Below are 57,671 nucleotides of genomic sequence, written 5' to 3' on the forward strand. Positions count from 1 at the left end.
AGGGAGCCGATGTCTGCGACGGCGATTCAGCTGAACAACTCCGATGCCTGGCTGGCGTGTGACAACTCCTCGGTAAACGCAAGCAAGGTCGGCGCCAGCTCATGCAGCCTCGATCGCGTCATCCGGGCGGTGGGTCCGGCGATGCTGAGCACGCCCAAGACCCGGCCATCCAGCGGATGACGCACCACGGCCGCAATGGCTGAGGTGCCGACCGCCGAACTTTCCTCGACACAGGCATAGCCCTGCTCCCGGGCCTGACGCAGGTATTGAAGCAGTTCAACGCTGTCACGCGGCGCGTTGGGGCCCACGTCCGCCGGCATTTTCAGGGCCTGGCGGTCCACCAGCGACAGCGCCTCGGCATCGCTCATGCACGCCAGCCAGGCATGGCCCGACGCGGTATAGACCAATGGCGTCTCGCGGCCCATGTCAGGGTCGTAGCGCAACCCGGAGCGAGCGCCCTGGGACTTGGCAATCCAGGTCTGGCGATCACCCTCGATCACACCCAGGCGTACCAGTTCACCGCTTTCCCGAGCCAGACGATCGAGCACCGGCTGCACGATGTCGGCACCACTGCGCGACAGGTAGCGAAAGCCCAGGGCGACCAGGCGGGTCGACAAGTGATAACGCAGGTTCTCGGGATTCTGGCGCACGTAACCCAGGCGCGTCAGTTCAGCAAGCAGGCGGTGCGTGGCGCTCTTGGGAATCTGTAATTGTTCGGCCAACCCTTGCAGAGCCCAGCCGTGGGGATCGCTGGCGAGACTTTCCAGCACATTGAAAACCCGTTCGATTTGACTGCCGGCCATGGAAAATCCAGAGGAGAGAGGCTGATTCCAAAATATGCGAAGTGTAATGCAAATTCTGGAACCCGACATTCATTGTTGACGGATGAACCAAAACCCGTGGCGATTGCCTGAGAGCTCAGGCGTACAGCCTGCGCCTTCAAACGCTAGACTCACTGCGAATGTCTGTCCGTGAACTGGCGGCAACCCCACTCAGCGGCAACACTCTTCACACGGTCAATCAGAGGATTTCCCACATGTTATGGAAAAAAGGTCGCCGCAGTGACAACGTGGTGGACGCCCGCGGTGACGGTGGCGGCGGTGGTGGGATGCGTTTCGGTGGCGGCAAGGGGCTGAGCCTGACGGCCATTGTCCTGATCGTCGGTATCGGCTGGATCACCGGCCAGGACCCCATGCAGATTCTCGGGCAACTGGCCGGGCAGATGGACCAGACCTCGGCCCCCGCCTCCTCCCAAACCCGGCAGGCGCCGCCCGCGAACGATGAACAGGCCGAGTTCGTGCGCTCAATCCTGGGTGATACCGAAGACACCTGGGGCCAGGTCTTCCAGCAGGCCGGGCGCCAGTACCAGCAACCCAAACTGGTGCTGTTCAGCGGTCGGGTCAACTCGGCCTGCGGCCTCGCTTCATCAGCCACCGGCCCGTTCTATTGCCCGGCCGATAAACAGGTCTACCTGGACATGAGTTTCTTCCAGGAAATGTCCCAACGGTTCTCCGCCGCTGGGGATTTCGCCCAGGCCTACGTCATCGCCCATGAGGTCGGGCATCACGTCCAGACCCTGCTCGGGGTGTCGGCAAAAATCCAGGAGGCTCGCCGTCAGGGCCGCCAGATGGAAGGCGATGGTGGTCTGCTGGTCCGTCAGGAATTACAGGCCGACTGCCTGGCGGGCGTCTGGGCCAACCATGCACAGAAGCGCCTGAACTGGCTGGAGCCGGGGGACATTGAAGAGGCCTTGACCGCCGCCAACGCCATCGGTGATGACCGCCTTCAGCAGCAGGGCCAGGGCCGGGTAGTGCCGGACTCCTTTACCCACGGCACCTCGGCGCAACGGGTTCGCTGGTTCAAGACAGGGTTTGCCCAGGGTCAGGTCAGCCAATGCGACACCTTCGCGGCAAAAAATCTGTAATGAAGTGGGGCGCCCTCCTCAGCCTGCTGCTGTGCTGCACTTTTACCCAGGCAGACGAACAGGGCGTGGGCGTGGTCGCTCAAGGGCGACTGCAGCTCAAGGGCGGCGCCATGGTCGTCGGCGTGAGTCCACCCCCGGCGTCTATCCAGCGCGTGTTGATCATCCTCCATGGCCGGCTGCGCAACGCCCAGACCTATCTGCACAGCGCCGAAAAGGCCGCCGCACACGCCGGTCAACTGACCACGACCCTGATCATCGCCCCGCAGTTTCTCAACGAACATGACGTTGCCCGCCATCAGTTGCCCAATGACCTGTTGCGCTGGCAAGGCAACGACTGGATGGCCGGCGGCTTATCCACGGGGCCCAAGGCGGTCAGTTCCTTTCAGGTCATCGACGACATCGTCGCCCGGGTCAGTGACCGGCAGCAATTTCCCGAGGTGAAAGAGATCGTCATCGCGGGCCATTCCGGCGGCGCGCAGGTCGCGCAGCGCTACGCCTTGCTCGCTCGCGGTCAAACCCGGATCGCCCCCAGATTCGTCATCGCCAACCCGTCCTCCTATGCCTATTTCGATGCGCAGCGCCCCATGGCCTTCGACCCGGCCGGTTGTCCCGGCTTCAACCATTGGAAGTACGGCCTGCAGAACCTGCCCGCCTATGCCGCCGGGCAACCCCCCGCTCAACTGGAAGACAACTACATCAAACGCGACATCGTTTATCTGCTTGGGCAACAGGACATCGACCCTGAGCACCCTGCGCTGGATAAAGGCTGTGAAGCGCAGACCCAAGGGCCGTATCGGTTACTGCGCGGGCAGTTCTTTTTCGACTACCTGACCCGGCGTCATCCCGAGGGGCTGAACCAGCGGCTGATCGAAGTGCCGGGGGTGGGGCATAACGGGGATGGGATGTTCAATTCGGCTGAGGGGCAGAAGGCGCTGTTTGGTCAGTGAGTTCTGTAGGAGTAGACAGGGCCTCATCGCGAGCAGGCTCGCTCCCACAAGGGGATCGGTGTCGATCAAAAGTGGGTCCACCGCAGATCTACTGTGGGAGCGAGCCTGCTCGCGATAGCTATCTATCAGCCAACCCCTCTTTCAAGCCGACAGCATCCGCCGCAACTCCCCGCAATCACGCGCATGCCAGTCCGCCAGCTCCGGCCAAGGATTGTCCGGCAGGTTCACCAGCACCGTCCGCGCACCCGCCGCACGGCCGCAGTCCAGGTCGAAACGGTAGTCACCCACCATCACCATCGCCTCGGGCGCCACACTCCAGGCCTCGGCCAGTTTCAACAGGCCGCCGGGATGGGGCTTGGGCGGCGCTTCGTCGCGGCCCAGCACATCTTCCACTGCGAAACAGTCCGCCAGACCGATAGCTTGCAGGGTCACGTGGGCCAGTTCGCGAGCGTTGCGCGTCAGGATCCCCAGGCGGTAACCCCGCTGCGCCAGCTCGCGTACCAGCTCGACCGCTCCCGGCGCAGGCCGGGAGCCCAGCGCCAGGTCCCGCTCGTGTTCCAGCAACCAGGCATGCTTGGCTGCGGCTTCGTCGGCCGGCAATGCCGCCAGGTGGGTCAGAATGTCGTCTTCGGCCGGGATCGCCAGGGCCACGCGAATCGCCGCAAAATCATGCACGGCGATGGTCAGCGTACCGTCCATGTCGAACACCCAGTGCCGCACATCGGCCAGACTCATGCCCAGTCCTTGCGGTGGCGAATCAGGCCTTCCTGGGTCACCGACGCCACCAGTTGTCCGGCGCGATTGAACACGCTGCCACGAGAGAACCCACGGGAGTTGCCGGCCCACGGGCTGTCCATCGCATAGAGCAACCAGTCGTCGGCGCGCAGGTCGGCGTGGAACCACAAGGCGTGGTCGAGGCTGGCGACCTGCATGTCCTTTTGCCAAACCGATTTGCCGTGGGGCAACATCGAGGTGGTCAGCAGACCGAAATCCGAGGCGTAGGCCAACAGGTATTTATGCAGGGCCGGTGAGTCCGCCAGGGCACCATCGGCCCGGAACCACACGTACTTGACCGGATCGGCCGGCTGCGGATTGTAGGGATCTTTCTCGGTGACCGGGCGCACCTCGATCGGTTTGGGGCACAGCAGTTTTTCCCGCATGTGCTCGGGCAGCAGGTGCGCCCGCTGCTGGGTCAGTTCCAGCTCCGAAGGCAGGTTCTCCGGCCCGACCACCTGGGGCATGGAGTTCTGGTGCTCAAAACCCTGCTCGTCGTATTGAAACGAAGCGCTGCACGTGAAAATCGGGTTGCCCTTCTGGATCGCCGTGACCCGGCGGGTGCTGAAACTGCCGCCGTCACGCACCCGGTCCACCTGGTAGACCACCGGCAAGGCCGCATCGCCCGGACGCAGGAAATAACCGTGCATCGAATGCACATGACGGGCCTCTTCCACGGTCTGGCTGGCCGCCGACAGTGACTGGCCAAGCACCTGGCCGCCGAACAACTGGCGAAACCCCAGGTCCTGGCTGCGACCGCGAAACAGGTTCTCTTCGATAGGTTCCAGGGTCAGCAGGTCGACCAGATCTTCCAACACGTGGCTCATTCAGACTTTCCTCACACAGCTCAACCGCGCAGTCGGTGCTGCGACGGTGGATCGATTGTTGGCCCGGGCCATTGTGGCGGGCATTGTAAACGTCCGTGTCGGCTAACCGTGCAGGGTCTGTAGCCACTGTTCACGGTTGATACGATAGAGCACATGTTGACGCAATGGATGACCGACGGCGAGCTTTGGGTGTTCAAAGTCATCGGCCGGGTCATGATGCATGCCGATGGCTTGCATGACTTTCTGCGATGGCAGGTTATCGACGGCGGCGAACGCCACCACCTCATCCAGCCCCAGGCGATCGAACGCACACCGCAAGGCCGTCCATGCGGCTTCGCTGGCATAACCCAGGCCCCAATGCTCACGGGCCAGACGCCAGCCGATCTCGATCGCCGGAGTGAAGTGCGCGTCGAACCCGACCACGCCCAGGCCGGTAAAGCCGATAAAGGCCCCGGTGTCCTTGCGCTGCAGGGCCCACAAACCAAAGCCATGCTCGGCAAAATGCCCCCGCACGCGCCCGATCAGTGCGGCGCTTTCCAGGCGGCTCAGGGGCGCCGGAAAATAACGCATCACCTGCGCATCGGCAGACATGGCGGCAAACTCCGGCAAGTCCGCGTCGCGCCACTGGCGCAGTATCAACCGCGCGCTTTGCAGTTCCAGTATCGGCTCCATTTGCTTCCTCTCCATGCCCCAACGCCTACTCAAGCGAAATCGCCACGCCCAAATAAACGGCCCACGGCCGCTGCCGGGATCAAGGTGGGAGACGCAGGCGACGTGCCCAGCTTGATCGAGTGAGCCACGCGGCTGCGCCAGGTATCAATTATCGACAGGCTTGGCTTGGCTGGCGAGGAGTTCGTCGCGCTCGTAGGGTGCTACCGGTTCAGACTGCGTTCGTAAGCGGCCAGAACGGTGCGCTCCGACTGCACCAGATAGGCTTCAAGCAGCCGGGTTGCCTCCTCTGATCGTCCTTCTTCGATACAACGCAGGATTGAAACGTTCATATCGACATAGGGCATATGCAGGAACTCCGGATCTTTGAGCAGGCCGAATGCCAGCCGCAGCTCGGCTGATATCTGACCGTAGAACACCACCAATCGCGGGCTGTCGGCGAGTTCGACGATAGCCTTGTGGAACATCATGTTGGCGGTGCCGACAGCCTTCCAGTCCTTGACTTCACGCGCTCGCATGCCCGCCTCCACCGCCTCACGCATATGCAGCGTTCCCGGATGCAGCGGGTAACCCTGGGCAATGGCCTTGCATTCGATAAAGCGGCGGACACGATAGATGTCGATGATCGACGCCATATCGGGCACCGCCACGCTCACCCCGCGATTGGGTTCATGTTTGAGCAACCCCTCGCGGGTCAGGACCCTGAACGCTTCCCTCAAGGTGTTGCGGGAAATCTGCAGGCTTTCGGCCAGGGCCGCTTCGGACAATCGTTGGCCCGGAACCAGTTCACCTTCGACCAGCATTCTGCGGACCTCCTGGGTAATGGATTCTCCCAGCGAGCGAGGAAGGGAAGGTGAAACGTCGTTCATGTGCAATCCAGAATAAGAATAAGAGAAGTCACTTTGATGTTCCATGAGAGCCCCGCCCATGGCAAGGAGCAAGGGTGTCGCCTGCATCATTAAGTAACACCCACGAGTGATAAGGTTACAATTTGGTGCGAATTGTAGCCCCACATCAAACTGATTGTTGAACAATTCAAAGTCTATAGATCAACACTTTTAGACCGATGTTTGAGTCATGGCACGCTCGTTGCTCAATAAAAAAATATCTCCCACCGTAGGAATTGATGCCGTGACACAGACAGCCGTGACACAGACCGCTCAAGATTTTACAAAGACGCGACGCGCTTCCCTGATCGCAGCAATTTTCATGATGGCAACGTCCGCCATCGGCCCTGGCTTCATCACCCAGACCGCCACGTTCACGGCCAAAATGGGTGCGGCATTTGCGTTCGGTATCCTGGCGTCGATTCTGATCGACTTCGTGGTTCAACTTAACGTCTGGCGTATCGTCACCCTGACCCGAATGCGTGCCGCAGACGTGGCCAACAACGCGATTCCAGGCAGTGGTTACCTGCTGGCGGTGCTGGTGATTTTCGGCGGGCTGGTGTTCAACGTCGGCAACATCGCCGGTGCCGGGCTGGGCCTGAACGCGTTGATGGGGCTTGATGCAAAATGGGGCGGCGGTCTCAGCGCCTTGCTGGCTATCGGCATCTTCCTTTCCCACCGCGCCGGAGTGGCCGTCGACCGGCTGATCGTCGTGCTGGGTCTGGTAATGATCGCCCTGACCCTGTTCGTGGCCTTCGCTTCCAACCCGCCACTGGGCGAAGCCCTCTATCAAACCGTCCTTCCGGACCAGATCAACTTCGCCACCATTACCACCATTGTCGGCGGCACGGTCGGCGGTTACATCACTTATGCGGGGGCTCACAAACTGCTGGACCGCGGGACTACCGGGGTAGAAAACCTCCAGGCAGTGACCAAGGCAGCCTTGGGCGGCATCATGGTCACCGGCCTCATGCGCTACATCCTGTTTCTCGCCATCCTCGGCGTTGTTGCCAGCGGCGTAGTCATCGACACCTCGGGCCAGGGCGCCAATCCGGCCGCACAAGCCTTCCAGGCAGCAGCCGGGCAGTTCGGCCTGCGCGTCTTCGGTCTCATCCTCTGGGCCGCCAGTATCACCAGCGTGATCGGCGCCGCTTACACCTCCATTTCCTTTATCACCGTGTTCAAGCCGGACATCACTGAGCAGGGGCGCAACCGCGCCACCACCGTGTTCATCGCTCTGTCGCTGCTGATCTTTGCCCTGATGGGAACGGCTCCCGCCGCACTGCTGCTCTTCGCGGGCGGTTTCAATGGCCTGATACTGCCAATCGGCCTGAGCATCTTTATCTACGTCGGCTGGCGCCGGTCCGACCTCATGGGCGGTTACCATTACCCACGCTGGCTGTTGGTGCTGGGCGCCCTGACCTGCCTGCTGACCTGGTACATGGCAATCAAATCCGTTGGGCCGATCTTCGCCTTCCTCAACGTTGCCTGAGCCCGATAACGAACAAGGAGTCACGTGAATGCCAACCATAGATATCAATAGCGACCTGGGCGAAAGCTTTGGCGCCTGGCACATGGGCGACGATGCCGCGATGCTCGATGTCGTGACCAGCGCCAATGTCGCCTGCGGTTTCCACGCCGGCGACCCGGCCGGCATCTTGCGCACACTGAAAGCGGCGGCGGCCAAAAATGTCACCATTGGTGCCCATGTCGCTTACCCGGACAAAGTGGGCTTTGGCCGCCGAAACATGGACGTGGCCAGCGATGAGCTGACGGCCGACGTGATTTACCAGATCGGCGCGCTGCAAGGCCTGGCCAAAGCCGCCGGCACGTCGGTGCGCTACGTAAAACCCCACGGCGCCTTGTACAACACCATTGCTCACGATCGCCGTCAGGCGCTGGCCGTGATCGAAGCCATCCGCGCGATCGACTCCAACCTCATATTGGTTGCCCTGGCCGGCTCAAGCCTGATTGAACTGGCCCGTAACGAGGGTTTGCAGTGTATCGCCGAAGCCTTCGCTGACCGTGCCTATACGCCACAGGGCACCCTCGTCTCTCGCCGCGAACCAGGCGCGGTGCTGCACGATCCCAAGCTCGTCGCCCAACGTATGCTGCGCCTCGTTGAAGACGGCTGCCTCGAAGCGATCGATGGCAGCCTGACCAAAATCCAGGCCGACTCGATCTGTGTCCATGGCGACAGCCCCGCAGCGGTGGAAATGGCCCGCGAGCTGCGCCGGGTATTGGAACAGGCGCACATGTCCTTGCAGCCCTTTGCCGGAGCACGCCCATGAACGCCCTTGATCTCGCCCGCCAGGCGGCCATCGCCGCTGCCCGGGATGCACGCAGCACTTACCGTAACGGCGAGGTCGCCCCCACGGCGGGTATCGCGCCGGGCATGACCCAGGCCAACCTGATCGCCCTGCCGCGCGCCTGGGCGTACGACTTCCTGCTGTATGCCCAGCGCAATCCCAAAGCCTGCCCGATCCTTGACGTCAGCGACGCCGGCAGCCCGAGTACGCTGCTGGCTGAAGGGGCGGACCTGCGCACTGACATCCCGCTGTACCGCATCTGGCGTGATGGAAAGCTGGCCGAGGAAGTCAGCGATGCCACTCAGGCCTGGGCTGAACACGACGACATGGTGGCCTTTTTGATCGGCTGCAGCTTCACCTTTGAAACCGCCCTGCAAGAGGCCGGCATCGAAGTGCGGCATATCACCGATGGTTGCAACGTACCGATGTACCGGACCAACCGTGCCTGCCGCCCGGCCGGACGTCTACAGGGTGAAATGGTGGTATCGATGCGACCGATCCCCGCCGATCGCGTGGCTGAGGCGAGCACTATTTCCGGACGCTATCCCTCAGTCCATGGCGCCCCGGTGCACATCGGCGAACCCGCGCTGCTCGGCATCCAGGACCTGGGACGCCCCGATTTCGGCGATGCCGTACGCATCGAACCCGGCGAGATCCCGGTGTTCTGGGCCTGCGGCGTCACTCCCCAGGCCGCGGTCATGGCCTCGGGCGTGCCCTTCGCCATCACCCATTCGCCGGGCCATATGTTCATCACCGATGTGCCTGACAGCACCTACCACGTCTAGGAGTCTCCCGTGCGTTTTCTACCGGTCAACCTGGACGCCCTGCTCGTCGAATTGAAAGACCTCGACGAGACACTGGCGTTGTTCGACGCCCTGATGGCCGAGCCGATTGCTGGCGTGGAGGAAATCATTCCTGCCGCACGAACGCTGCTGATCCAATTTCGCCCCAGCGCCATTGCGCAGCAGGCGCTCGTCAATCGTATCGCTAGCCAAGACCTGAGCCAGCGCCGCGCGATCGAGCATCGCCGGGTGGAAATTCCCGTCCATTACAATGGCGAAGACCTCGACGAGGTCGCCACGCTGCTGGGGATCAGCCGCGCCGAGGTGGTCCAACGCCACACCGCCCATGACTACAGCGTGGCCTTCTGCGGATTCGCGCCGGGCTTCGCCTACCTCACCGGCGGTGCGGGTTTCCAGGTGCCTCGCCGACAAACTCCACGTACCCGCATACCCGCGGGTGCGGTTGCCCTGGCGGGGGAATTCAGCGGTGTTTATCCGCAAGCCAGCCCCGGCGGATGGCAGATCATCGGCGTCACGCCTTTGCAGATGTGGGACCTGAACCGCGCTGAATCGGCCTTGCTGCGTCCAGGCTATAAAGTGCGCTTCACCGATGCAGGCCCGCTCCCGGCGGGTGGCCTGCCCGCCCCCACGGTACCGGCAAGTGCCGCCGCGCCCAGCGGCGCCTATCTGGAAATCATCACCCCCGGTTTGCACAGCGTATTGCAGGATATGGGCCGTCCCGGCCAAACCGGCCAAGGCGTATCCCGTTCCGGCGCGCTGGACCTGGGCGCGCTGCGGGCAGCCAACCGCGCGGTCGGCAACCGCTCGGACATGGCCTGTGTGGAATCGGTACTCGGCGGCCTGAGCTTCGTTTGCCATGGCCGTGCCGTGATCGCCGTCACCGGTGCGCAAACCCCGGTCACAATCACCAACGCCAGTGGCCTGCAATGGCAGGCAAGTCACTACCAGCCCATCGAGCTGGACGCGGGTGACCGCGTCAGCCTGGGTTCCCCCCTCGCGGGGCTGCGCAGCTACCTGGCGATTCGCGGCGGCTTTGACGTCACTCCGGTGCTGGGCAGCCTGTCCACAGACACCCTGGCCCAGGTCGGTCCCCCGGCACTCGCCGCCGGCGACCTATTGGGCTTTACGACACTGACAACGGGAACCAGCGTATCGCTGAACGAAGCCCCAGCCTTTGAGCTGCCTACAGCTACCAACATCGTCACCCTTGACGTGGTCATGGGACCGCGTACCGACTGGTTCACCGAAGACGCCATCCAGCGTCTGAGCAGCCAGCTCTGGCGCGTCACCTCACAGTCCAACCGCGTCGGTATTCGTCTGGCCGGTGAAATACCGCTAGCGCGCAGCAACCACCATGAGTTGCCCAGCGAAGGCACCTCCGTGGGCGCCATTCAGGTCCCGGCCAGCGGCCAACCGGTTCTGTTTCTCGCCGATCACCCGTTGACCGGTGGCTATCCAGTGATCGCCGCAGTCGCCAGCTACCATCTCGACCTGGCTGGCCAGATCCCTATCAATGCGCAGATTCGCTTCAACCCTGTGGACGGCTTCAAAGAGATTCAACCCGCTACGCAAGCTTCTTCAACTGCCGATGTGAAAAAAATTCCATGAAAAAATTACTGATTGCCAACCGTGGTGAAATTGCCGTCCGCATCGCCCGCGCCTGCCGCGACTACGGCGTGCAGTCTGTCGCGGTCTATGCCGACGCGGACATCGACGCCCTGCACGTGCGCCAGGCCGACGAAGCCTACTCACTGAATGGCCAGCGCCCGGCCGAAACCTACCTGGATATCGGCAAACTGATTGCCGTGGCCAAACGCAGCGGCGCCGATGCCGTGCACCCCGGCTATGGTTTTCTGTCTGAACGGGCCGACTTCGCCCGGGCGGTGATCGACGCAGGGTTGATCTGGATCGGTCCCAACCCGCAGACCATCGACGTGCTCGGCGACAAGGTCGAGGCGCGAAAAATTGCCCAACTGGTCGGGGCGCCTCTGGTAGCCGGTACGCCTGGCCCGGTCGAAAGCGCCGCCGAAGTATTGGCCTTTGCCGAACAGCACGGCCTGCCAATTGCCATCAAGGCTGCCTTTGGCGGCGGTGGACGCGGCATGAAAGTCGCCTGGCGCATGGATGAAGTGGCTGAATTGTTCGCCTCCGCCGTGCGCGAAGCGCAAGCGGCCTTTGGTCGTGGCGAGTGCTATGTCGAACAGTTCCTCGACCGTCCTCGGCACATCGAAGCGCAGATCCTCGCCGACAAACACGGCAAGGTCGTCGTCGTCGGCACGCGTGACTGCTCCTTGCAGCGGCGCAATCAGAAGCTGGTGGAGGAAGCGCCGGCGCCCTTTATCAGCGACGAACAGCGCCAGCGTATTCATCAATCCGCTCAGGATATCTGCGCCAAAGCCGGCTACGTCGGTGCCGGCACGGTGGAGTTCCTGCTCAGCCAGGATGGCACCCTGTCGTTCCTTGAGGTCAATACCCGCTTGCAGGTCGAGCACCCGGTGACCGAAGAGACCACTGGGGTGGATCTGGTGATCGAACAACTGCGGATCGCCGACGGTTTGCCGTTGTCCTTCAGTGAGACGCCGACCCCACGTGGCCATAGCTTCGAATTTCGCATCAATGCGGAAGACCCAGGCAAGGGCTTCCTGCCCACCCCCGGTCAGATCACCGATTTCCTGCCACCGTCTGGCCCGGGTGTGCGCCTGGACAGCGGCGTGATAAGCGGCTCGCGAGTGCCCAGCACCTTCGACTCGATGATGGCCAAACTGATCGTCACCGGCGCTACCCGCGAACAGGCTATTGTCCGCGCCCGACGCGCCTTGGCGGAATTCAACATTGAAGGCATTGCCTCGGTGCTGCCGTTCCACCGGGCGGTGATGGACCATGACGACTTCACCGGTGCCGATAAATTCGCCGTGCACACGCGCTGGATCGAAACCGATTTCGCCGAACAGATCACGCTCGCCCCACGTACCGCGGTATCGGCCGACCCAGGCATCCTGCGCACGTTTGTCGAGATCGACGGCAAGCGCCACGAACTGGGCCTTCCGGCTGCGCTGCTGCGAGGCGTCAGCCTGAATGCAGCGGGTACCGCCAGCGAAAACACGGCCCCCTCCGAGGTCACTGATCCGCAGGCGGTACTGACGCCCGTGGCGGGTAATCTGCATACCTGGGTCGTCGAAGACGGCGAGTCGGTGAGCACCGGGCAAGTGATCGCGGTTGTAGAAGCCATGAAAATGGAAACCTCGGTCCTCGCACCTTGTGAAGGCCAGGTGCAGATCGCCAAACAGGCCGGCGACTATTTTGAAGCCGGCTCCGTCATTGGCCGCATCAAAACAGCTCTCTGATTTAAAACTTTTCTTTTCGCAGTCAGTACGCGCAACGGGGTAATAACCCGGTTGCCGCGTGCTGCCCGCAGAAAACTGTAGATGTAACTTTGCAATCAAAATAACGATAAAACCCAACACATAAATCTGCTGTTATCTGGAGCATAAAGAGCATGTCAATCAATAAGACTTTGGCTATTGCGGGTACTTGCGCGTTGATTTTCCCTTTTACGGCATCTGCAGATTTTATTGCCGACAGTAAGGCCAGTGTGGAACTGCGTAACTTCTACTTCAATCGTGACTTTCGCAACGGTCCTCCCACGGCCCAGCGGGACTCGGCAAAAGAATGGGCCCAGGGCGCCATGCTGCGATTCGAGTCAGGTTATACCGCCGGCACCGTGGGCCTGGGCATCGACGCGGTTGGCATGCTCGGCCTCAAGCTTGACGGCGGTGATGGTTCCGGTGGCACGGGCCTGTTGCCGGCTGACCTTAGTTCGGAAAACGGCCGCGGCTCACAGGACGAATATTCCAAACTTGAGTTGACGGCCAAGGCGAAGGTGTCGGAAACCGCTCTAAAGGTTGGCTCACTCGCCTTCCGTACGCCCGTGGTATCGAGCAATGACACACGCCTGTTGCCCTCCACCTTCGAAGGCGCGCTACTGACCTCCAAGGACATTGATCAGTTGGTCCTGCAAGGCGGCAAGCTGGAGCAAATCAAGTTCAACAGTTCCTCGAACTATCAGGACTTCACGGGTAACCGCATCGGCGGTGTCAGTGATGACTTCCGCTTTGCCGGCGGTACTTACAGTTTCAACAAGGCCCTTAGCACAAGTCTGTTCTACGGCAATCTGGAAAATGTCTACCGACAGTTCTTTGGCGGCGTCGTCTATGAAATCCCTCTTGCCGCACAACAGTCGCTGAAGTTCGATCTACGTTATTCGAAAAGTACCGATGACGGTAACTTCCGCCCCCTCGATAACCGCGCCGCGAACGGACTGGTTGCCTACACCCTGGGCGCCAACGTGTTCACCGCCGCCTATCAGCGCATGAGCGGTGACGATCCCTTCCCGTACATTGCCAATAGCGACCCTTACCTGGTCAACTTCGTCCAGATCAATGACTTTGCCAACACCCAAGAGCGCTCCTGGCAGCTGCGTTATGACTACAACTTCGCCGCGCTGGGCATTCCCGGGCTGACGTTCATGAGTCGTTATGTCCAGGGTGACAACGCGTTGGTCGGGGGCAGTAATACGGGCAAAGAGTGGGAGCGCGATACGGATATCGGTTACGTGGTCCAAAGCGGTTCGCTGAAAAACCTCGGGGTCAAACTCAGAAACGCTACGGTTCGTTCGAACTTCAGCAATGACCTGGATGAAACCCGCCTGATCGTCAGTTACACATTAGCGCTCTAAGAATCACCGCATCCCCCTGTGGGAGCGAGCTTGCTCGCGATGGCGGCTGATCAGCCTGCATGGATGTTGGCTGACAGATCGCTATCGCGAGCAAGCTCGCTCCCACAGGGATCTGTGCTGATAGAATGCCCCGCTTATTCCCGTCCTCCGCAGCTCACGCCATGACCCCAACCGTCTGCCCCCATATCCCAAATGTCGCCATCATCGGCGGCGGCCCTGCCGGCCTGATGGCAGCCGAGGTGTTGAGCCAGGCCGGGATACAGGTCGACCTGTACGACGGCATGCCTTCGGTGGGCAGGAAATTCCTGCTGGCCGGTGTCGGTGGCATGAACATCACCCACTCGGAAGACTTCACGCCGTTCCTGTTCCGCTACGGCGAGCGCGCGCCCAATATCGCCCCGCTGCTGCGGGCATTCGGCGCCAACGAGTTATGCCAATGGATTCACGGATTGGGCATCGAGACCTTTGTCGGCAGTTCCGGGCGGGTATTTCCTACCGACATGAAAGCCGCCCCGCTGCTGCGCGCCTGGCTCAAACGCCTGCGCGATGCCGGCGTGATGATCCATACCCGCCATCGCTGGCTGGGCTGGAACCCCGACGGCAGCTTGCTAGTCGCCGCTGCGGACGGCGAAAAAACACTGCGCCCCACTGCGACATTGCTGGCGCTGGGCGGTGGCAGTTGGTCACGCCTGGGCTCCGACGGTGCCTGGATGCTGCCACTGGAACAGCGCGGTGTAGGCCTTGCGCCCTTGCAGCCGAGCAATTGCGGATTCGAAGTGCCGGCCTGGAGCGATCTGATGGTCAGCAAATTCGCCGGTGCCCCGCTGAAAAATATCGCCATCGGCCTGAATGACGATGTACCGCGCCTCGGTGAATGCGTGATCACCGCCACCGGCATCGAAGGCAGCCTGATCTATGCCCTGTCGGCGCCGATTCGCGAAGCCATCAACCAGCACGGTAGCGCGACGATCCATCTGGACCTGCTGCCGGGCCGGCCTGTGGATAAAATCCAGCAAGCCCTGAGCAAGCCACGCGGTTCACGCTCAATGGCCAAGCACCTGCACAGTCAATTGGGTATCGACGGGGTCAAGGCTGCGTTGCTGCGCGAGCAAACGCCTGCCGATTGTTTCGCCGACCCGGCGCGGCTGGCCCAGGCAATCAAGGCCTTGCCCATCACCCTGGTGAAACCCCGCCCGCTGGACGAAGCCATCAGCAGTGCCGGTGGCGTGACCTTCGAAGCCCTGGACGAACGCCTGATGCTCAAGCAGATGCCTGGCGTGTTCTGCGCCGGGGAAATGCTCGACTGGGAAGCGCCGACCGGCGGCTATCTGCTCACGGCCTGCTTTGCCAGCGGCCGGGCGGCTGGGCTGGGAATGTTGGAGTGGTTACAGCGCAAGGTTTGAAAACCCAGGCGCGGCCATCGCGAGCAGGCTCGCTCCCACATTGACGGTGTACACAAATCAAATGTGGGAGCGAGCCTGCTCGCGATGGCGGCCTGTCAAACGCTGCGGGTCATCAAGGCTTACGCTTGCGCGGCCCGGTGTTGAACACCGGCACTTTACGCACTGGCTTGACCGAGGGCTCCACGGGCGAGGCGTCGCCGCTGTCGACCCACTTGCCCAGGTTGCGCTTGCCGCCACCGCCCGAGGCTTTCGGTTTCTTCGGTTTTTTCGGCTTCTTGATAACCTGGCCGCTGGCATCGGTCTCCGGCACCCGATGTTCAGGCTCGAAGTCCTGTTCCATCTGCCGTGGCAACGTCTGACGGGTCAGGGTTTCGATGGCTGACAGCAGATTCACTTCATCGGCGCAGACCAGGGAAATCGCTTCCCCGGTGGAACCCGCCCGGCCAGTACGACCGATACGGTGGATGTAATCCTCAGCGACGATCGGCAAATCGAAATTCACCACCAGCGGCAAGTCTTCGATATCCAGCCCGCGAGCGGCGACGTCGGTGGCCACCAGGATCTGGATTTCACTGGCCTTGAAACGGTCCAGCGCGCGCTGGCGGGTGGCCTGGGGTTTATCGCCGTGGATGCCGTCGGCATTGACACTCATGCCCTGGAGTTTTTCCACCAGCGCATCGACACCGTTGCGGGTCTTGGCAAATACCAGCACCTGTTTCCACTTGTTCTTGCGCATCAGGTGCACAAACAACTCTGGCTTGCGCTTCTTGTCCACCGTCACCACCCATTGCTTGACGGTGTTGGCGGCCACGTTGCGCGGGCTCACTTCGATGCTCAACGGGTCGTTGAGCATTTGCCCGGCCAGCAAGCGGATCGCGTCGGAGAAGGTTGCCGAGAACAGCAGCGTCTGGCGCTTCTTCGGCAGCGCTTTATAGATATTCGCCAGCTCCTCGGAGAAGCCCAGGTCGAGCATGCGGTCGGCTTCGTCCAGCACCAGGGTCTGCAGCTGATTGAACTTCAGCGCGTTCTGGCGGAACAGGTCGAGCAAGCGTCCCGGCGTGGCAACAAGCAGATCAACCCCTTTGCGCAGCTTCATCATCTGCGGGTTGATGCTGACACCGCCGTACACCGCATAGGTGCTCAATGGCAGGTTTTGCGCGTATTGGCGCACGCTTTCGTGGACCTGCTCGGCCAGTTCACGGGTCGGCACCAGAATCAGCGCCCGTACCGAGTTGGCGCTGACCTTCGGCCCCTCGGTGGTCAGCAACTGCAACAGCGGCACGGCGAAACCGGCAGTCTTGCCGGTGCCGGTCTGGGCCGCGGCCATCAGGTCGCGACCGGCCAACACCGCCGGCATGGCTTGGGCCTGCACCGGGGTTGGGGTCTGGTAGCCGAGCGTCTCGAGGGCGCGCAGCAAGGGTTCGATCAGGCCAAGGGTGGCGAAAGTCATGGAAGTACCGTAGGAAAATCAGCGCAAGGTGTGCAATGCGCGGCAGTTTACCCTAAATCAGGATTCGGCCGGCGCAGGCTTGGGTTTGCGCCACTGGGGCAATCCAATCAACACCACGGCACTGATGATCACCAACATCGCCAGGGCCTCTTCGATCCCGATGGTTTCACCGGCGAACACAATGCCCAGCAACACCGCCACCGCCGGGTTGACGTAGGCATAGCTGGTGGCCGCCGCCGGACGTACGTGCTTGAGCAGGTACATGTAGGCGTTGAAGGCAATGATCGAACCGAAGCAGGTCAGGTAAGCCAGCGCGATCCAGCCTTCCAGCGGCGGCATGCTGTCCAGGTGTTCGCCGCTGGCCACGCTGCCGATCAATAGCACCACACCGCCCACCAGCATTTCCACGGCACTGGCCATCGCCCCCGCCGGCAGCGGCAAGTGTTTGCTCAGCACCGAACCGAAGGCCCAGGACGCCGCCGCGAACAGCAGCAAGGTCGCGCCCAGTGGACTCGATTGCAGGTTGGAACCGAGGTTGAGCATGGCAATGCCGATCAACCCCAGCACAATCCCCGCCCACTCCAGACGGGTATTACGGGCGCCCCAGAAATATCCGCAGAGCAAGGTAAACAACGGCACCGTCGCCACGGCCAGCGCCGCCACCCCGGACGCCACACCCGTGTGTTCGGCGACACTGACCGCGCCATTGCCGAAACTGAGCAACAACACGCCGATGACAGCCCCCGCCTTCCACTGCGCCCAAGTCGGTGCCGGCGCCCCGCGCCAGCGCAGGAAACCGTACATCAGCGAGCCGGCGATCACGAAGCGAATCCCGGCCAGCAGCAGCGGCGGCCAATGCTCCACACCGATGCGAATCACCAGGTAGGTCGACCCCCAGATGACGTACAAGGCAAAAAATGCAGCGATCAATGGCAAGGGGAAACGGCGTGGGCCAGGCATGGTCAGCTCGAAGTCAGGACAATGAAAGACGCTATTCTAGAAAGGCGACAGGCGGAAAATAAGTTACAAAACCTGTTTATCCGAACCGTACACTTTTAAAAACACGGAGATCAGCGTTATAAACCGTACTTTCGAAAGTCAGCCCCTTGGGAGCCCGAACCGTGGATAAATACGACCGCATGCTGCTCAGCGCCCTGTTGGAAAACGGTCGTGCGTCCTATGCCGAACTGGCCCGCAAAGTGAACCTGTCGGCCCCGGCCGTGGCCGAGCGGGTCAGCAAGCTGGAAACCAGCGGCGTGATCACTGGCTACCAGGCGAAAGTCGACATGGCGAAAATCGGCTTGCCGGTGCAGTGCGTCATCGAACTGCGCATGAACCAGCACGGCAACCAGAAGACTTACGATGAACTGTGCAGGATCCCGCAACTGACCGAATGCCACCGGGTGACGGGCGACCCGTGCGTGATCATGCAGGCGGCGGTCGGCTCGATGCCGGAACTGGAAGAGCTGATCAACCGCATCGCCAAGTTCGGTTTCAGCAAGACCTCGATCGTGCTGTCCAGCGCGATTGAAAAGCGGGTGCCGTTGGGGCAGTTGGAAGGCAACGGGAAATAATCGCGCCAACACACATCAGAACGGTGGGAGCGAGCCTGCTCGCGATGGCGGTGTATCAGTCAACTTAGTTGCCGACTGAACCGACGCTATCGCGAGCAGGCTCGCTCCCACAGTGGCTTGTTGGGGGGTGTTTTCAGAACCCGCGATGCCGCTTGAGGTGCTCGTTGATCTTCGCCGCCGGCACTTTCTGCAAACTGCACAGCAAATCGTGGGACAACTCCCGCAGCCCGTGCTGTTGCCGCAGTTGCGTCGCCAGGTGCGCGGTGAGGTTGGCGGCCATTTCGGCGTCGGCCATGGCCCGGTGAGCCTGGCCCGTGTGGGGCAGGCCGGCGAAGGTGTTGAGCGTGCCGAGCTTGTGGTTCGGCGCCGTCGGCATCAGGCGCCGGGCCAGCAGCAGTGAACAGGCAAAATTCTGCAAGCGGGTGCGTTTGATCCGGCCTAGCTCGAAATCCCAGAACTTCTGGTCGAATGCGGCGTTGTGGGCCAGCAGCGGCGTGATGCCGACGAACTCGTTGACCTCGTTCATCACCTTTTCCGCCGGCGGGGCGCTGCGCAGCATGGCGCTGCTGATGCCGGTCAGTTGCTCGATGAACGCGGGCACGCGCACACCGGCGTTCATCAGGCTCTGATAGCGATCCACAATCCGGCCCTGTTCGAGAATCACCACGGCGATTTCGGTGGCCCGGCAACTGCTGCTCGGCGTGATGCCAGTGGTTTCAAAGTCGATGACTGCGATGCGTTCCAAACCTGTCTGAACTCCGTAAAAATCAATTCTTGAGCAGCAACGCGCCTTCGATCGGCACGTAGCGGCTGGCGGCGCGAATCAGCGAGTTGGCCGTCAGCCCCGGTACGCCATAAGCCACCGCCTGGACCCCGTGTTTGCTGATGATGCGTTCGAGCAGCATGTCGAAATCGCCATCACCGGAGGCCAACACCACTTCGTCAACGTGATCAGCGGCGTCCATGATGTCCAGGGTGATGCCCACGTCCCAGTCACCCTTGGCCGAGCCGTCGCTGCGCTGGATGTAAGGCTTGAGCTTCACGACAAACCCCAGGTTGCGCAGGATCTGCTGGAATTGCTGCTGCTTGCTGTCGCCGCGATCGATCGCATACGCGTAGGCCTCGACGATCTGCCCCTGCTTGCTGACATCGGCCCACAAGGCCGCGTAGTTGAAATGGCAACCATAAGCCTGGCGCACGGTGTAGTAGAGGTTCTGGACATCGGCGAACACTGCGATTTTTTTCACCGCGTTTCCTCTTGAATGCACAAGCCGGCAGAGCGGGCCCGAAAAGTTGCCCAGTATGCCAGCCCAGAGGAATGTTCCGCGAATAATCGGTCCGAGGCACCTGGGCGCCCCGGACGAATGGCAGGTCAGACGAAGGAGTCGTCATCGCCGAAGAAGGATGAATCGTCGCTGTAGTCGGCGTCGGCGAAACCGCCCTGGTCGTTGCCATAGGCATCGTTACCAGCGACGTTTGAGTCATTGCCCCAGCCGCTGTCACTGCTTGCCGTGTCGTTGACCGGTTGGGCCGGCTCTGGCTCGATGACCTCGACGACTTCCTGAGGCTGCTGGGCACCGTGGAACAGACTGCTGATGCCCTGGGCGAGCATCACGCCCCCGGCCACACCAGCCGCGGTTTTCAGCGCGCCGCTCATGAAGCTGCCGGCCCCTGGAGCCTGCTGTTGCGCGGCGCCGTAGTTAGCGGGCGGCGCGGCGTAGTTCTGCTGGGGTGGCGCATTGAAGCCAGGCCGCGCCGGTTCGCGCCAGCCGCCACCGCTGGCGGGCGAAGCGCCTGGAGCGGACGTTGGCCGTGGGTCGCGCGAGCTGCCACCGAAAATACTCGAGAGAAAACCACCACCGCTGGGCGCTGGAGGCTGTTGCCGGGCCTGTTGCAGGTCCGCTTGCAACTGCTCGATCTGCTGGGTCAGTTGCCTGTTCTGCTCGTCGAGGCTTTTGAGCGCCGTCTCTTGCACCAGAATCGCCTGGGTCATGAAATAGCCCGCCGCGGGCTGGCGGGTCATATGTTCCTTGATCCGCGCCTCGGCCTGGACATCGCGCGGGGCTGCATCCTTTTCGGCCTGTTGCAGCCGTGAAAACAGTCCATCGATCAGGGTTTGTTCTTCGCTGTTCATGGCGACCTCATCAGATTGCCGGGTAGAAAAACCATGCCGGCCCTACAGGACCGGTGCCAGCAGTAATGGGGCTGGGCACAGAGGTTTCAATGGTCTTTACCTGATGTTTACGTTTGCTTGTGCAGGCGCCTGATCGGTTAAAGTGTCGGACCGCTTTTTGACCTGCGATACCGACTCATGAATCCGTTTGACGTGCTGCGCGACTCTTTGTATTTCTTCAAACGCCATCTTGGCCGGATCGCCCAGCTGTGCCTGCCGCTGGTGATCCTCGAGGCCGTGCTGCAACAAGGCGTGGACAGCGCCGTGGGCCCCGAAGGTTTTTCCGGCTACAGCCTGATCGTCGGGCTGCTGATATACCCGCTCTACACCGCCGCGCTGATTCTGTTTCTCGACGCTCGCAGTCGCGGTGAATCGCCCCGTCCCCGTGACCTTCTCGCCACGGCCCTGACCCTGTGGCCACGCTTTGCCCTGCTGACCGCACTCAATACGTTGCTGATTCTGGTGGGCATTTCGTTGTACTTCCTGCCGGGCCTTTGGCTGATGGTGGTCCTGGCCTTTGGCGAATACCTGCTGGTGCTGCGCGGCCTGACTCCGCTGGCAGCAATGAAGGAAAGCCTGCGCCTGAGCCGCGGCAGTTTCTGGCGCATCCTGTTGTGCATTCTTTGCGTGATGGTCCCGCTCTGGCTGCTCAAGGGCGCCAGCCTGTCGGTGTACCCGCCGCCCCAGAACCCGTTGATCACCTTGCTGATCGACAGCGTTCACAGTTTCCTGCAGCTGTTCACCACCGTGGTGCTGTTCCGGATGTTCATGCTGGTCGCGGAAAAACCTGACAGCCGTTGACGACTGCTGCGCAGGTTACGGGCTTGGGCTCGGCGACTGCTCTCGGTTATGCTCGGGATCACTTTTGCGTATTGCCCATTTAAGTCGAGCCATGACCCGTCTATTGCGCTACACCTTGCTGGGCCTGTTGTTGATTCTCAGCCTGGCCGCCCTGTCGATCTATAGCCTGACCTGGCGCCCACAATCCCGGGAAGCACTGCCGGTCAGTTGCCCCGCCAACACCGCAACGCTCGTGCCTGGCCAGGCCTTGAAGGTGATGACCTGGAACGTCCAGTTCCTGGCCGGCAAGCGCTACGTGTTCTGGCACGACCTGGCCCAGGGTGACGATGAAAGCCCGACCCTCGAAGACATGGCCTTCAGCCTCGACGAAGTGGCAAGGGTCATTCGCGACGAGCAACCGGACGTCGTGTTGCTCCAGGAACTGGACGACGGCGCCAAGGCCAGCGACTACCAGAACCAGCTCAAGTTGTTGCAGGAACGATTGACCGACCTGTATCCGTGCAGCACCAGCGCCTTTGACTGGAAAGCCGATTTCATCCCCGACCCGCATATCTTCGGCAGCGTCGGCCGGCAGTTGGCGACGTTGAGCCGTTACCGCATCGATCAAGCGGAACGGGTGCAGTTGCCGGTGGCCTGGGCCAATTTCATCAGCCGTCAGTTCCAGCCGAAAAACGCTTTGTTGGTCAGTCACCTGCCGCTGAGCAGTGGTGGCCACCTGGTCGTGCTCAACACCCACCTGGAACGGGCCACGCAGCCCGATGAAACCCTGCCGAACCAGGTCAAGGCCGTGAGCAAGGTACTGGACAAACTTGAATCGCGAGGCAAACCCTGGCTGATCGGTGGCGACTTCAATCTGCTACCCCTGGGCCAATACCGGCGCCTGCCAGCCGCGCAGCGCACGCCCTACTCCGCCGACAGCCCTCTGCACCTGCTGTGGGACAAATACCCGATGATCCCCACCAACAACGAAGCCAGCGGCATCGATCGCAGCCACTGGCTGACCCACTACCCGAACGACCCCGGCCTCAACGGCCCTGACCGCACTGTCGACTACCTGTTCTACAGCCCTCGGATCAAGCGGGTCGAGGCTCGGGTGCGGCAGGACGATACCTTGCGTATCTCCGATCATTTGCCGGTGATTGCCCGATTCCTGTTGCCGGCCACGCCGTGATGCCAAGCCACATTCGCCGTCAGACGAGTGTGGCGCTGGTCCGAATCACCCACGCTTGATCAGGGACGAGTACCTGTCTCGGCTTCCTGAACCGTCCAGGGTTTGACTTGTTCGCTCAGCGTCAGTCCCAAACCGGGGCGAGTGGGCACCAGCATCCGACCGTCGCGGGTTTCCAGACGCTCGTTGAACAGCGGTTCAAACCATTCGAAATGCTCGACCCAGGGCTCGGTCGGATAAGCGGCTGCCAGGTGAACGTGCAGTTCCATGGCGAAATGGGGAGCCAGCATCAGGCCCGCCTGCTCGGCCATTGATGCGACCTTCAGGTAAGGGGTGATGCCGCCTACTCGTGGCGCGTCGGGCATCAGGAAATCAGCGCCGCGCTGTTTGATGAACTCGGCGTGTTCAGCAACGCTGGTGAGCATTTCACCCGTGGCAATCGGTGTATCGAACTGCTGCGCCAACGCGGCATGGCCTTCAGCGTCATAGCAGTCCAGCGGCTCTTCAATCCAGATCAGGTTGTACGCTTCAAACTGCCGACACATGCGCTGGGCCGTCGGGCGATCCCATTGCTGGTTGGCATCCACCATCAACGGGAAGTTGTCACCCAAGTGCTTGCGCACCGCACTGACCCGTTCAATGTCGATGGCGCAATCCGGTTGCCCGACCTTCAACTTGATGCCGCCAATTCCCTTTTCTCGCGAGAGGTCAGTGTTCTTCATCAACTGATCAAGCGGGGTGTGAAGGAAGCCACCGGAAGTGTTGTAGCAACGCACCGAGTCACGTTGAGCACCGAGCAAGCGCGCCAGCGACAGGTTGGCGCGCTTGGCCTTCAGATCCCACAACGCCACGTCGAACGCCCCGATGGCCTGGGTCGACATACCGCTGCGGCCCACCGACGCGCCAGCCCAACACAGCTTGGTCCAGAGTTTGGCAATGTCACTGGGGTTTTCCCCGATCAGCGCCGGGGCGATTTCCTTGGCATGAGCGAATTGTCCCGGCCCGCCAGCACGTTTGGAGTAACTGAAACCCAGGCCCTGATGCCCATCGACGGTCTCGATTTCGGCAAACAGGATGGCGATTTCAGTCATCGGCTTTTGCCGTCCGGTAAGGACCTTGGCATCACTGACGGGATTGGCCAGCGGCAGGATGACCGAAGCGACACGAACCCAGGCAATTCGGTCGTCGTCGGAGGACTTGAGTGATTGTTGTTGTACGAGCATGGGGCTCTCCTTGGACAGGCTCTGAAGGCGACGATGATTGCGCAATCATCACGAGACGTAAAAAAGACCTTCGTCGATGCTTCAGAAGGTCTCTTGCCTCGATACTACACTGATTGCGCAATCATTCAATCCCGTAAATCCCCGGAAAATCGACTGCCAGGCTCAGGTACTGGCGCGGTCGATGAACGTGAAGCCGGTGTCAATTCGCACGGGTTTGAGATGGGCGCCGGGATTGTCGAATCGTTCAAGCAGTGCCTCAGCCACTTGCAGGCCAATCCTGCCGCCGTCGACGCTGACGGTCGACAGCGCCGGGTAAACCTGCGCCGCGCTGCTGAGATCCCCGAAGCCCATGACGGCCAGCTCAGCGGGCACCTTCAAGCCAAGGCTGGCGGCTTGCGCCAACACACCTTGAGCCACGGTATCGGAGCTGCACACCACGATGTCGGGGCGCACCGGCAGATCCAGCAGCCGCCGCAGCCCCTCGCGCCCCACCTCCAGCGTGGCGGGGGGCGCCAGGACTTCCATGGGCACCTCTTCAATGCCCTGGCGCTGCAGCTCGGCGATAAGACTGTTGCAGCGACGCAGGCCACGCGGGTCGCTGATGGTCACCACGGAAAAGCGCTGGTAACCCTTTTCAAGCAAATGTCGCGCGGTCTCTTGCCCGACTTTTTCATGGGAGAAGCCAACCAGCATGTCCAAAGGGTCTTCACTCAAATCCCAGGCCTCGACCACGGGAATTCCCGCCTGGGCGAGTCGCAAGCGGCTTGATTCGGTATGAAGCGTACCGGTCAATACGATGCCGTCCGGACGACGACCGAGTACGGCTTCAAGCAGTTTCTCTTCCTGCTCCGCGCTGTAGCCGGTCAGACCGAGCAGGGTTTGATAGCCCGCTTGGGTCAGGCGGTCCATCAGCGATTGCACGGTGTCTGCAAAAATGGAGTTAGCGATGGTTGGAAGGAAAATCGCCACCAGACGACTTTTGTTGCTCGCCAGGCTACCCGCCAGCATGTTCGGCACATAGCCCGATTGGCGCACCGCTTCGCGGACCTTCTCCCGCGTGTTCTCGCTCACCAGTTCCGGGCGATGCAAAGCCCTGGAAACGGTCATTGGCGAGACGCCTGCAATCTTTGCCACATCGATCAACGTCAGGCTCGAACCCCTGGTGGCCAAGGTCATCGGTGCCTGGGAGGTGGGCGCTGCTGGTTTCTTTGCCATGAACTGTTCCGAATCTGAAGCCAAGTAACCGGGACTGCGTATAAAGCAGTTGATGGGTCAGTGAATCTACCATTTGCGCCCCCGTGCTGGCGGGCCAAACCGGCGGTTTATCACTTGCGGGGTTTGATCCGGGCCGTGGCTTCGGCCACCAGCGGATCGTCCGGCCAGTAATGCTTGGGATAACGTCCCTTGAGGTCTTTCTTTACTTCGGCATAGGTGCTGCGCCAGAAATTCGCCAGATCCTGGGTCACCTGCACCGGTCGCCGCGCCGGTGACAACAGGTGCAGTTTGACGACCTGTCGGCCGCCGGCAATGCGTGGGGTGTCGGCCAGGCCGAACAGTTCCTGCAAGCGTACCGCGAGAATCGGCGGGTGTTCGCTGTAGTCCAGGCGAATCGACGAGCCCGAGGGCACGCTCAGATGATGGGGTGCCCATTCATCCAGCCGCTGCGGCAAGGGCCAGGGCAGCAGGTTGTGGACGATACTCGACAGATCCAGGTTGGCGAAATGACTGAGGCGTGACACGCGTCCCAGGTACGGCATCAACCATTGCTCAAGCGTGTTCAGTAGCGCCCCGTCGCTGACATCTGGCCAATCACTCTCGCTCTTGGCCTCCAGGTCGAGCCGGCGCAACAGTGCCACCCGCGCCTGCCATTGCCGCAGCTCCGGCGTCCAGGGCAGCAACTCCAGACCCTTGCGCCGTACCAGATTCACCAGCGCCTGGTTGCGCGCCGACTCATCCAGGCCGGTCAGTGGCTCACGGCTGAGCACCAGTTCGCCGACCTTGCGCTGGCGCTCGGCCCGCAGCACGCCCTCACGCTCGTCCCAATCCAGTTGATCCACCGTGCGCACCTGTTCGGCCAGCACCGAATCAAACAGCGCCGGATCGAAGTCCGTCGCCAGGTAGATCCGTTCTTCCCGCTGCCCCTGACGGCTGCCCAGGTCGGCGATCACCAGCCACGGCTGTTTCATCAGGCTGTCCGCTTCGGCAAACAACGCTGCACGGCCGTTGGCCAGGCGATACTCCGCCCCGCCGGGCCGCCGCTGTTGAGCGACGCGATCCGGGTAGGCCAACGCCAGTAAAGCGCCCAGCCAGCGCGGATGTTCGGGGTCGGCGACGGCGTCTTCGGCCTTGCCCCGCAGGTAACCGCGATATTGCCGGGCCAGTTGCCGCGCCCGCTGTACCCCGCCCTGGGCGCCACGGGCCGCCCGCTCTTCACCGGACAGCAACGCCAGGCGCGTGTGCAGGTCCGCCCCGGCGCCACGCAGAATGTCTCGCTCCCCCAACAGCGCCGCGACGTTGCACGCCATGTCCGCCAGCCCCAGCGACTGCCCGCGCAGCAACAAATGCGCGATGCGCGGGTGAGCCGGCAGTTCGGCCATGGCTTGGCCATGACGGGTCAGTTGCTCGCCGTCCAGCGCGCCCAGGCGTTGCAGCAGCTCCTGCGCCTGGGCATAAGCGGCGGTGGGCGGGATGTCGAGCCAGACCAATTGCTGCGGCGTCACGCCCCAACGCCCCAATTGCAGAGCCAGCCCGGCCAGGTCCGCCGAAAGAATCTCTGCGCTGCCATAAGCGGCCAGTTGTTCGTGCTGGTCTTCGGACCACAACCGATAGCACACCCCCGGCTCCAGACGCCCGGCCCGCCCGGCCCGCTGAGTGGCGCTGGCCCGGGAAATCCGCTGGGTGTCGAGGCGAGTCATACCGCTGCCCGGATCGAAACGCGGCACCCGCGCCAATCCGGCATCGATCACCACCCGCACGCCATTGATGGTCAGGCTGGTTTCGGCGATGTTGGTGGCCAGCACCACTTTGCGCTGGCCGGGCGGCGCCGGGTCGATGGCCGCGCGTTGGGCGGCGAGGTCCAGCTCGCCATGCAACGGACAGAGCAGCACATTGCCGCCTTCACCCAAGGCATCGGCCAGTTGCTGATGAACCCGGCGGATCTCCGCTTGCCCAGGCAAGAACACCAGCACGCTGCCGGTTTCATCGTGCAGCGCTTCCAGCACGGTCTGCACCAGGCGCGGCTCGATGAACTCGCCGGGCTGGAACGGCCGGCCCCAGCGCACCGTCACCGGGAACATGCGCCCCTCACTGCGCAGGATCGGCGCGTCGTCCAACAACCCGGCCAGGCGCTCGCCTTCCAGCGTCGCGGACATCAGCAGGATTTTCAGCGGCTGGTCGTCGCGAAACAGCTCGCGGCCATTGAGACTCAAGGCCAGGGCCAGGTCGGCGTCGAGACTGCGTTCGTGGAATTCATCAAAAATCAGCAGCCCCACACCCTCCAGCGCCGGGTCGTCCTGCAAGCGGCGGGTGAGGATGCCTTCGGTGACCACTTCAATGCGGGTCTTGGGGCCCACCTTGCTGTCGAGACGAATTCGGTAGCCGACGGTTTCACCGACCTTTTCCCCCAGCTCGCTGGCCAGTCGCTCGGCCGCCGCCCGTGCCGCCAGGCGCCGGGGCTCAAGCATCAGAATCGTCTGCCCGGCCAGCCAGGACTCATTCAACAGGGCCAAGGGGACGCGGGTGGTTTTACCAGCGCCGGGCGGCGCTTCGAGCACGGCTTCGTGACGCGACGCCAAGGCTTGACGCAGGGCAGGTAAAACTTCATCAATCGGCAAAGAAATCATGCTGGCTCCAAAACAGAGGGCCGAGTATAACGGCGAACTGTTTAGCGTGGTCTGGACTCCAACCAGCAACGCCTTTACCTGCTCAGGAGATTGCTATGCGTATTCCCTTTCGCGTGATCGGCGGCGTTCTGGTCGCCTCCCTGCTGACCCAGATCAGCGCCTGCGGCTCGATCTTCTACCCCGACCGTCGCGGCCAGATCGACGGCAAGATCGACCCGGCGATTGCCGCGCTGGACGCCGTCGGCCTGCTGTTCTACATCATCCCCGGCCTGATCGCGTTCGCCGTGGACTTCGCCACCGGGGCGATTTATTTCGAGCCCGGCAGAAGCGTCCAGATCGAGCCAGAAAAACTCAAGCCGGCGATCAACGCCGACGGCAGCGTCAACAACCAAAAGCTGCAAGCGATTTTGGAGAGCGAACTGGGCCGCAGTTTCCCCCTGGACGACCCACGTTTGATCCAAAGCAAGGGCAACGCCCAGCAACTGGCCGCCCTCGGGCTTAAACCGGCCGCGTGATGGGCGCTATTGAAGGAACGACCGCGCCATGACCACCAGCACCGAACATGCCCGTCTGCTGCGTCTGGCCACCCGTGCTTCGGTGGCCGTGGCGCTTATTCTGGTCGTTGCCAAGGCACTGGCCTGGTGGCTGAGCGGCTCGGTGAGCATGCTCGCCGGCCTGACCGACTCGGCGCTGGACGGCGTCACGTCGCTGCTCAACCTGCTGGCGGTGCATTACGCATTGCGCCCCGCCGACGAGGACCATCGTTACGGCCACGGCAAAGCTGAGTCCCTGGCCGGCATGGCCCAGGCATTGTTCATCGGCGGCAGTGCGGTGTTGATTGCGCTACAGGCGTTTGAGCGTCTGAAAAACCCGGTCCCGGTGGAAGCGGCCTGGCTCAGTGTCGGCGTGATCGTATTCTCCCTGGGGCTGACCCTGGCCTTGTTGGCGCTGCAACATCGGGTCGTCCGCGCCACCGGCTCCAACGCCGTGCGCGCTGACTCGCTGCACTATCGCTCGGATCTGTTGCTCAACGGCAGCATCCTGGTCGCCCTGGTGCTGGCCGGGTTGGGCTGGCATCAACTGGATGCCTGGTTCGGCCTGGGCATCGCCGTCTACATCCTGTGGAGCGCGATCCAGATCGCTCGGGAAAGCTTCGCGGTATTGATGGATGAGGAACTGCCGCCCGACGTCAGCCAGCGCATGCTGGAACTGGCCTGCGCGGTGCCCGGGGTACTGGGTGCCCACGATCTGCGCACGCGGATCTCAGGTAACCATTGGTTCGTGCAACTGCATCTGGAACTGCCGGGAGAACTGACCCTGTCCGTAGCCCACGGCATCAGCGACCAGGCCGCCGATGCCATACACCGCGCCTATCCGAAGGCGGAAGTGTTGGTGCATGCCGATCCGTCGGAAGTGGTGAAGCGCACCAGCGCCTGACGCCGAACACAGAACCCCGTGGCGAGGGAGCTTGCTCCCGCTGGCCTGCGCAGCAGGCCCAATATTTTACGGTCGCTGCGCAACCGAGCGGGAGCAAGCTCCCTCGCCACAGGGGAGTGTTTTTCTTTCGAGTGATCAGTACGTCACCTGATACCCACGACTGCTCAAGCAACTCCCTTGGGCCTGACGATAGGTCTGTACCACTTGCGGCGCGGGCGGGTAGGTGTAGTTGCGCGGATCGAAACCGCTCTGCTGCACCGCCCAGCGATAGCATTCGTAGCCATCCTGATTGACCTGCTCGGGAGACTGGCCGTTGGCTGGATAAGCCACCACATCGTAGCTGTTGCCTTGGGGCTGGGGCTGCGGGTTGCTCACCGGCGCGTCAACGACGACGTAGTCCCGGGTGTTGGCTTCGTAGATGTAATAGGCACCGGCGGCGAGGAAAAACAGCGAGCCGCCGATCCAGACTTCCCGGGCATAATCGGGCAGATAACGGGTACGGATTCCGCGCGGCGGCTCAACCACGATATAGCGCGGCCCTTGGGGGCGATACCAGTAACCGCCCGAATAAAAATAGTCATGGCCACGGTAAGGCACGCGGTAGTGACGATCCGGAAAACGATCGATTACATACCCAGGACGATATTGCGGCCCCGGCCCCCAGCCGTTGCCATGACCGTCCGGCCGACCGGACCAGTGCTGATCAGGGCGAGGGTCATGGCTGGGGCGTGGCCCACCGCTCGGATAACCATCACTGCGGCGCGGAATATCGCGGTAGTAACCCGGCCTCGGCTCCTGGGTCTGGGTCACGCTGTCGGGGCGGCCCTGGATCGGCAGGCTGTTACCCGGTGGCTGCGGCGGACGACCATTGGGGTCTTGCGGCGGGCGGTTGTAGGGCTGGCCGCCTTGAGCGTGAGGCTGGACCTCAAACTGGCGGCTGTTGTCGCCGCGAATGATCTCGTTGCTCTGTGGCCGGGGTTGGCCTGAATAACCCTGGCCATTGCCACCTCGCCCGTCCGGGCCGCCACGATTTTGCTGATCGTCGGCCACTCCCTGCGCACTGACACTTGCCCACAACAGACCAACACCTGCCAAACGCCAGATGCGCGACTTCATGAAATTCCTCACAACGGTTCAGGGCCTGATGAATGAGACTGGAAAAGCCTAGGCCGGTTCTGCGACAGGTTATCAGTCGCCGCCATTATTTCGCAGGCATAAAAAAGGGAGGCCCGTCGGCCTCCCCTTGAGAACTTCGTCCGTGCGCGACGCTTTTGACGTCGGCTCACCTCACGCCGTCTTCTGGACAGTGTGCAGCTCGGGGGTCTGCCAGACACCGGTGGGTGCTGCGACCGCGGCCGGCCGGATTAGGCGGGCCGCACTGGACTGTTTGTCCGAGCAGTGATCTTGGTGATAAGAATAGGCTCGGAGCACCGACGAATGATTGCGAAGATTGCGTAAATAAACATCACTTGCGCAATTTTTTACCTGCGATAGATAATATCCAGCAATTATCCAGACAAAGGCCCGACCAATGAGCAAACTCGACCGTTACGACCTGAGCATTCTGGCGGAATTGCAGCGCGACGCGCGCATCTCCAATCAGGAGCTGGCCGAACGCATCGGCCTGTCGCCGTCCCCCTGCTCGCGGCGGGTCAAGCAATTGGAAGACGACGGCTACATTACCCGTCAGGTCGCCCTGCTCGACCGCAAAATGCTCGGCCTGAGCCTGACGGCCTACGTGCTCATCGGCATGGACCGCCACACCCCTGAACGTTTCGAGAACTTCGAAGCCGCCATCCGCAATTTGCCCCAGGTGTTGGAATGCAGCCTGGTGACCGGCATGGATGCGGATTACCAGCTCAAGGTCGTGGTGCCGGACATGGACCATTATCAGAAACTGCTGCTGGGGCATCTGACCCGGATTGACGGGGTCACCAGTGTGCGGTCCAGCTTCGTGTTGAACCAGGTGCTCAACAGCACCGAACTGCCGCTGACTCATCTGCGCGCCTGACGACAAACGAGCGCCGCTTCACAGCCGCTCACCGACGTACGCGCGCATCGGCCAGCCCCCGAACCCAAACCACACTCGCCTTGAAGCCACGAATCAGCCTTTGAATTCCCGCGAGGCGTATTCGGCGAGCTTGCCCTGGATAAAGTCCAGAAAGCACTGGATCCTCAGGGCCAGTTGGGAGTTGCGGTAATACACCGCGTTGATCGGTTGGCGATATCCGCTGTTGGCATCGGCCAGCAGCACCTTGAGCCGGCCGGCACGGATGTCTTCACGGGTCATGAAGTCCGACAGGCACGCTATGCCCTGCCCTTGCAGCGCCAAGTGACGCACGGTTTCGCCACTGGACGCGCTGATGGCAGGCTGGATCGGCCAACGATCACCGTGCTCGTGACGCAGCGGCCACTGATTGAGGCCCTCATTCTGGGCAAACCCCAACAGTGCATGCCGGGCCAGTTCGGCGACAGTGGCAGGTGTACCGTGCTGCTTCAGATAGGCCGGGCTGGCCAGGATATGCAGCGGACTGCACCCCAGGGATCGGGCATGTAGCGTCGAGTCGCTGAGGGTGCCGATGCGGATCGCTATGTCGGTACTTTGCTCGAGCAAATCGATGATCAGGTCGTTGCTGTTGAGTTCGAGCTGGATATCCGGGTAGAGCCCGCGGAACTCTTCGATATGCGGCACGATAGCGTGCAACATGAAAGGCGAAGCCGCATTGATCCGCAACCGCCCCGCAGGGTTTTTCTGGCGAGACGACAGGCGCTCCTCCAGCTCATCCATCTGGTCGAGAATGCCCTTGGCCTGCTCGAAGAAATACTTGCCCTCTTCGGTCAGGTCCATGCGCCGCGTGGTGCGGTTGATCAGCGTGGTATCGAGCTTGGCTTCCAGGCGCGACAAGGTACGACTGACCGCAGACGGCGTCTGCCCGACCTGCTCGGCGGCGGCGGATATCGACCCGCACTCGATCACGCAGACGAAAATCTGCAATTCGTCGGATCTGGCTTTCACGTATCCCCCTGTCGACTGCGCTCTCTTGTGGCGAGGGAATCTATCCCCGCCGGGCCGCAAAGCGGACCCGAGCCCCAGGATAGTATCGGGATACGTGACAAAAGAAAGGTCACGCCTTCAGGCCGAACACCTCAATCAAGTGCTGCTCATAACGCGCCACATCGGCCTCGATATTCGGGCGTTTCATCACGTCCACAGACAGGAAGGTTGGCAATCCGCTCATGCCCAGGAACTGGTTGGCCTTGTGGAACGGGAAGTACACAGCGTCCACACCCTTGGCTTCAAAGAAGTCGGTCGGGTCATCGAAGGCTTGCTGCGGGGCGTTCCAGGTCAGCGACAACATGTATTGCTTGCCCTGTAACAAACCACCGCTGCCGTATTTCTGCGAAGCATCGGAGCGGGTGCGACCGTCGCTGGCGTAGAGGCTGCCATGGCCTTCGGTGAAGACCTCATCGACGTATTTCTTGACGGTCCACGGTGCGCCCATCCACCAGCCTGGCATCTGGTAAATGATCACGTCGGCCCAGAGGAACTTGGCGACTTCTTCCTTGATGTCGTAACCACCGTCGATGAACGTGGTTTTCACATCGAACCCGCCACGGTCCAACACGCTGACCGCCGCATCATGGAGAGTGGCGTTATAGCGACCGTCGGAGTGAGCGAATTGTTTACCACCGTTGAGCAGCAGGACTTTTTTCATGGAGAGCCTCATCGGATTCCAGGGGACACGGTTGAACGGTCACCCAATGGAAAGATTGAAAATGATGGCGGCAGAGTACCGATGAGCTTGCGGCGGAGTAAGCGCTGCAACGGCAAAACTGATTTGACCTATACGCACGAATAGGCAGCCAATTCTTGCCGTAGCATTCGCATACTTTTATTCAGGAGCCACTCCGATGAGCGAATTGCACGGTTTCATTTTGCACGCCAAGACCCGTCCGGAAAAAGCCGAAGCCTTCGAAACGCTGTTTCGTGCCTACGTGGAGCCGAGCCGTGCCGAACCCGGTTGCATCGAGTATCACATGCTGCGAGACCGGCAAGACCCGACCCTGTTTATCTTCTATGAGATCTGGCAATCCCAGGCTCATCTGGACGTGCATTCGAACCTGCCGCACATGAAGCAGTTTTTCGAACAGCGCATGGAGTACCTGGAGCGCGATTTCGAGATCCGCCGCGTCGACATGCTCAGCCCGTCCTCGGCTAGCCGCTGATCAGCAAATGGCCGCCGAGCACAGCGAGGCCAATGAAAAACACCCGCCTGAACAGCACGGCGCTGATGCGCTGACGCAGCCATTGCCCCAGCCACATCCCCAGCAGCGCCGGCGCCAGGGCCAGCACCGAAGCACTTAATTCGCCACCGCCCAAGGCGCCGCGCCACAGCAGGCCGGCCGCCAGGGCCAGTGTCGAAACCGTGAATGACAACCCCAACGCCTGCACCAGTTCGTCCTTGCTCAAGCCCAACGCTTGCAGGTACGGCACCGCCGGGATGACGAACACACCCGTCGCACAAGTGATGAGGCCAGTGAGCAGACCGCACAACGGCGCTGCCCACGGCTCAACACTGGCAGCGACCCGCAATGTCGGCAGCAACAGCCCGCTCAGCGCGTACAGCAATAACGCGCCACCCAATGCTCGCACCGCCCAAGGTCCCCCCACCGTATCGAACCACAACGTGCCCAGAGCGGTGCCGATGCAAATCGCCAGCAACAGTGGCCACAAGCGCCTGATCAGGGTTTGCAGATGACCGCCAAAGGTCAGTTGCCAGATATTGGTCAGCGTGGCCGGGATGACGAGCAACGCCGCAGCCTGTGTCGGAGCCATAGCCAGGCCGAGCAGGCCCATGGAAATGGTCGGCAGGCCGAGGCCGATCACACCCTTGATGGTGCCGGCCAGCAGGAAAGTGCCTATGACCAGCAAAGAAAGGGCAGGGCCAAGATTTTGATAGAAAGCCATGAGTGTGTTCATGGGGCTATCGTGGGCCCTGGCGGTCGGGTTTTGAATCTGCCATATACTGAGATAGCCTCTGGCCGAGCAAGAGGCTGAAGAATTTGCTGAGGCTGTAGACGCCATCGCGAGCAGGCTCGCTCCCACCTTGGATCCTGCATTGTTCTCGTGGGAGCGAGCCTGCTCGCGATGACAATGTTCCAGACACCCCAGAACCCGGCACAGGATCACATCCCCCATGCACTTCGACCTCACCGACCTGCGCCTCTACCTGCACATCCTCGACACCGGCAACATCACTGCCGGCGCTGCCCGCAGCCATCTGTCCCTGGCAGCGGCCAGTGCCCGGGTCCGGGCCATGGAGGCCTCCCTGGGGATTGAATTGCTCGAACGCGGGCGGCGCGGTGTAACACCCACATCGGCCGGCCAGGCACTGGCGCAACATGCCCGGGTGTTGCTGCAACATGCCGAACACCTGCAACAGGACCTCGGCGAATACGCCCGCGGCGTCAAAGGCCGGGTGCGGTTGTTGTGCAACACCAGCGCCATGACCGAATACCTGCCGGAATTGCTGGCCGACTTTCTCAAGGCCCATTCCAACCTCGACATCGATCTGCAGGAATTGCCCAGTTCACGGATCACCCATGCGCTGCGTCAGGGTGCGGCGGACCTGGGTATCATCTCCGACGCGGTGGACACCGCCGGCCTTGAAACCCGCCCCTTTCGCGATGATCCGCTGGTATTGATCCTGCCCTCGGAACATCCCCTGGCTGACGGTCGTCCGCTGAACTTCAATGAGACCCTCGGCCATGATTATGTAGGCCTGAACGCTTCCAGTGCGCTGGCGATTTACCTCGAAGAACAGGCGCTGCACACCGGACGACGCATGCACATTCGCATTCGCGCCGACGGTTTTGATGGCGTGATTCGCATGGTCGCTCATGGTGCGGGCATTGCCATCGTGCCAAAGGCCGCGATCGCGCGGCGCCCGCCCGAACCTTCCTGGCAATGGGTCTCGCTGCAAGAGGCCTGGGCTCAACGCTCACTGCGGCTGTGCGCCCGCCGCTTCGACAACTTGCCCGCCTACGCCAAAGCCCTTGCCACGCACCTGACCGCTCGCTGATGCGCGCTTCTGGATAGGCCGGTGTCGAGCACAGGCATCTGCCCGATCATGTCGCGCGTTAGGGTGCCTGCTCTCTTCTGTCCCTTTCGGAGTTCACATGACCGCCCCCATCACCGTCCTGCGCGATACCCATCCGCTGCCCGTACTCGATGCCTGCAAATGGGAAAAACTCGAAGGCGATCCGCACACCGTCAACCTCAACGCCTACACCAGCGAAGACGGCAGCAAGATCATGGGCACCTGGATCTGTACACCGGGCAAGTGGCGCGTCGACTATGTGAAGTGGGAGTACTGCCATTTCCAGGAAGGCTACTGCATCATCACCCCCGATGGCATGGAGCCGATCCATCTGCGGGCCGGTGACATCTTCGTCATTGAGCCTGGCATGAAAGGCACGTGGGAAGTGGTCGAGACCGTGCGTAAATACTTCGTCTTTGCCTGAAACAAAAAACCGAGAGACCACCCGACATGGTCTCTCGGAAAACAGCTTTCCAAATTGCACAGGCTCTGTGGCGTCGGTGCCCCAGCTCTTATTGCGGCTTGCGATAGCTGTTAACAATCGCAGAAAAATCCTTGCCGCCCTCGCCCCGCTGACTCATCGCCTGGTACAACTGCTGCGCAACCGCGCCTAGCACCACCGGCTGATGAACCTGCCGCGCCGCTTCGGTAGCCAGGCCCAGGTCCTTGAGCATCAGCTCGGCACCAAAGCCCCCGGTGTAGCCACGGGACGCCGGTGCTGTTTCGATCACGCCAGGCCACGGGTTGTAGGTGTCCGAACTCCAGCAACGGCCTGTTGAGCTGTTGATGATCCCGGCCAGTACCTGCGTATCGATCCCCAGGGCATCGCCCAGGGCCATGGCTTCGCTGACGCCTACCATGGAAATCCCCAACAGCAGGTTGTTGCAGATCTTGGCGATCTGCCCGGTGCCGACGTCGCCGCAATGCACGATATTACGGCCCATCTGCGCCAGCACCGGTTGCAGGGTGGCGAACAATTCAGCGGTGGCACCCACCATGAAGGTCAACGTGCCGGCCGCTGCGCCACCGGTGCCGCCGGAGACTGGCGCGTCGGCCATTGCTACGCCTTGTTTGGCGGCTGCGGCGGCAACATCGCGAGCGGTCTGCGGGTCGATGGTGCTGCAATCCACCGCGGGCGTACCGGCGGCGATGCCGGCCAGTACACCGTCGTCACCCAGCCAGACACTGCGTACATGAGCAGCAGCCGGCAACATGGTGATCACCAGGGCCACGCCCTGGGCCGCATCGCGAGGTGAGGCGCTGATGGTGCCGCCCAATGTGGCCAGTTCAGCCAGCACCGTCTGGTTCAGGTCGAACAGGTTCAGCGAGTGGCCGGCCTTGAGCAGATTGCGCGCCATGGGGGCGCCCATGTTGCCCAGACCGATAAATGCGATCTTCATGTCCGGCTCCTTAACGCAGATTGATGGTGGTGTTCACACCGTCATTGACGCTGTCATCATCGAACCAGCGTGCGGTAACGGTCTTGGTCTGAGTGTAGAACTGCACCACTTGTTTGCCGTATGGGCCCAGGTCGCCAAGCTTCGAACCACGGGAGCCGGTGAAGCTGAAAAACGGCACAGGTACCGGAATCGGGATGTTGATCCCCACCTGACCGACGTCGATTTCGCTCTGGAATTTACGCGCCGCCGCCCCGCTTTGCGTGAACAGGCCGGTGCCGTTGCCAAACGGGTTGGCATTGACCAGGGCGATTGCCTGATCAAGGGTGTCGACTTCCAGCACCACCAACACCGGGCCGAAGATTTCTTCGGTGTAAATACGCATCCTGGTAGTCACGCCGGAAAACAGGGTCGGGCCGACGAAGTTGCCTTGCTCGAAACCCGGCACGCTGATGTCACGGCCATCAAGTTCCAGCTTGGCCCCTTCCTGTACGCCACTCTCGATCAATTCAAGAATCCGCGCCTTGGCCCGCTTGGAAATGACCGGGCCGACATCCGTGCCCGGCTCACTGCCGGCGTTGACCTTGAGCTTCTGCGCCAGAGCCTTGAGCTCGGGCAGCCATTGTTTGGCCGCGCCCACCATGACCACCACCGAAGTGGCCATGCAACGCTGGCCCGCCGCCCCGAAACCGGCGCCGACCAAAGCATTGAGGGTCTGTTCGCGATTGGCATCAGGCAACACCACCGCATGGTTCTTGGCGCCCATCATCGATTGCACGCGTTTGCCATGCCGACCCGCCAGGTCATACACGTGGGTGCCGACCGCCGTTGAGCCGACAAAGGAAACCGCCTTGATGTCCTTGTGGGTGCAGAGGGCATCCACCACATCCTTGCCGCCATGCACCACGTTGAGCACGCCCGCCGGCACGCCAGCCTCGATGGCCAGCTCCACCAGCAGCATGGTCGACAGCGGGTCCTGCTCCGACGGTTTGAGCACGAAGGTGTTACCGCAGGCGATGGCCATCGGGAACATCCACAGCGGAATCATCGCCGGGAAATTGAACGGGGTAATGCCCGCGCACACACCAATCGGTTGGCGCAACGTGTAGGTATCGACGCCGCCGGCAACGTTCTCGGCAAACTCGCCCATTTGCAGGGTGCCGATGGAACAGGCGTGTTCGACCACTTCCAGGCCACGGAAAATATCGCCCTCGGCATCAGCGATAGTCTTGCCCTGCTCGGCGCTCAGTACGGCGGCGATGCGTTTGGAGTGCTCGCGAATCAGCGCCTGGAGCTTGAGCATGATGCGCATCCGCGCACCGATGGGGGTCAGCTTCCAGGTCTGGAAAGCACGCTGGGCGGCGGCAATGGCGGCATCGACTTCCGACGCCGTGGCGAACGGGACTTTCGCCAGTACCTGCTGGGTGGCCGGGTTGACGATGTCGTGCCATTCGCTGGACTGGGATTCAACCCACTCGCCGTCGATCAACAATTTTACGGTTTGCAGGGCAGTGTCGCTGGGCGTAAGGGAAACGTTCATGCTGGCCTCCGGGACTTGTTCTTATAGAGAGCGCTGGTTCAGCACAGATCAAGGTGCATAGACAGACACCTTGGTGATGAGACGGTTTTTGGAGTATAGATGTGCAAACTTCTAATAAGAACGCACATAAAAACCGGTCCATCATGCAAAAAAACATCACCTCCCTGGGGTCGCTGAATTGGGACGACCTCAAGTTTTTCCTCGAAGTGGCCCGCACCCGCAAGGCCAGCACGGCGGCCAAGCGCCTGGCCGTCGACTACACCACGGTGTCGCGACGCATCAGCTCGCTGGAAACGTCATTGGGGACGCTGCTGTTCGAAAAATCCCGGACCAACGGTTTTGTCCTGACCGCCGAAGGCCAGCGTCTGCTGGGTTACGCCGAATCGATCGAAAGCACCCTGCACATGGCCTGCGAACAGGTGTCAGGCTCTGGGGTGGCGTTGTCCGGCCACGTGCGCATGGGCTGTACCGAAGGCTTCGGCAGCTTCTTCATCACGCCGCAACTGAGTCATTTCGTCGATGCCTACCCGGCCATTTCCGTGGACATCCTGCCGCTGCCGCACTTCATCAGCCTTTCCAAGCGCGAAGCCGACATCGTCATCGCCCTCGAACGCCCCGAACATGGCCCGTATGTGTGCTGCAAACTGTGCGACTACCGACTGCAGCTCTACGCCACCCAGCCATACCTGGACAGCCATCCTCCCATCCACCGACCGGCGGACCTGAGCAAGCATTCGTTCATCAGCTACGTGGATGATTTGGCGTTCAGTTCCGAGCTGCTCTATCTGGCGAATGTATTGCCGGGCGCCCATGCTCACCTGCGCAGCACCAGCGTGATTGCGCAGTTCGTGGCAGCGCAGCAAGGACGATCATTGGCGATCCTGCCGTGCTTCCTCGCCGCCCAGGATCCGCGCCTGCTGCCGGTGCTGCCGGAGGAAATCACCGTCACCCGGCAGTTCTGGATGTACTGCCGGGAGGATTTGAGGAAGCTCAAACGCATCACGCTGTTGTGGGATTACATCCGCGAAGTGACTGAGCAGAATCAGCCATTGTTGATGGGCGAGAGCCGAGAGATGGTATTCGCCGACTAGTCGGCGATGACCACGATGGCGACGCGACGGTTTTCGGTGCGCCCCTCGACCGTGTCGTTGGAGGCCACTGGCCTGCTACTGCCCAGCCCCCGTGTTTGAACGTTTTCTTCGCGCATGCCCACGCCAATCAATACCTTGCTCACGCTGTAGGCCCGACGTATCGACAGTTGTTCGTTATAGGTTTGCGAGCCTGATGCGTCGGTATGACCATCGATCCGCACCCGCTCGATTCCGGCGCCCAGCAGAGCCTTGCCGATTCGCTCGACAATCTCGGTACTGGCCGGGTTGAGGGTTTCCACATCGCTGCCAAACAGTACTTTGCCGGACAGGCCGAAAGCCCATCCCTCATCGGTCAATTCGAACCCTTGTTGTTTGAGCACGGCGACTTGCGCCGGGGTAAGACCTTTTTGGGGTGTCGTCTGGCAGCCGGACAGGGCCAGAACGGTGATGAACAAAAGCGCGGCGAAGCGCTGCAGGGAGAGTTGAGGATATAGGCGCACGAGTCAGCTCCTGGCTTGAAGATCAGCAACCGGGTGCTCCGACCCAGCCGTGTGTTGACCGCCTCTGGCGAGGCGTTTGGCCTGATACATCGCCGCATCGGCGGCGTTGAGCAAGGCGCCTGGTGTAGCGCCATGATCAGGATAAACGGCGATGCCGACACTCAGAGAGGTCAGCACCGAGGCATTGCCGGGCAATTGAATGGGCATTTCCATGCTGGCTATGATTTTCTCGGCAATCCGTTCGGCATCCTCGGTCCGGTGCAAGGGTGCAAGCAGCACGGCAAATTCGTCCCCGCCCAGGCGCGCCACCAAGTCACCTTCACGCAACTGCGCCCGGACCCGTGTCGCCACCGCCGTCAGCACCGCATCACCGGCAGCATGGCCGAAGTTATCGTTGATACCCTTGAACCGGTCACTGTCCAGATAGAGCACGGCGACCTGCTCGTCGAGTTTGTTGGCATTGCGCAGTGCACGGATCAGCCGGCCTTCGAAAAATGCCCGATTCGGCAATCCGGTCAGGCTGTCGTGACTGGCCTGGTGAGCCAGGGTTTCGTTCTCGCTTTGCAGGTGGGTTTGCCAGGACTCCAGCTCATCAAGCAGCGCGTTGAAGTCATTGCCCAGGTTATCCAGTTCGGCGATAGCGGCCGGCGGTACGCGTCGGTCGAGGGCGCGTTCGCTGCGCGCGGCATGGGCCACCTCGGCGAGGCTGCGCAGCGGCCCGGTGATTGCGCGTAACTGGCGCCGCGCCAGATACAACGCCACCCAGGCGCTCACCGCCGTGCACAGGACAATTCCCGCCAGGCCGCTAAGCAAAAACCGCAAAAGGCTGCCGCCATGTCCCGACAGTAGAACTGCGCCTATATTCTGTCCCTGATGGATGATTGGCAGGCTGATGGGCTTTTCCAGGAAGGTTTTGGCGATGTGCCTTTCCAATTCCGACAACAAGCCGGTTTCCGGTCGCTGCCAGCGAGCCAGCAGACGCCCATGCTCGTTGAACACCTCGGCATCGGCGACCTCTTCGGTGGAGGCAATCACAGCCAGCGCCTCGGTCGCCGCCACTGAGTCATCGAACACCACGGCCGCTTCAACGGTATAGCTGATCGAGCGGGCGATCAGGTGCAGGTTGTGATCGGCATAGACTCGCAGCGCCAGTACACCAAGCAACGTCAGGGAGACACTGGCCATGGTGATCGCCACCAACGCGACAATCAGGTGACCGCGACCAATGACCGAGCCCAGTGTGGGACGGATCCGTGCCGTGGGCAGATTCATGGGGCTGCTGGCCTGCGACGTGAAAGCTGTAAAACGCTGGGGTGAATGCGCACGCCACTGCGCGCCACCGAATCCAGGTTGACCTCGAACGAGACCTGTTCGTCAGCGACCCGCAGACAGAACAGGCTACCGACGGTGCACTGATCGCCGCCTTCACTGATGCTCAACACAGGTTTACCGATCAAGGACGCGAACAGCCGGGTGCGCTCGTCATGGGTCAATCTGCCGATGTAGATCGCGTTGCAATCAGTGGCAATACTGGGGTGGTCGGCCAGCACCCGCTGCACAGTCACAGGCCGGCCAGTGGCCTGAGTCGTACCCTTGACCAAATCGTCTGTGTATTGAGTCGGCCCGACAATGCACAGCTGCAATTGCGCTGGTTCCACGGGCCAGCGGGCGTAGCTGAGAATTCCCAACACAACCTGGGTGACGGATTCGGCCCGCTGTTCAGCCCGGGTCGTGGTGGCCTGATCCTGGGCGACAACCACAGGCGCCAGTAAGCACAGCAGGCCGGCAAGCAAATATTGCCTCCAGCCCTTGCGGCGCACTGTCTCCTGAACAGCCACACTCATGGAAAGTCTCTTGGTCGATGCAATAAGTGCCGGAAAGATAGCACAGTGCCAAAAAGCCAGCGAGGCAGCGCCCTACGACGCTTACGACACAAGCGTGCAGAAGCACTGAATCGCGAAAGTCGATCGCTCAGACAGCTCCTTCCAGCGCCAGCATCAACCCGCTCAAGCGCTTGACCTTGCGCTGAACCGCCTCTTCAAAGACGCCCGCTCGCGGCTCAATCAGACTGAACCAGTGCTTGCCCCGAGTAATGGCGGTGTACACCAATTCTTTCGTCAGCACCGGGTTCAGCGCATCAGGAAGAATCAAAGCCGTATGGGCGAACTCCGAACCTTGGGATTTGTGCACCGTCATGGCAAAGACAGTTTCTACATCGTTCAGGCGGCTGGGCAGGACGAAACGCACACCGCGCTGGCCATCGTTACGAGGGAACGCCACCCGCAGAACCTGCTTGCCGGCGTCTGGCCCCTCACGCTCGGGCAGCTTGAGCGCGATACCGATATCGCCATTCATCAGGCCCAACCCGTAGTCGTTGCGGGTCATCAGAACCGGGCGCCCTTCGTACCATTGATGATCGCTGTCGATAAGCTGGGCCTTGAGCAGTGCGGCGGTGATGCGCTGGTTCAACCCCGCGACGCCCCACGGGCCTTTGCGTACGGCACAAAGCAGCTGGAACTCGTCGAAAGCCGACAGCACTTCCCGAGCCCAATCGGTCCAGCAGCTGTCCTCAAGCGGTCGGGAAATGGCCGGGCGGCGCTGACGCAACAGGCTCAAGTAATGCCGATAACCCTTCGGCCCTTCTGCCTTGCCGTCGAGTAACAAGCGCTCCAGCGCCCCATCGTGTTCGCCCCTCAGCGCCAGGGAAAACAGGTCGGTGAATTCGCCTTCGAGCAGCAGTTGACGGGCCTGTTCCGGTTGTTGCTGGTTGACCCGACGCGCCAGTTGACCGATCCCACTGCCCTCACCGAAGCGCCGCGAATGCCTGAGCATGACCACTTGCTGGGCCAAGGCATGAGTGCCATCGAGGTCTTGCCGCAGATCACTGGCCGCCAGGTTTTCACCGCTGACCGACTCCAGCCAGGCCAGGGTCCGGGGGCTGTACCAACCCTCCTCGGCGTCCCGACACAGGTCCCCCAGTACCGCACCGGCCTCAACAGAAGCCAGTTGGTCCTTATCACCCAGTAATACCAGTCGCGCATGAGTCGGCAGCGCATCCAGCAGATTGGCCATCATCTCCAGATCGATCATGGAGGCTTCATCGATCACCAACACATCCAGTGGCAAGCGATTGCCCCCATGATGGCGAAAATGTCGGGTGCCAGGCCGACTGCCCAACAAGCGATGGACCGTGGTGACATCGCAAGGAATGCGCTCGCGCACGGCGTCAACCACATCGAGGGTGCGAACCTGCTGGCTGATGGACTCGGTCAGACGCGCCGCCGCCTTGCCTGTGGGCGCGGCCAGGCGGATCCGCAGCGGTTTGCCTGCCTCGACAGCGGGCGCCTGAAGCAAGGCGAGCAAGCGCACAACCGTGGTGGTCTTGCCGGTACCCGGGCCGCCAGTGATGATACTGAAGGCTCCACGGGTCGCCAGCGCACAGGCCAGTTTTTGCCAATCGATCGGGCCAGCGGCGTTGGCCGGCCCGAACAACCCGTTCAAACGCTCGCGAAGATCATCAGGTGCCGCTTCATGTTCGGCAAGCCGTTGTCGCAACGCCTCATCGATCCGCCGCTCATAAGCCCAATAACGACGCAGATAAAGCCGCTTACCTGATAACACCAAAGGGCGCTGCCGCGCTTCTTCATGCTCATCGACGGCCAAGGCCACCAGAGCACTGGAAGCCAGGACCTTGCACCAGTGAGCCCCATCGAGGGCCCGTAGTATTTGCGAGGGCAACAACTCTACCCCCGTTTGCGAGTCGCCTTCAGGCGGCAGTGACAGGGCGAAATCCGGCTCCTTGAGCGTTTCGAACAGATCCAGGCAGACATGCCCGTGACCCAACTGATGGCTGGTGAGCGCCGCAGCAAGCAGCACCAACGGATCATCTTCAGGCGCGAGCTCATGGAGGAAGGCGACGAATGCCTTGTCCAGGGCGCGCAACCATCCTCGTTCGACCCAGCGGGTGAGCAACAGCAGCAAGTCATCCGCGCGGCTCAGCGGAGCCAGATCCATCAGGCTCTCGTCATCAGACGATTTGGGTAACAGATCGGCAAAAGAACGTTTCATAGCAGCTCCCCCTGTTCCCATGCCGGTTCAGCCTTTGGCTCGCAAACCCCTTGGAACATACGGTCCAGTTGCTCGATCAGCGCCCGTGGAGGCTTGGTGAAGTAAACGCCCTGACTGGCTGAGCGGGTACCGCGCAGGAACAGATACAACGCCCCACCGACATGCCGATCGTAGTCATAGCCGGGCAGGCGCGCCTTGAGCTGACGGTGCAGGGCCAACAGGTACAACACGTATTGCAGGTCGTAGCGATTGTCGAGGATTGACTGTTCCATGGCCTGCTCGGTGTAGGCCATGTCATCGACACCCAGCCAGTTGGACTTGTAATCAGCCACGTAATACCGGCCCTCGTGCTCGAACGTCAAATCGATGAAGCCCTTGAACATCCCGTTGAGCAACACCGGCTCAGCGGCCACGCGAGCGACACCGCCATGGGTGAATTGGCAAACCAGTTGGTCGAGCTTGAGCACATCGACCTTGTGGCTGGCAAACCAGAACTCCATCTCGACCTGAAACCGGGACAGGTTCTCGAGCACCACCGGCGCCTGGTCACCACCTATGTGCATAGGCAGTTTGATCAGGTGTTGCAGCCAGTCACCCAGGGTAGCGATCCAGCCTTTCCAACCTCGACGATTGCAGCGCCGGGCTATGGCATCCTCGATGGCGGTTGGCGTAGCTTCAAATCCTTCGCCAGCGGCCCACTCCAGCAGGCCATGAAGGAATGTGCCGGGACCAGGGCCGCGAGGGAAGCGGTGAATATCACCACCCACGGCAACAATTTCCCTTGGGGCATCGGGGTCAAGCCGCTCATCGTCGAACAGCTTCTGAGCCTGCGGGTTCTCCGGCGCATCATTGCTGCCCGCACTCAGGCTTTCCCCGATACGCAAGGCGCTGTAGGAGGCGATCCACCAGTTTTCGCTGGCTTTGCGTAGGGGAATCAAAGGCTCAAGCAATACCGCTTCGTTGCGAGGCGGCCGGTAATGCTCGTCGGTGGCCTGGGGCATCTCCTGATAGCTGACCACTGCGCTGCCTTGTTGCAGGTCCTCCAGCCAGCGCCTCAACTCCACCGATTCGACTAACGGCACACCACCGCCCAACAGATAGCCCAATGCGGACAAATGCAGGATCGAGCTGTTGTTATTGCCCCGCTTGAGATCAGCCACACCCAACCAGCAAGCGTGTTGTGCGCGGGTCAGGGCCACGTAGAGAAGCCGCAGATCCTCGGCCAGACGCTCGTCATCGGCCTTGGCGATCAACTCGGCGGTTGGCTTGAGGCTGATCTGTGCCTTGCAGGCTTCATCGTGGTAATGCAAAGGCAACCGACTGCCATCCACCGGTTTCGTCGAACAGATGAAGGGCAAAAACACCAGTGGATATTCAAGTCCCTTGGACTTGTGAATCGTGACCACCTTGACCAGTTGCTCATCGCTTTCCAGGCGCAGGATCTGTTCTTCGCCAGCCTGCCCGGACAGCGCCAGGTGCTCGGACAGATGCCGAATCAAAGCTTGCTCGCCATCCAGCTCACCGGCGGCCTGTTGCAACAGCTCGCAAAGATGCAGCAAATTGGTCAGTACCCGCTCGCCGTCGCTGCGCGTCATCAAGGCCTGGGGCAGCTCGAAATCATGTAGCAGGCGACGCAGCATGGGCAATACGCCCTGGGTACGCCAGACCGTACGATAGCCTCGGAACTGCATGACCCGACGCTCCCAGGCCAGCTCATCCTGATTGAGACGTTCCAGCTCCGTCAGCGCAAGATTCAGCGTGATGCTGGCCAGTGCTGCCCGCAGTGGCCGCTCGACATCCGGCTCGGCGCAGGCCCTGAGCCAGATCAGCAGGTCCCGCGCTTCCTGTGAAGCGAAGACCGAGTCTTTGTCGGACAGATAGACACTGCGCACTCCCCGCGCGGACAGCTCGTCGCGCACGGCCTGAGCTTCTTTGCCGTCACGCACCAGGATGGCGATATCCGCCGGGCGTAATCCCTGGAGCGTCTTTTCATCGACCGTAAAGCCATCGCGCCCCGATTGGCCGCCATTGAGCAACGCCGTGATCTCACTGGCACAAGCCGCCGCCATGTGCTTCCGATACACCGCCCCGGAAAGCGGCTGATCAGAAGACAGGTGCCAGATATTCATTGCGGCAACGGGTAGCCCGTTGACTTGCAAGGACTCCTTGCGCCCTTGGGACTCAACGGGCTGGAACGGCACCGGGTTCTTGCCCGACGGTTCACGAAACAGAAAAGCACCGCGCCCTTCAGGGCGAGATTCGGCATTCTGGAAAATATGGTTCACCGCACTGACCATGGCGTGGCTGGAACGGAAGTTTGTTCCCAGCGTATGCAGCCTGCCGGCGGTGGCTTCGCGGGCGCGCAGGTAGGTATAGATGTCAGCGCCGCGAAAAGCGTAAATGGCCTGCTTCGGGTCACCGATCAGGAACAGCCCGGTGTCGGGGTTGCTTTCTGCGATGTGGTAGATGCTTTCGAAGATGCGATATTGAATCGGGTCGGTGTCCTGGAACTCATCGATCAGCGCCACCGGAAACTGTTCGCGGATCAAGCTCGCCAGCCGCGCTCCACCTTCGGCTCGAAGGGCGGCGTCCAGACGCAGCAGCATATCGTCGAAGCCCATCTCCGCGCGGCGCCGTTTCTCCGCCTCGAAACGTGCCCCCACCCATTGCGCGGCATGTTGCAGCACCGCGGCATCGGGAGTGGGCAAGGCTTCCAGGCTGGCCTTGAGACCGGACATGGCGTCCAGCCCGGGATGACTGGGCACTTCGCCTTTCCAGGCCTCGGCCATGCCCTCGGGGGTCAGGCGTGTGAATCCGCTGCCGATGTCCAACAGCTCAAGGCTTTCGTCCTCCACCCAGGCATTGATTTTCTGGAACCACGGTTCGAAGTACCGGGCCTGCATCTTGCGCCCGTCGACGCTTTTGTTGGCGACACCTTGCTGGCAGATCTCCAGCAACTCCACGGCCCATTGCCGCCACGGCGCCTTGAGATCGAGCAAGGCGGCGCTGCGCTCCTGAAGCGATGCGGCGATCAGTTCGGCGGGTTCAAGCCCCTCAGCAGCATCGCGTTCGCTGGAAAACAGTCCTCTGACTCGCGGCAGCAGCGCAGCGGGCCCGCCCCAATGTGTCCGCACCCAATTCAGCGCCTCGCCTTGCATCGAGTAGCAGAACAGCCGCCAATAGTCGCGAAGCACTTCGCCAAGCAAGTCGCTGTGATCGGTTTCCAGGGTCTGGGTAAACAGGCTACCGCTGTCAAAAGCATGTTCACGCAGCATGCGCTGACACCAGCTATGGATGGTCGACACTGCTGCTTCATCCATCCATTGCGCAGCGATGTCCAACCGGTTCGCACAGCCAGGCCACTGCGTTGCATCGAACTCATCCCGCAACTCGGCGATCAGCGAATCCGGGGCGGCAATTTCATCACGAAAGAAGCGCGCCGCCTGGGCCAGACGCATGCGGATACGTTCACGCAACTCCTTGGTGGCAGCGTCCGTAAAGGTCACCACCAGGATCTGCGGAGGAAGCAGTTCGCGACCAAAGCCGGTAGCCGGGCCGCCATGCCCCAGTACCAGACGCAGGTACAACGCCGAAATGGTAAAGGTCTTGCCGGTACCGGCGCTGGCCTCGATCAATTGACTGCCACGTAGCGGGAAGGCCAGGGCGAGTGGAGGCTGGCGAGTCATGAGCCTACCTCCTCGCCGGCCAATGAACGCCATGGTGCTTCGAGCAGTGGCCGGTAAAGAGCATCGCACCAGTCGGGGAATGTCTCGTCGGCCGTCAAGGCATCGAAGTCAGCAAACTGCCGGGCCAACGCCGGACTTTCCCGCCGCTCACCCTCAGAGTTCTGCCCGTCGCCTTCGTAGGCTTTTCGAGCAGCCGCATCGGCTTTGGCTGGATCGCTCTGGCCGAGCCAGGCGAAGGCGGTCTTCACCGCGACGGGAAGCGGCTGACGCATACCCGCCTGCCAGGCTTGCAATAGATCGCCGAGCAACCGTCGTGCCACGGGCTCTTCAAAAGGAGCCAGCAGCAAGCTGTCATCACTGGCCACCAGTGCCGTCGTCATCGAAAAGCCGTTAGCGCACGCAACAAGATGATTGACCCAAGGACGAATCAGACGATGCCATTTACGGGTCTTGGGAGAGCCAATACCGTTGGGTATCGCGCTGATGGTGAGAACCGCTCCATCCGCACGCTGGTGCAGGCCACTCAGCCAACCCTCGACGCTCACGCCATGCAATTGCAAGCTGACAGGCAAGGCACTGGTCAACGGCGTGGGCCATAACGCCAGAAGCTGCTGGTAACGCTGGAGCAAATCAGGCAAGGGTTCGATCAATTCACGTTGCATGCATTCACCGAAACCGGCCATCGGTAACAGGCCGCTGTTCTGCAGTCTTTTGGCATGAGTGGCCAGTGCCAGATCCGGTTGATCGAGGCGAACCAGGGCGGCCTCCAGCAAGCTGTCGCTCAGGCTGTAGCGTTGCAGCGCATCGAGAACGAAGGGTTCGTCATCTGCCAAAGGGGCCTCGATGGCCTCGAAGAATATTTTGAGTCGTTGACTGAAGAAGTGCCGGACGGGATTGCGCAGAAAGTCCTGCAGTTGCCCAAGGCCCAAGGGCTCTTCCTGAACATAGGGTTCCAGCACCTGGCTTTGGGCGGCGTGTTCGTGGGCACCGTGGAGCATTCGCCATTCACTGGCGTAACTGAACAACGCACTGCCTTGATGAAAATAACGAGCACTGAACGGTTGCAGCGGATGTTCCTGGGTCAACGCCTCAAGAAGGTCCCCGCGGTCATCCGCCAACCGCCAACCGCTGGCGAGATGATCCCGCAGTTGGCCGACCAATACTGAAGCAGGACGGTCGCTGTTGTCGCGGATGCTGCGTCCGACCCAACTGATATAGAGCTTTTCCCGGGCTGAAAGCAGTGCCTCCAATAACAGATATCGATCATCTTCGCGTCGGGAACGATCCCCGGGGCGATAGTCGCTGCCCATGAGATCAAAATCCAGGGGCGGTTGTGCTCGCGGGTAATCACCGTCGTTCATACCCAGCAGACACACCAGTTTGAAAGGAATCGCGCGCATCGGCATCAGGGTGCAGAAGTTGACCGCTCCGGCCAGGAAACGCTGGGACAGTCGGCCCTGATCCAACCCTGCCAACCAGGCCTCACGGACAACAGTCAGGGGCAACTCATCCTGCAGGGCAACCGACTCACAGGTCTCCAGCCAGGTTTCACGCAAGTCTTCGAGTTGGGCCAGCAGATAGTCGTCATGTTCGTTGCTCGCCTGGAAAAACAGTTGCATCAGATCATGCAGGCGCGAGCCCCATTCTTGCGGTGATGCGGGCCGGGTGAGTTCCTGATGAGCGACTTGCAAAGCATCCAGCAACGCAACCAGAGGACCGATCAACGCCGCATCCAGGCCACCAATTTCATCATAGGGTTCGATGCCGTCATAAGCGCCCGCGCTGCCGACGGCATACCCCAGCAGCATGCGCCGAAGACCGAAACGCCAGCTGTTCTGCTCAAGCTCCGCGGGTAATCCCAGTCCGGCACGATGTTCGGCACTCATGCCCCAGCGGATACCGGCCCCCTCGATCCAGCGGTGCAGCGTAGGCAAGTCAGCTTCATCGATACCGAACCGCTCACGCAACGCCGGAACATCGAGCAGATCGAGGATTTCGCTGACCGGAAAGCGGCTATCCGGCAGCTTGAGCAAGTGTTCGACAGCGATCAATAACGGATCACGTCCACGCTGGCCCTGATCAGTGAGGGTGAAAGGAATGAAACGGGGATCAGTTCTTTCAAGCTGACCGAACACAGCGCGTATATGCGGTGCGTAGCTGTCGATGTCCGGGACCATGACGATGATATCCCGGGGGCGCAGGCTCGGATCCGCACTAAAGCGGGCCAGCAGCTGATCGTGGAGGATTTCAACCTCGCGCTGAGCACTGTGGGCTACATGGAAACGGATAGACCCGTCCTGCTCCGTATCCACCGCTGGCCAGTGTTCCCGGGTTTCGTTCAAGGGGCGCAGCTCGAGAATGTCATCCTGCAGTTGGCCGAGAAGGGTCGTGGGATTCCCCTCGCTGAACAGGTCGATCCGTCCATCGCGAAATACCGAGCGATAACTGTTGGGATCGTCGTAGCTGTCGAGCAGGTTGATATAGTCACGCCCCTGCTTGCCCCACGCAGCCAATAATGGATGAGCATGCTGGTGCAAGGTCTGCGGGTCGAGGACAACGGGCATTCCGGCCTTGCGGGCCTGGCGTTTGTATTGGTGGCGTAGCAGGTCCTTGTCCGCGACGATGTCCGCCCAATGGTGGCGACATGGGTTATGAACGCACAGCAGAACCTGGCTAAACCGTGACAGACCGGCAAGTGCTTCAAGGACTTGGGCCGGCAGAGAAGAAATGCCGAACACTATCACCCGCGCGGGCAGGTTCCTGGGAGCCACTTCCAAACTGTTGATACGCTCGATGTACCGTTGATGAACCCCAGCACGGCTTTGGGCCATGCCTTGCTCCCCTACATCCATCAAAAGGGCCCGCCACAGTTCGGCCTGCCAACAGTTTTCTGGCGCGAGCGGCTTGATTTCGCCCCGGACATTTCTTGTCTGGTGCCGACCTTCAGCCCAGTCCTCCAGCCAATCCGCCCGGTACACCTGATATTGGTCAAACAGATCGGCAAGACGCTCGGACAACTGATAACGCTTGCGCAAGTCGGTATCGTGGGTAAGGAAACGCCGCAGGGGCTCGAAATGGGGCTGCTCGATCAACTGTGGCAGAAGGCGCATCAGCCGCCATGTAAGTGGAGCCTTATCAAGCAACGACTTGGCCGGAATTTCGTCACGTCCCAGGACCGTTCGATAGAGTTGCCACATGAAACTGCCGGGCAACTGCACATCAATGGCGGCGGCGATACCGCAGCCACCGGTATCGTCATCTTCCGGATCCTCAGCCAATGCCAGCTTCAACCATTGGGCGATGCCATTGCTTTGAACCAGCGCGATTTCATTTTCAAGAGGCCCCAGCGGATAGCGCCGCATCAAGCTGATCACCAGGCTGCGCAACTCATCCAGGCGATTCCCGTGGACCACCATGAAAGCAGGGCTTAAGGACGTCGCGTCCGGCATAAAGGCATCCTTGAAAATGCAAAAGCTAGGGCCGAACCTTAGCACTGTCGGGGGGCTGTGACAGCCGGGAGCTGTCCGTGCTTGTCGTAAGAACTTTCCTGCGGGCAAAACAAAACCCCTACCTGCGTCAGCAGATAGGGGTTTCGGAATTTAATCTTGACGATGACCTACTCTCACATGGGGAAACCCCACACTACCATCGGCGATGCATCGTTTCACTGCTGAGTTCGGGATGGGATCAGGTGGTTCCAATGCTCTATGGTCGTCAAGAAATTCGGTAGCCAGCGCGTGCCTTGCGGTCACGTTCCGGCAAATGGGTATGCGATAGGTTTGTGTGTTGTGCGAACTTTCGGTTCATAGCGTCTTCACACACCGCAATCTGGTGCCCTGTATCGGGTCAGCAAATTGCTTGGGTGTTATATGGTCAAGCCTCACGGGCAATTAGTATGGGTTAGCTCAACGCCTCACAGCGCTTACACACCCCACCTATCAACGTCGTAGTCTTCGACGGCCCTTCAGGGGACTCAAGGTCCCAGTGAGATCTCATCAGCACCAGTGATCATGTTTTTTACGTAGTCGGCGTGACCTGGGCAGTCAACGTGTGCGTAGTGACGCACGGCCGAATCGTATTCAACGTGAGCGGTGTTGATGGTGATACCGCGAGCTTTCTCTTCCGGGGCGCTGTCGATCTTGTCGAAGTCAACCTTGGCCGAACCGAAAACTTCGGAGCAGACACGGGTCAGAGCAGCGGTCAGCGTGGTTTTACCGTGGTCGACGTGACCGATGGTGCCAACGTTGACGTGCGGTTTGTTCCGTTCAAATTTTTCTTTAGCCACGACAATTAACTCCTAGCTTAAAGGGCTGAATCAGCCTTGCTTTTTGGTAACAGTTTCGACGATATGCGACGGAGCTGTATTGTATTTTTTGAATTCCATAGAGTAGCTCGCGCGACCCTGAGACATGGAACGAACGTCGGTTGCGTAACCGAACATTTCACCCAACGGAACCTCGGCACGAATGACCTTGCCGGAAACCGTATCTTCCATACCCAGAATCATGCCACGACGACGGTTAAGGTCGCCCATGACATCACCCATGTAGTCTTCAGGCGTAACAACCTCTACCGCCATGATCGGCTCAAGCAACTCACCACCGCCCTTCTGGGCCAGTTGCTTGGTCGCCATGGAAGCAGCCACCTTGAACGCCATCTCGTTGGAGTCGACGTCGTGGTAAGAACCATCGAACACAGTCGCCTTCAGGCCGATCAGCGGATAGCCGGCAACAACGCCGTTCTTCATCTGCTCTTCGATACCCTTCTGGATCGCCGGGATGTATTCCTTAGGAACCACACCACCTACGACTTCGTTCACGAATTGCAGACCTTCCTGACCTTCGTCAGCCGGCGCAAAACGAATCCAGCAGTGACCGAACTGGCCACGACCACCGGACTGGCGAACGAACTTGCCTTCAATTTCACAGTTCTTCGTGATGCGCTCACGATAGGAAACCTGAGGCTTGCCGATGTTGGCTTCGACGTTGAACTCACGGCGCATCCGGTCAACCAGGATGTCCAGGTGCAACTCGCCCATGCCAGAGATGATCGTTTGACCGGTCTCTTCATCAGTCTTGACGCGGAAAGATGGATCTTCCTGAGCAAGCTTGCCCAGAGCGATACCCATTTTTTCCTGGTCATCCTTGGTTTTTGGCTCAACGGCAACCGAAATAACCGGCTCCGGGAAGTCCATGCGAACCAGGATGATCGGCTTGTCAGCGTTGCACAAGGTTTCACCGGTGGTGACGTCCTTCATGCCGATCAAGGCCGCGATGTCGCCAGCGCGCACTTCCTTGATCTCTTCGCGGGCGTTTGCGTGCATTTGCACCATACGACCCACACGCTCTTTCTTGCCTTTAACAGAGTTGATCACGCCGTCGCCGGAGTTCAACACGCCCGAGTAAACCCGAACGAAGGTCAAGGTGCCCACGAATGGGTCGGTAGCGATCTTGAACGCCAGGGCCGCGAAAGGCTCGTCGTCGCTTGCATGACGCTCCATTTCCTCTTCCTCGTTATCAGGGTTGGAACCCTTGATAGCAGGAATGTCGGTTGGAGCAGGCAGGAAGTCGATCACAGCATCGAGAACCAGGGGAACACCCTTGTTCTTGAAGGAAGAACCGCAAACAGCCAGAACGATCTCACCAGCGATGGTACGCTGACGCAGAGCGGCCTTGATTTCCTCGTTGGTGAGCTCTTCACCCTCAAGGTACTTGTTCATCAGTTCTTCGTTGGCTTCGGCCGCAGCCTCAACCATGTTGCCGCGCCACTTCTCGGCTTCTTCCAGCAACTCTGCCGGGATGTCCTTGCGAACAGGAACCATACCCTTGTCAGAATCGTTCCAGTAGACAGCTTGCATGTTGATCAGATCGATCTGACCCTGGAAGTTGTCTTCGGAACCGATAGCCAGCTGGATCGGCACCGGAGTGTGACCCAGACGCTGCTTGATCTGACCGATCACGCGCAGGAAGTTGGCACCAGCACGGTCCATCTTGTTTACGTAAACAAGACGTGGAACACCGTATTTGTTGGCCTGACGCCATACGGTTTCCGACTGAGGCTCAACACCCGAGGTACCGCAGAACACAACCACAGCGCCGTCGAGTACACGCAGGGAACGCTCAACTTCAATGGTGAAGTCCACGTGACCCGGGGTATCGATAACGTTGAAGCGATGCTCGTGCGGATACTGCTTCTCGGAACCCTTCCAGAAGGCGGTAATGGCAGCAGAAGTAATGGTAATACCACGCTCCTGCTCCTGCACCATCCAGTCGGTGGTCGCGGCGCCATCATGCACCTCGCCCATCTTGTGACTTTTGCCAGTGTAAAAAAGGACGCGCTCAGTGGTGGTGGTTTTACCAGCATCCACGTGGGCAACGATACCGATGTTACGGTAGCGATTAATCGGTGTAGTACGAGCCATAAAGCCCTCGCAAATTGAGTGACGCTAGAATTAGAAGCGGTAGTGCGAGAAAGCCTTGTTGGCTTCAGCCATACGGTGCACGTCTTCACGCTTCTTAACTGCAGCACCTTTACCTTCAGCAGCGTCCAACAGTTCGCCAGCCAAACGCAGAGCCATGGACTTCTCACCGCGCTTGCGGGCGAAGTCTACCAACCAGCGCATTGCCAGGGCGTTACGACGGGACGGACGAACTTCGACCGGAACCTGGTAAGTAGCACCGCCTACACGGCGCGACTTCACTTCGACCAGCGGAGCGATGGCGTCGAGAGCTTTCTCGAAGATTTCCAGGGGATCGCTGTTCTTGCGTTCCTTAACTTTGTCCAGTGCGCCATAAACAATACGCTCGGCAACGGCTTTCTTGCCGCTTTCCATTACGTGGTTCATGAACTTGGCGAGAATCTGGCTTCCGTATTTCGGATCGTCCAGAATCTCACGTTTGGCTGCTACGCGACGTCTTGGCATTGATAAGCCCTCAAACGGTCTTCAGGTTAGCCCGGGACAGCTAATGCGTGCCCGACCTTACTCTTATCGACTCAATAAAATGAAAAACTGCAAAACGGCCGATTACTTCGGACGCTTGGTACCGTACTTCGAACGACCCTGGTTACGACCTTTAACGCCGGAAGTATCCAAAGAACCGCGAACGGTGTGGTAACGAACACCTGGCAAGTCTTTTACACGACCGCCGCGGATCAGTACCACGCTGTGCTCTTGCAGGTTGTGGCCTTCACCACCGATGTACGAGGAAACCTCGAAACCGTTGGTCAGACGCACACGGCATACTTTACGCAGTGCCGAGTTAGGTTTTTTCGGCGTGGTGGTATACACACGGGTGCATACGCCACGACGTTGCGGGCAGTTCTGCAGCGCAGGCACGTCGGATTTCTCGACGATACGCTTACGCGGCTGACGTACCAGCTGGTTGATAGTTGCCATCTACTAGCTCCACTGTTGTCTTGCGACGCTATTGTCTTACAAGAAAAGCAAAATGGCAGGAACGAATTCCCGCCAAATTTAGGGGATCAAGAGTCTAAAGAGGATCTTGTTCCCAGTCAAGGCAAGGCCCCGACCTCCCCGCCCGCCGGATCTCGACATTTTGTCTCGATCCAGCAAACGGGATGACCAGGGCCAGGCACTTAATTACCGCAGAACTCAGTTACCGCTCGAGTTCAGTGCTTCGGTCAGTGCAGCTTCCACTTCACTGGCGCTTACGCGCAACGGCTTGTCTGCATCACGACGACGCTTGCGCTCGCTGTGATAGGCCAAACCGGTACCAGCCGGGATCAGACGACCCACGACCACGTTTTCTTTCAGGCCGCGCAGGTAATCGCGCTTGCCGGTTACCGCCGCTTCGGTCAGTACACGGGTGGTTTCCTGGAAGGAAGCCGCCGAGATGAACGATTCGGTGGACAACGACGCCTTGGTGATACCCAGCAGCACGCGAGTGAACTTGGAGACGAACTTGTCTTCCGTCGCCAGGCGCTCGTTTTCCACCAGTACGTGAGTCAGCTCCATCTGGTCGCCCTTGATGAAACTCGAATCGCCGGATTCAGCGATCTCAACTTTACGCAGCATCTGACGCAGGATGGTCTCGATGTGCTTGTCGTTGATCTTCACGCCTTGCAGACGGTAAACGTCCTGGATCTCGTTCACGATGTACTTGGCCAGCGCACTCACACCCAGCAGACGCAGGATGTCGTGTGGATCGCTCGGGCCGTCGGAGATAACTTCGCCGCGGTTTACCTGTTCGCCTTCGAAGACGTTCAGGTGACGCCACTTCGGAATCAGCTCTTCGTACGGATCGCTACCGTCGTTCGGCGTGATGACCAGACGGCGCTTGCCCTTGGTCTCTTTACCGAACGCGATGGTGCCGCTGACTTCAGCCAGAATAGAGGCTTCTTTCGGACGACGGGCTTCGAACAAGTCGGCAACACGCGGCAGACCACCGGTGATGTCGCGGGTTTTCGAAGTTTCCTGCGGGATACGAGCGATAACATCACCGATCGCGATCCGCGCACCGTCCGCAACACCGACCAGGGCGTTGGCTGGCAGGAAATACTGAGCGATTACGTCAGTGCCTGGCAGCAACAGATCCTTGCCGTTGTCGTCGACCATCTTCACGGCCGGACGGATGTCCTTGCCAGCAGCTGGACGATCTTTCGCGTCAAGTACTTCAATGTTGGTCATACCGGTCAATTCGTCAGTCTGACGCTTGATCGTGATGCCTTCTTCCATGCCCACGTAGGTCACGGTACCTTTCATTTCGGTCACGATCGGGTGGGTGTGCGGATCCCACTTGGCCACGATAGCGCCAGCGTCGACCTTGTCACCTTCCTTGACCGAAATCACAGCACCGTACGGCAGCTTGTAGCGCTCGCGCTCGCGACCGAAGTCGTCAGCGATCGCCAGCTCACCGGAACGGGATACAGCCACCAGGTGACCGTCCACGCGCTCTACGTGCTTGAGGTTGTGCAGACGGACAGTACCGCCATTCTTCACCTGAACGCTGTCAGCTGCGGAGGTTCGGCTGGCCGCACCACCGATGTGGAACGTACGCATCGTCAGCTGGGTACCCGGCTCACCGATGGACTGGGCAGCGATAACGCCGACCGCTTCACCGATGTTCACCTGGTGACCACGAGCCAGGTCGCGACCGTAGCACTTGGCGCAGATGCCGTAGCGGGTTTCGCAGCTGATCGGCGAACGTACGATCACTTCGTCGATGCTGTTGAGTTCGATGAACTCGACCCACTTCTCGTCAACCAGGGTGCCGGCAGGAACGATTACGTCCTCGGTACCCGGCTTGAATACGTCACGGGCGATGACACGACCCAATACGCGCTCACCCAGTGGCTCTACAACGTCACCGCCTTCAATGTGCGGAGTCATTACCAGGCCGTGTTCGGTGCCGCAATCGATCTCGGTCACGACCAGATCCTGCGCAACGTCTACCAGACGACGAGTCAGGTAACCGGAGTTCGCCGTTTTCAACGCGGTATCCGCAAGACCCTTACGAGCACCGTGAGTGGAGATGAAGTACTGGAGTACGCTCAAACCTTCACGGAAGTTCGCGGTAATCGGGGTCTCGATGATAGAACCGTCCGGCTTGGCCATCAGGCCACGCATACCGGCGAGCTGACGGATCTGCGCAGCAGAACCCCGTGCGCCCGAGTCGGCCATCATGTACATCGAGTTGAAGGACTCTTGGTCGACTTCGTTGCCATGACGGTCGATGACCTTCTCTTTCGAGAGGTTGGCCATCATCGCCTTGGATACTTCGTCGTTCGCCTTGGACCAGAGGTCGATCACCTTGTTGTACTTCTCGCCCTGGGTTACCAGGCCGGAGGCGTACTGACTTTCGATCTCTTTCACTTCCTCGGTAGCAGCACCGATGATGCGGGCTTTTTCGTCCGGGATAACGAAGTCGTTAACACCGATGGAAACGCCGGAAATGGTCGAATAGGCAAAACCGGTGTACATCAACTGGTCAGCGAAGATCACGGTCTCTTTCAGACCAACCACGCGGTAGCACTGGTTGATCAGCTTGGAGATCGCCTTTTTCTTCATCGGCAGGTTGACGACGTCGAAGGACAGACCTTTTGGCACAACCTGGAACAACAGCGCACGGCCGACGGTGGTGTCGACGATACGGGTGTTGGTCACGCTGCCGCCATCACGATCGTTCACGGTTTCGTTGATCCGCACTTTGACCTTGGCGTGCAGTGCGGCTTCGCCGGCACGGAACACACGGTCAACTTCCTGCAGATCCGCGAACACACGACCTTCGCCCTTGGCGTTGATCGCTTCACGAGTCATGTAGTACAGACCCAATACAACGTCCTGCGACGGAACGATGATTGGCTCACCGTTGGCTGGCGACAG

At 60.7% G+C, this 57,671-nt stretch carries 48 protein-coding genes, 1 rRNA gene, 1 pseudogene and 1 other annotated feature (1 of these 51 cut by a window edge); of the genes and pseudogenes, 19 read left to right on the top strand and 31 right to left on the bottom strand.

Annotation, left to right across the window (positions count from 1 at the left end; all coding sequences use genetic code 11):
• Positions 1 to 26: 26 nt before the first annotated feature.
• Positions 27 to 803: an IclR family transcriptional regulator gene (locus CRX69_RS23845; RefSeq protein WP_047229560.1), complete on the bottom strand. Its 777-nt coding sequence runs from the start codon at positions 801 to 803 to the stop codon at positions 27 to 29.
• 233 nt (positions 804 to 1,036) lie between these two features.
• Between CRX69_RS23845 and ypfJ the strand changes: the two genes are divergently transcribed.
• A complete protein-coding gene (gene ypfJ / locus CRX69_RS23850; RefSeq protein ID WP_047229559.1) occupies positions 1,037 to 1,924 on the top strand; it encodes a KPN_02809 family neutral zinc metallopeptidase in 888 nt (295 codons plus the stop codon).
• Positions 1,924 to 2,871 (top strand): alpha/beta hydrolase, encoded by a 948-nt coding sequence (locus CRX69_RS23855; RefSeq protein ID WP_107322971.1) that lies wholly within the window; start codon positions 1,924 to 1,926, stop codon positions 2,869 to 2,871. The genes ypfJ and CRX69_RS23855 overlap by 1 nt, the downstream gene beginning before the upstream one ends.
• A gap of 141 nt (positions 2,872 to 3,012) precedes the next feature.
• Here CRX69_RS23855 and CRX69_RS23860 read toward each other — a convergent pair whose 3' ends face one another.
• From CRX69_RS23860 to CRX69_RS23875, 4 genes are all read right to left on the bottom strand, one after another.
• A complete protein-coding gene (locus CRX69_RS23860) occupies positions 3,013 to 3,606 on the bottom strand; it encodes an HAD family hydrolase (RefSeq protein WP_047229557.1) in 594 nt (197 codons plus the stop codon).
• Complete coding sequence (gene tesB / locus CRX69_RS23865) at positions 3,603 to 4,472, bottom strand: acyl-CoA thioesterase II (RefSeq protein WP_047229556.1); 870 nt, start codon at positions 4,470 to 4,472, stop codon at positions 3,603 to 3,605. The genes CRX69_RS23860 and tesB overlap by 4 nt, the downstream gene beginning before the upstream one ends.
• Before the next feature lie 102 nt (positions 4,473 to 4,574).
• Complete coding sequence (locus CRX69_RS23870; RefSeq protein WP_047229555.1) at positions 4,575 to 5,144, bottom strand: GNAT family N-acetyltransferase; 570 nt, start codon at positions 5,142 to 5,144, stop codon at positions 4,575 to 4,577.
• A gap of 200 nt (positions 5,145 to 5,344) precedes the next feature.
• The gene (locus CRX69_RS23875) at positions 5,345 to 6,010 is read right to left on the bottom strand and encodes a GntR family transcriptional regulator (RefSeq protein WP_076386424.1); all 666 of its coding nucleotides are present in this window, start codon (positions 6,008 to 6,010) and stop codon (positions 5,345 to 5,347) included.
• Between the two features lie 277 nt (positions 6,011 to 6,287).
• Here CRX69_RS23875 and CRX69_RS23880 point away from each other — a divergent pair, with 277 nt between their 5' ends.
• The 7 genes from CRX69_RS23880 (at position 6,288) to CRX69_RS23910 (ending at position 15,278) form a co-directional block, all read left to right on the top strand.
• Complete coding sequence (locus tag CRX69_RS23880; RefSeq protein WP_076386749.1) at positions 6,288 to 7,520, top strand: NRAMP family divalent metal transporter; 1,233 nt, start codon at positions 6,288 to 6,290, stop codon at positions 7,518 to 7,520.
• A 28-nt stretch (positions 7,521 to 7,548) separates the two neighbouring features.
• A complete protein-coding gene (locus CRX69_RS23885; protein ID WP_076386426.1) occupies positions 7,549 to 8,319 on the top strand; it encodes a LamB/YcsF family protein in 771 nt (256 codons plus the stop codon).
• A complete protein-coding gene (locus CRX69_RS23890; RefSeq protein WP_107322972.1) occupies positions 8,316 to 9,122 on the top strand; it encodes a putative hydro-lyase in 807 nt (268 codons plus the stop codon). Before CRX69_RS23885 ends, CRX69_RS23890 begins: the two co-directional genes overlap by 4 nt.
• Positions 9,123 to 9,131: 9 nt before the next feature.
• Positions 9,132 to 10,748 (top strand): 5-oxoprolinase subunit B/C family protein, encoded by a 1,617-nt coding sequence (locus tag CRX69_RS23895; RefSeq protein WP_047229551.1) that lies wholly within the window; start codon positions 9,132 to 9,134, stop codon positions 10,746 to 10,748.
• Complete coding sequence (locus CRX69_RS23900) at positions 10,745 to 12,484, top strand: acetyl/propionyl/methylcrotonyl-CoA carboxylase subunit alpha (RefSeq protein WP_076386432.1); 1,740 nt, start codon at positions 10,745 to 10,747, stop codon at positions 12,482 to 12,484. Before CRX69_RS23895 ends, CRX69_RS23900 begins: the two co-directional genes overlap by 4 nt.
• Before the next feature lie 152 nt (positions 12,485 to 12,636).
• A complete protein-coding gene (locus tag CRX69_RS23905) occupies positions 12,637 to 13,875 on the top strand; it encodes an OprD family porin (protein WP_107322973.1) in 1,239 nt (412 codons plus the stop codon).
• A gap of 161 nt (positions 13,876 to 14,036) precedes the next feature.
• Complete coding sequence (locus CRX69_RS23910) at positions 14,037 to 15,278, top strand: TIGR03862 family flavoprotein (RefSeq protein WP_107322974.1); 1,242 nt, start codon at positions 14,037 to 14,039, stop codon at positions 15,276 to 15,278.
• Positions 15,279 to 15,390: 112 nt separating this feature from the next.
• Here CRX69_RS23910 and CRX69_RS23915 read toward each other — a convergent pair whose 3' ends face one another.
• Together CRX69_RS23915 and yedA are read right to left on the bottom strand one after the other, a co-directional pair.
• Entirely contained in the window at positions 15,391 to 16,728 is a 1,338-nt protein-coding gene (locus CRX69_RS23915) for an RNA helicase RhlE1 (RefSeq protein ID WP_047229546.1), read from the bottom strand.
• 57 nt (positions 16,729 to 16,785) lie between these two features.
• On the bottom strand, positions 16,786 to 17,688 hold the full coding sequence (yedA, locus tag CRX69_RS23920; RefSeq protein ID WP_076386438.1) for a drug/metabolite exporter YedA: 903 nt from the start codon (positions 17,686 to 17,688) through the stop codon (positions 16,786 to 16,788).
• A 161-nt stretch (positions 17,689 to 17,849) separates the two neighbouring features.
• Between yedA and CRX69_RS23925 the strand changes: the two genes are divergently transcribed.
• Positions 17,850 to 18,302, top strand: a complete 453-nt coding sequence (locus CRX69_RS23925; RefSeq protein ID WP_047229544.1) for an Lrp/AsnC family transcriptional regulator — start codon at positions 17,850 to 17,852, stop codon at positions 18,300 to 18,302.
• 133 nt (positions 18,303 to 18,435) lie between these two features.
• On the opposite strand, the gene CRX69_RS23935 is transcribed toward CRX69_RS23925, so the two are convergent.
• The 3 genes from CRX69_RS23935 to CRX69_RS23945 form a co-directional block, all read right to left on the bottom strand.
• Positions 18,436 to 19,047 carry a 3'-5' exonuclease gene (locus CRX69_RS23935; RefSeq protein WP_107322975.1) on the bottom strand — a complete coding sequence of 204 codons (612 nt, stop codon included), beginning with the start codon at positions 19,045 to 19,047 and terminating at the stop codon, positions 18,436 to 18,438.
• Between the two features lie 22 nt (positions 19,048 to 19,069).
• Positions 19,070 to 19,549: a LabA-like NYN domain-containing protein gene (locus tag CRX69_RS23940; protein ID WP_003185707.1), complete on the bottom strand. Its 480-nt coding sequence runs from the start codon at positions 19,547 to 19,549 to the stop codon at positions 19,070 to 19,072.
• Between the two features lie 125 nt (positions 19,550 to 19,674).
• Entirely contained in the window at positions 19,675 to 20,436 is a 762-nt protein-coding gene (locus CRX69_RS23945) for a DUF2076 domain-containing protein (protein ID WP_076386442.1), read from the bottom strand.
• A 177-nt stretch (positions 20,437 to 20,613) separates the two neighbouring features.
• Between CRX69_RS23945 and CRX69_RS23950 the strand changes: the two genes are divergently transcribed.
• Positions 20,614 to 21,276 (top strand): hypothetical protein, encoded by a 663-nt coding sequence (locus tag CRX69_RS23950; protein WP_076386444.1) that lies wholly within the window; start codon positions 20,614 to 20,616, stop codon positions 21,274 to 21,276.
• A 91-nt stretch (positions 21,277 to 21,367) separates the two neighbouring features.
• Complete coding sequence (locus CRX69_RS23955) at positions 21,368 to 22,447, top strand: endonuclease/exonuclease/phosphatase family protein (RefSeq protein WP_107322976.1); 1,080 nt, start codon at positions 21,368 to 21,370, stop codon at positions 22,445 to 22,447.
• Between the two features lie 59 nt (positions 22,448 to 22,506).
• Here the strand turns inward: CRX69_RS23955 and CRX69_RS23960 are convergent, their stop codons facing one another.
• The 3 genes from CRX69_RS23960 to hrpB form a co-directional block, all read right to left on the bottom strand.
• Positions 22,507 to 23,667: an L-talarate/galactarate dehydratase gene (locus CRX69_RS23960; protein ID WP_107322977.1), complete on the bottom strand. Its 1,161-nt coding sequence runs from the start codon at positions 23,665 to 23,667 to the stop codon at positions 22,507 to 22,509.
• 162 nt (positions 23,668 to 23,829) lie between these two features.
• Positions 23,830 to 24,882, bottom strand: a complete 1,053-nt coding sequence (locus tag CRX69_RS23965) for a LacI family DNA-binding transcriptional regulator (RefSeq protein ID WP_047229538.1) — start codon at positions 24,880 to 24,882, stop codon at positions 23,830 to 23,832.
• A gap of 110 nt (positions 24,883 to 24,992) precedes the next feature.
• Complete coding sequence (gene hrpB / locus CRX69_RS23970) at positions 24,993 to 27,509, bottom strand: ATP-dependent helicase HrpB (RefSeq protein ID WP_107322978.1); 2,517 nt, start codon at positions 27,507 to 27,509, stop codon at positions 24,993 to 24,995.
• Between the two features lie 95 nt (positions 27,510 to 27,604).
• Between hrpB and CRX69_RS23975 the strand changes: the two genes are divergently transcribed.
• Positions 27,605 to 28,024 (top strand): hypothetical protein, encoded by a 420-nt coding sequence (locus tag CRX69_RS23975; RefSeq protein WP_047229536.1) that lies wholly within the window; start codon positions 27,605 to 27,607, stop codon positions 28,022 to 28,024.
• A 28-nt stretch (positions 28,025 to 28,052) separates the two neighbouring features.
• Entirely contained in the window at positions 28,053 to 28,946 is an 894-nt protein-coding gene (locus CRX69_RS23980) for a cation diffusion facilitator family transporter (protein ID WP_107322979.1), read from the top strand.
• 135 nt (positions 28,947 to 29,081) lie between these two features.
• On the opposite strand, the gene CRX69_RS23985 is transcribed toward CRX69_RS23980, so the two are convergent.
• Positions 29,082 to 30,062, bottom strand: coding sequence for a DUF6515 family protein (locus tag CRX69_RS23985; RefSeq protein ID WP_107322980.1), 981 nt, complete (start codon positions 30,060 to 30,062; stop codon positions 29,082 to 29,084).
• 415 nt (positions 30,063 to 30,477) lie between these two features.
• Here CRX69_RS23985 and CRX69_RS23990 point away from each other — a divergent pair, with 415 nt between their 5' ends.
• The gene (locus CRX69_RS23990; protein ID WP_107322981.1) at positions 30,478 to 30,957 is read left to right on the top strand and encodes an Lrp/AsnC family transcriptional regulator; all 480 of its coding nucleotides are present in this window, start codon (positions 30,478 to 30,480) and stop codon (positions 30,955 to 30,957) included.
• Positions 30,958 to 31,050: 93 nt separating this feature from the next.
• Here the strand turns inward: CRX69_RS23990 and CRX69_RS23995 are convergent, their stop codons facing one another.
• Complete coding sequence (locus tag CRX69_RS23995; RefSeq protein ID WP_047229532.1) at positions 31,051 to 31,962, bottom strand: LysR family transcriptional regulator; 912 nt, start codon at positions 31,960 to 31,962, stop codon at positions 31,051 to 31,053.
• A gap of 109 nt (positions 31,963 to 32,071) precedes the next feature.
• Positions 32,072 to 32,662, bottom strand: coding sequence for an NADPH:quinone oxidoreductase MdaB (mdaB, locus tag CRX69_RS24000; protein WP_047229531.1), 591 nt, complete (start codon positions 32,660 to 32,662; stop codon positions 32,072 to 32,074).
• Positions 32,663 to 32,858: 196 nt separating this feature from the next.
• On the opposite strand from mdaB, the gene CRX69_RS24005 reads away from it, so the two are divergent.
• Complete coding sequence (locus CRX69_RS24005) at positions 32,859 to 33,173, top strand: putative quinol monooxygenase (RefSeq protein ID WP_047229530.1); 315 nt, start codon at positions 32,859 to 32,861, stop codon at positions 33,171 to 33,173.
• Here the strand turns inward: CRX69_RS24005 and CRX69_RS24010 are convergent.
• Positions 33,163 to 33,927, bottom strand: a complete 765-nt coding sequence (locus CRX69_RS24010; RefSeq protein ID WP_047229529.1) for a sulfite exporter TauE/SafE family protein — start codon at positions 33,925 to 33,927, stop codon at positions 33,163 to 33,165. The genes CRX69_RS24005 and CRX69_RS24010 overlap by 11 nt on opposite strands.
• 217 nt (positions 33,928 to 34,144) lie before the next feature.
• Here CRX69_RS24010 and CRX69_RS24015 point away from each other — a divergent pair, with 217 nt between their 5' ends.
• Positions 34,145 to 35,029: a LysR substrate-binding domain-containing protein gene (locus CRX69_RS24015; RefSeq protein WP_107322982.1), complete on the top strand. Its 885-nt coding sequence runs from the start codon at positions 34,145 to 34,147 to the stop codon at positions 35,027 to 35,029.
• Positions 35,030 to 35,126: 97 nt separating this feature from the next.
• Complete coding sequence (locus CRX69_RS24020; protein WP_047229527.1) at positions 35,127 to 35,471, top strand: cupin domain-containing protein; 345 nt, start codon at positions 35,127 to 35,129, stop codon at positions 35,469 to 35,471.
• An 88-nt stretch (positions 35,472 to 35,559) separates the two neighbouring features.
• On the opposite strand, the gene mmsB is transcribed toward CRX69_RS24020, so the two are convergent.
• Positions 35,560 to 36,447 (bottom strand): 3-hydroxyisobutyrate dehydrogenase, encoded by an 888-nt coding sequence (mmsB, locus tag CRX69_RS24025; RefSeq protein WP_047229526.1) that lies wholly within the window; start codon positions 36,445 to 36,447, stop codon positions 35,560 to 35,562.
• Between the two features lie 10 nt (positions 36,448 to 36,457).
• Complete coding sequence (locus tag CRX69_RS24030) at positions 36,458 to 37,984, bottom strand: CoA-acylating methylmalonate-semialdehyde dehydrogenase (RefSeq protein ID WP_047229525.1); 1,527 nt, start codon at positions 37,982 to 37,984, stop codon at positions 36,458 to 36,460.
• A gap of 143 nt (positions 37,985 to 38,127) precedes the next feature.
• On the opposite strand from CRX69_RS24030, the gene CRX69_RS24035 reads away from it, so the two are divergent.
• Positions 38,128 to 39,075, top strand: a complete 948-nt coding sequence (locus CRX69_RS24035; RefSeq protein WP_107322983.1) for a LysR family transcriptional regulator — start codon at positions 38,128 to 38,130, stop codon at positions 39,073 to 39,075.
• On the opposite strand, the gene yfiB is transcribed toward CRX69_RS24035, so the two are convergent.
• The 12 genes and pseudogenes from yfiB to rpoC all read right to left on the bottom strand — a co-directional run.
• Positions 39,072 to 39,575, bottom strand: coding sequence for an outer membrane lipoprotein YfiB (gene yfiB, locus CRX69_RS24040; protein WP_107322984.1), 504 nt, complete (start codon positions 39,573 to 39,575; stop codon positions 39,072 to 39,074). The genes CRX69_RS24035 and yfiB overlap by 4 nt on opposite strands.
• 3 nt (positions 39,576 to 39,578) lie before the next feature.
• Positions 39,579 to 40,847 (bottom strand): diguanylate cyclase DgcN/YfiN, encoded by a 1,269-nt coding sequence (gene dgcN, locus CRX69_RS24045; protein ID WP_107322985.1) that lies wholly within the window; start codon positions 40,845 to 40,847, stop codon positions 39,579 to 39,581.
• Positions 40,844 to 41,419 (bottom strand): regulatory sequestration protein YfiR, encoded by a 576-nt coding sequence (gene yfiR / locus CRX69_RS24050; protein WP_076386458.1) that lies wholly within the window; start codon positions 41,417 to 41,419, stop codon positions 40,844 to 40,846. Before yfiR ends, dgcN begins: the two co-directional genes overlap by 4 nt.
• Positions 41,420 to 41,546: 127 nt before the next feature.
• Entirely contained in the window at positions 41,547 to 43,643 is a 2,097-nt protein-coding gene (recD, locus tag CRX69_RS24055) for an exodeoxyribonuclease V subunit alpha (RefSeq protein WP_107322986.1), read from the bottom strand.
• The gene (gene recB, locus CRX69_RS24060) at positions 43,640 to 47,329 is read right to left on the bottom strand and encodes an exodeoxyribonuclease V subunit beta (protein ID WP_107322987.1); all 3,690 of its coding nucleotides are present in this window, start codon (positions 47,327 to 47,329) and stop codon (positions 43,640 to 43,642) included. The genes recD and recB overlap by 4 nt, the downstream gene beginning before the upstream one ends.
• Positions 47,326 to 50,778: an exodeoxyribonuclease V subunit gamma gene (gene recC / locus CRX69_RS24065; protein WP_107322988.1), complete on the bottom strand. Its 3,453-nt coding sequence runs from the start codon at positions 50,776 to 50,778 to the stop codon at positions 47,326 to 47,328. Before recC ends, recB begins: the two co-directional genes overlap by 4 nt.
• 154 nt (positions 50,779 to 50,932) lie before the next feature.
• Positions 50,933 to 51,048 (bottom strand): 5S ribosomal RNA (gene rrf, locus CRX69_RS24070).
• Positions 51,049 to 51,211: 163 nt separating this feature from the next.
• Positions 51,212 to 51,314, bottom strand: a sequence feature (23S ribosomal RNA rRNA prediction is too short).
• A gap of 3 nt (positions 51,315 to 51,317) precedes the next feature.
• Positions 51,318 to 51,614, bottom strand: a pseudogene (locus CRX69_RS24075) (GTP-binding protein); the annotation flags it as partial.
• A 30-nt stretch (positions 51,615 to 51,644) separates the two neighbouring features.
• Positions 51,645 to 53,750 carry an elongation factor G gene (fusA, locus tag CRX69_RS24080; RefSeq protein ID WP_047230481.1) on the bottom strand — a complete coding sequence of 702 codons (2,106 nt, stop codon included), beginning with the start codon at positions 53,748 to 53,750 and terminating at the stop codon, positions 51,645 to 51,647.
• Positions 53,751 to 53,780: 30 nt separating this feature from the next.
• Positions 53,781 to 54,251 (bottom strand): 30S ribosomal protein S7, encoded by a 471-nt coding sequence (rpsG, locus tag CRX69_RS24085; protein ID WP_003186074.1) that lies wholly within the window; start codon positions 54,249 to 54,251, stop codon positions 53,781 to 53,783.
• Between the two features lie 102 nt (positions 54,252 to 54,353).
• Entirely contained in the window at positions 54,354 to 54,725 is a 372-nt protein-coding gene (gene rpsL / locus CRX69_RS24090; protein WP_003186084.1) for a 30S ribosomal protein S12, read from the bottom strand.
• A 216-nt stretch (positions 54,726 to 54,941) separates the two neighbouring features.
• Positions 54,942 to 57,671: the 3' portion of a DNA-directed RNA polymerase subunit beta' gene (rpoC, locus tag CRX69_RS24095; protein WP_047230482.1), read on the bottom strand. It continues 1,470 nt past the right edge of the window; only the last 2,730 of its 4,200 coding nucleotides appear in the window; its start codon lies off the right edge, out of view; it ends in the stop codon at positions 54,942 to 54,944.

Source organism: Pseudomonas rhizophila, from assembly GCF_003033885.1.
Lineage (GTDB): Bacteria > Pseudomonadota > Gammaproteobacteria > Pseudomonadales > Pseudomonadaceae > Aquipseudomonas > Aquipseudomonas rhizophila.

Bases quoted from the DNA above. Each gene is read 5' to 3' on its own strand.
- CRX69_RS23975 (WP_047229536.1), top strand. From the start codon at position 27,605: ATGCGTATTCCCTTTCGCGTGATCGGCGGCGTTCTGGTCGCCTCCCTG.
- CRX69_RS23915 (WP_047229546.1), bottom strand. From the start codon at position 16,728: ATGACTTTCGCCACCCTTGGCCTGATCGAACCCTTGCTGCGCGCCCTC.
- CRX69_RS24030 (WP_047229525.1), bottom strand. From the start codon at position 37,984: ATGAACGTTTCCCTTACGCCCAGCGACACTGCCCTGCAAACCGTAAAA.
- mdaB (WP_047229531.1), bottom strand. From the start codon at position 32,662: ATGAAAAAAGTCCTGCTGCTCAACGGTGGTAAACAATTCGCTCACTCC.
- CRX69_RS23945 (WP_076386442.1), bottom strand. From the start codon at position 20,436: ATGAACAGCGAAGAACAAACCCTGATCGATGGACTGTTTTCACGGCTG.
- fusA (WP_047230481.1), bottom strand. From the start codon at position 53,750: ATGGCTCGTACTACACCGATTAATCGCTACCGTAACATCGGTATCGTT.
- CRX69_RS23980 (WP_107322979.1), top strand. From the start codon at position 28,053: ATGACCACCAGCACCGAACATGCCCGTCTGCTGCGTCTGGCCACCCGT.
- CRX69_RS23910 (WP_107322974.1), top strand. From the start codon at position 14,037: ATGACCCCAACCGTCTGCCCCCATATCCCAAATGTCGCCATCATCGGC.
- CRX69_RS23900 (WP_076386432.1), top strand. From the start codon at position 10,745: ATGAAAAAATTACTGATTGCCAACCGTGGTGAAATTGCCGTCCGCATC.
- CRX69_RS23845 (WP_047229560.1), bottom strand. From the start codon at position 803: ATGGCCGGCAGTCAAATCGAACGGGTTTTCAATGTGCTGGAAAGTCTC.
- CRX69_RS24020 (WP_047229527.1), top strand. From the start codon at position 35,127: ATGACCGCCCCCATCACCGTCCTGCGCGATACCCATCCGCTGCCCGTA.
- recB (WP_107322987.1), bottom strand. From the start codon at position 47,329: ATGACTCGCCAGCCTCCACTCGCCCTGGCCTTCCCGCTACGTGGCAGT.
- rpsL (WP_003186084.1), bottom strand. From the start codon at position 54,725: ATGGCAACTATCAACCAGCTGGTACGTCAGCCGCGTAAGCGTATCGTC.
- CRX69_RS24010 (WP_047229529.1), bottom strand. From the start codon at position 33,927: ATGAACACACTCATGGCTTTCTATCAAAATCTTGGCCCTGCCCTTTCT.
- CRX69_RS23990 (WP_107322981.1), top strand. From the start codon at position 30,478: ATGAGCAAACTCGACCGTTACGACCTGAGCATTCTGGCGGAATTGCAG.
- CRX69_RS23875 (WP_076386424.1), bottom strand. From the start codon at position 6,010: ATGAACGACGTTTCACCTTCCCTTCCTCGCTCGCTGGGAGAATCCATT.
- rpsG (WP_003186074.1), bottom strand. From the start codon at position 54,251: ATGCCAAGACGTCGCGTAGCAGCCAAACGTGAGATTCTGGACGATCCG.
- mmsB (WP_047229526.1), bottom strand. From the start codon at position 36,447: ATGAAGATCGCATTTATCGGTCTGGGCAACATGGGCGCCCCCATGGCG.
- CRX69_RS23955 (WP_107322976.1), top strand. From the start codon at position 21,368: ATGACCCGTCTATTGCGCTACACCTTGCTGGGCCTGTTGTTGATTCTC.
- tesB (WP_047229556.1), bottom strand. From the start codon at position 4,472: ATGAGCCACGTGTTGGAAGATCTGGTCGACCTGCTGACCCTGGAACCT.
- CRX69_RS24035 (WP_107322983.1), top strand. From the start codon at position 38,128: ATGCAAAAAAACATCACCTCCCTGGGGTCGCTGAATTGGGACGACCTC.
- CRX69_RS24005 (WP_047229530.1), top strand. From the start codon at position 32,859: ATGAGCGAATTGCACGGTTTCATTTTGCACGCCAAGACCCGTCCGGAA.
- CRX69_RS23855 (WP_107322971.1), top strand. From the start codon at position 1,924: ATGAAGTGGGGCGCCCTCCTCAGCCTGCTGCTGTGCTGCACTTTTACC.
- CRX69_RS23985 (WP_107322980.1), bottom strand. From the start codon at position 30,062: ATGAAGTCGCGCATCTGGCGTTTGGCAGGTGTTGGTCTGTTGTGGGCA.
- CRX69_RS23870 (WP_047229555.1), bottom strand. From the start codon at position 5,144: ATGGAGCCGATACTGGAACTGCAAAGCGCGCGGTTGATACTGCGCCAG.
- recD (WP_107322986.1), bottom strand. From the start codon at position 43,643: ATGAAACGTTCTTTTGCCGATCTGTTACCCAAATCGTCTGATGACGAG.
- CRX69_RS23890 (WP_107322972.1), top strand. From the start codon at position 8,316: ATGAACGCCCTTGATCTCGCCCGCCAGGCGGCCATCGCCGCTGCCCGG.
- ypfJ (WP_047229559.1), top strand. From the start codon at position 1,037: ATGTTATGGAAAAAAGGTCGCCGCAGTGACAACGTGGTGGACGCCCGC.
- dgcN (WP_107322985.1), bottom strand. From the start codon at position 40,847: ATGAATCTGCCCACGGCACGGATCCGTCCCACACTGGGCTCGGTCATT.
- CRX69_RS24015 (WP_107322982.1), top strand. From the start codon at position 34,145: ATGCACTTCGACCTCACCGACCTGCGCCTCTACCTGCACATCCTCGAC.
- CRX69_RS23965 (WP_047229538.1), bottom strand. From the start codon at position 24,882: ATGGCAAAGAAACCAGCAGCGCCCACCTCCCAGGCACCGATGACCTTG.
- yedA (WP_076386438.1), bottom strand. From the start codon at position 17,688: ATGCCTGGCCCACGCCGTTTCCCCTTGCCATTGATCGCTGCATTTTTT.
- CRX69_RS23905 (WP_107322973.1), top strand. From the start codon at position 12,637: ATGTCAATCAATAAGACTTTGGCTATTGCGGGTACTTGCGCGTTGATT.
- CRX69_RS23960 (WP_107322977.1), bottom strand. From the start codon at position 23,667: ATGCTCGTACAACAACAATCACTCAAGTCCTCCGACGACGACCGAATT.
- hrpB (WP_107322978.1), bottom strand. From the start codon at position 27,509: ATGATTTCTTTGCCGATTGATGAAGTTTTACCTGCCCTGCGTCAAGCC.
- recC (WP_107322988.1), bottom strand. From the start codon at position 50,778: ATGCCGGACGCGACGTCCTTAAGCCCTGCTTTCATGGTGGTCCACGGG.
- CRX69_RS23885 (WP_076386426.1), top strand. From the start codon at position 7,549: ATGCCAACCATAGATATCAATAGCGACCTGGGCGAAAGCTTTGGCGCC.
- yfiR (WP_076386458.1), bottom strand. From the start codon at position 41,419: ATGAGTGTGGCTGTTCAGGAGACAGTGCGCCGCAAGGGCTGGAGGCAA.
- CRX69_RS23950 (WP_076386444.1), top strand. From the start codon at position 20,614: ATGAATCCGTTTGACGTGCTGCGCGACTCTTTGTATTTCTTCAAACGC.
- CRX69_RS23860 (WP_047229557.1), bottom strand. From the start codon at position 3,606: ATGAGTCTGGCCGATGTGCGGCACTGGGTGTTCGACATGGACGGTACG.